Origin of the sequence: Paenibacillus barengoltzii NBRC 101215 (assembly GCF_004000745.1) — a bacterium.
Taxonomy (GTDB): domain Bacteria; phylum Bacillota; class Bacilli; order Paenibacillales; family Paenibacillaceae; genus Fontibacillus; species Fontibacillus barengoltzii.
This window is the reverse complement of sequence record NZ_BILV01000016.1, coordinates 1-56,328: the sequence shown is the minus strand read 5'-3', so window position 1 is coordinate 56,328 and position 56,328 is coordinate 1. Positions and strand designations below refer to the sequence as shown.

Sequence of the window (56,328 nt, the reverse complement as noted above, 5' to 3'; positions counted from 1 at the left end):
ATATGCCGTCCGCCCTGGTTACAGTCATGAGTGTAATAGCACAAGTACGTATCCCGATCTATCTCCTCGCTACAGGCATCGGAAAAGCCCCGTCCATTCTTTTAGAGTCTATGGCTGGCTATGGGTTTAAGATGATTGAAGACCAACGCGTCAAGACGGGTATTTCAATATTGCTACTATTTTCATTCTTTTTCATTCTCTTTATACCCGGAAAGTTCAGATCTAGGAAGTCGGATATTTAAACATTCGCCAAAGAAAGGATCGAAGGGGCTGAATTATTGACATGCCTAGTTTGGATACAGTACCGTCCACGCCTTACCACGACCATAATATCGGGTCGTGTTTTTTTATAAGTCCATAGAAATTGCACGCTTTCCACACGGTTTCTACACAATCACTCTTTACAATGAACATATCAAGTTATTGAAATGATAAAGGAGGAATACAAATGGATTGGTCTTGGCTGCTATTGTTGGCTTGTCCGTTAATGATGGTGTTTATGATGTTTGGAATGAAGGGGCATGGTCATGGACACGGCTCTCATTCGGAGCATTCAAATGACCGTGCGATGCAAGTACAGCTTGACGAACTAAAAGCGCAAAATGAGCAAATGAAGCAAGAAATTCAAAAATTATCCCGGTAAACCAATCCGAAATTCAAATTAACAAAGGAGGAACTAACATGAGTTGCTGTGGTAATCACAACCATGACGGAAATAATCATGCTGGCGGGGAGCATTCCGGCCATTCCAAAAAACATAATTGGATGATGATCTTGTGCTGTGTTTTGCCGATCGTTCTATTCGCTGCAATGCTACTTTTTAACGGAATAACAGGCTCAACGGGAAACATTATTCCATTCCTGCTTCTGCTGATTTGCCCATTGTCACACCTGGTTTTGATGCCGATGATGAGTAAGAAACGACACTAACAAACCCAATGACGAGAACATGGAGTGGATGAGTTCATGAAAAATATCTATCGATGGGGGGGAGTTTTGCTTTTCCTTTTGCTCGTTGCCGGTACTTGGCTTTTCGTAAAACAGCCAGAAGGGAAAGCAGCTCCTGCTTCAGTTTTTTATGTACCAAACGCTGGAGACGGAACCATCTCCGTTGTTGATTATGAACAAGGAAAAGCAGTGGACACGATTAAACTGGGAACAGACCAAGCTTCCCATGGTATTGCACTAAGCTTAGACCAAAAAGTACTTTACGTCGGCACCGGCTTTGACGGCAAAACGCTGATAGCGATCGATACGAAAACCAAAAAGAAAATAAAGGAACTTGCTTTTGACGAAGGCGTTCATGGCATCGATATAAGCCCGGACGGTCAAAACTTATACGTATCCCTTAATCCGGGGCTTGGTAAAACGGGCGGGAAATTAGCCATTGTGGATACGGCGAATCTCAATCTAAAATCCATGGTTGAGACGGGAGAAGGCCCGGCGCATGTGGCAGTTACTGCGGATGGTTCCCAAGTTTGGACAGCGAATGTGAATGATGATACGATTTCCATCGTAGACGCAACAACGGCAAAAGTCGTCAAAACCATCGCTGTCGGGAAAGTACCTAACGAGGTGGCGGTTATGCCGGATTCGCGATATGCTTTTGCTGCCAATGTAGAGTCGAATACGGTGTCTGTCATCGATATGAAAACCATGCAAGTGATCAAGGATATTGAAGCGGGAGAGGCTCCTCATGGGGTAACTGTCTCCCCAGACGGAAAAGAATTGTGGGTCAGCAATAACAAATCGAACGATGTCACAGTGATCAATACGGACAACTTTCGTGTTTTAGCGACGATTTCAACGGGTTCCTATGCAAATCACGTAGGCTTTTCACCTGATGGGGTATGGGCTTTTGTCTCAAATCGGCAATCGAACGATATCGTAAAGATCAACCGAGAAGACAGAAAGGTCGTAGCCATAATTCCGGTAGGTTCCGAACCGCATGAAATATCGCTGGAAGATATCATTGTTCCTGTCCAAGCTTCGAACGTAACCGCCCCTGACATTAGTCCGGATCCATCCGTTCAGGAGGGAACGCTTGGCTCGGCTCAAATCATGGTGCAAAGGTTAAAGGCAACTGACCTTGGGAATGATCCGAATTTTACGGATATCAAAGCGGAGGATTTTCAACAAAATGATATCTATGGAATTTCATTAGCTGCTCATTCTGGCGATATTTCTGATTTGTTAAATGAGCAGAGGATTAGCCTGCAAGGCTTAAATGGTAAATATGTGTCTCCTTCTCGGTTGGTTTCCGTAAGCAACGACTCACACCATCCTTTTTATTTGGCCTGGTTTCCAAAAACAGAGCAAGCCTCTCAGGTCGAAATGAAAATTGACGGACCCAATGGAGAAACGGTTTCTTTATCCTGGAGTGAGTAACTGAATCGAGAAATATAGTGAGCACGCTCACTATATTTTTTGGGGATAAATATAAAAATGAGAATAAATAAATTTAGGGGGATAAATAACATGAAAAGAAACTGGATGATAACGCTCTCTGTAGCGGTTTTAGCCATTGGTATTACTGCCTGTGGTACTGCACAACAGAATAACAATGCTGCACAACAGAATAACAATGCTGCACAACAGAATAACAATGCTGCACAACCAAATCAAACCACGAATAACTCTGAAAACAAAGCTGAAGCCCCAATTTCACAAAATGTTGCGCCGGCGTTTTTTTACACTGCCGATGAAGGGGGAAGTGTTACTAAGATAGATGCAACTTCAAATCAAGTCCTGCAGACCATTAAGGTTGAAGGGGCCGTTCATAATGTCCAGGTCTCTCCCGACGGGAAATTGGTAGGAGCTACGGTTGTTCCATCAATGTCGGACATGGAAGGAATGTCGGAGGCGGAAGATCAAGAGGGCGGACATGGCGAAGATGGCGATCATGAAATGAGCGGTTATGCCAATTTTTATGACACGGTTTCAGACGAACTCGTCAAGAAAGTCGAAGTAGGTATCCACCCGGCTCATCTCGTTTTTACGATGGATGGGAAAAATGTTCTGGTTACCAATAATGAAGGAAATAATGTAACGGTACTGGATGCCAAGACGTTTCAAACGGTGGGAACGATTCCAGCAGGAAAAGGCCCTCATGGTTTTAGAGTGTCGGCGGACAGTAAATTTGCCTATGTGGCAAATATGAGCGAAGACACCGTTAGTGTGTTGAACTTGCAGACCATGGTTGAGGAGAAAAAGATCAAGGTCGGTAGCACGCCTGTAACGACTGGCGTAACGAGTGACGGTAAAACCCTGGTCGTTCCTTTAAACGCAGAGAATGCAGCCGTAATTGTGGACTTAGCTACCGAGAAAATGATCAAAGTACCTGTCGGTAACGGTCCTGCGCAGGTGTATATTCCATCCGACAACAAGTATGCGATTATTGCGAATCAAGGTACCGAACAAAATCCATCAAATAGTATCTCGAAAATTGACCTGGCTACAAATCAGGTCATTGCCACGATCGAGACGGGCAAAGGGGCGCATGGCGTGGTAGTGAGCCCGGATAACAGTAAAATATATGTGACAAACATGTTCGATAACACTGTAACCGTGATCGACAATGAAACCAATAAAGTGATTACAACGATTAAAGTAGGCACAACGCCAAATGGAATTAGTGTTACTCCATAATAATAAGGGGATAGTGACGTGAGAGTAATTTTATTTGAAATCGGGGGATTCTCCCTTAGATCCTATGGCGTCGTAGTGGGTTTGGCTGTATTGCTTGCCGTGGGCATGGCGTATTATTTAGCTAGAGGGACGCAATATCAAAAACATATCTTTAATCTGGTGTTCTATGTACTTCTTGGTGCCATTCTAGGAGCCAGAATATGGCATGTGTTCTTTTTTCAATGGGGATACTACTCGAACCATTTATCTGAGATTTTTGCCATCTGGAATGGCGGAATCGCCATACAGGGAGCATTGGTTGGCGGATTCCTGACAACGGCTGTTTATACCTGGAAAAATAAAATTTCGTTTTGGGAACTCGCCGATATTGTGGCTCCTGCCATCATATTAGGTCAGGCCGTAGGCCGGATTGCCTGCTTCCTAAATGGTGATGCGTTTGGAGCTCCGACTGGGACAGGCTTTGGGGTTGTTTACCCTGAAGGTACCATCGCTTTTGAACGGTATGGTTCCGTTCCGCTATGGCCGGCCGAAGTTTGGGAGGGTCAGCTCGATTTGATCGTATTTGGAGTTCTCATAGCCATGAAGAATATCAAGCTTCCCGTAGGGGTGCTGTTTTTAAGTTATAATATGATGTATGCACTGGTCCGGTTTTCTTTGGAATTCCTTCGTGGGGATTCACCACGGTACGCCTTGGATTGGACTGCCGGACAATGGACCAGTATGAGTATCTTCCTGATCTCTATGGCCTTGATGGTGTATTTCTTCTTTAAGCGCAACCAAGAGACAAAGGTAATCACTATGTAAAAATGAGTCAATCGGTAAAGGCGGGTGGCGGCGTGCCAAAACTACAGGTTCTTGTTGTAGATGATGAATGGAATATGCGCAATCTCTTGCGGATTTATTTAACGCGAGAAGGGTTCGAGGTCAAGGAAGCTACAAACGGCAATGAAGCCTTGGAAATGGCGGCTAACCATCATTTCGACATTATTCTGCTGGACCTTATGCTGCCGGATATGGACGGGTGGCAAGTATGCAAAAAGATCCGGGAGAAGGATCATGTAGCTATTTTGATGCTCACCGCGCGTTCGGAGACGAAAGATAAAGTGTACGGGCTTGGCATCGGCGCGGACGATTATTTGACCAAGCCATTTGAACCTGAGGAATTGCTTGCCCGGGTCTATTCCTTAATCCGCCGTTCGGCGATTACACAATCCATCAGGCGGCAAGAGGCTGCGTTAGAGTTTCCCCATCTGAGAATATTACCGGAAGGTAGAGAAGTTATTATCCATGACCATTCCGTTGAATTCACACAGAAAGAGTTTGATTTATTCATCTCGCTCGCGAAAAGCGAACAACGTGCGTTCAGCCGCGAAGAGTTGGTGAATCTAATCTGGGGAGACGAATACGAGGGAGAAGTTCGCGTCGTAGATACTCATATCAAAAATATTCGGGAAAAGACTCAAAAGGCAGGGCTTGGCTATAATCCGATTCAAACGGTGTGGGGAGTAGGGTATAAGTTCAACGGAGCGGGTACTTCCAATGAGAAGGAATAAAATTGGCTTCAGGCTTGGTTTGATGATTCTCGTCGCTTTTGTTGTCGTGATTCTCTCTTTAGGATTGACGATTGATCGAATGTTCACGAATTTCTATAACTCGGAAATGAGAACAGAGGTAAATGAACTCACGACTCACTTCACAGCGATGAGCCAATCGCCTGAGATGTTGTCCGAAGAGACGCTGCTCAAGTTTGCCGATTTTTCAAACGTCAGTATTTTATTTGTTTCTGAACAAGGAGACATATTGGCAAATTCCGGAACCTATGAAATATCGGACCGAACATTCATTAAACCCAAGGACCTGAAGCTTCTTTTTACCGGGAAAGCCGTAAAGCTTGAACATACCGATGCTAATGGAGAACGTTACTTCGTGGCGGCCAGACCCGTATTGGATGCCACGGGGGTAAATATTAAAGCCGCGGTTTATGTCCTTTCTTCAACCGGGCATATGGATGAATCCATCACGGCCGTTCGTAGCGTATTGGTACTGTCAGGCCTAGGGGCATTTCTACTGGCACTGGGAATCACCTGGATCATCGCCAAAATCCTATCCCGACCCATGCTGCAAATGCAAGCGGCAACCCGGAAAATTGCCGCGGGTGAGCTGGAAACTCGATTAACGATTCAGCGAGATGATGAAATTGGTGTTTTGGCGGATTCCATCAATCATCTGGCCATCGAGCTACAGCGATATAGGGATACCCGGCAGGAATTTTTTGCGAATATATCTCATGAGCTGCGAACTCCGATCACGTACTTGGAAGGATATGCACAAGTCCTCAAGAAGCGTCTATATGAAACAGAGGAGGAGAAGGATAAATATTTAGATATTATTCATGAAGAGGCCATGCGTTTACAGCACCTCGTTGATGATCTATTCGATTTGGCTAAGATGGAAGAAGGAAAAGTCAGCCTGTCGCTGGAGTGGATTGACTTAGCGGAAATTACGGATAACGCGGTTCAAAAAATTAAGCTTAAAGCCGGCGAGAAGAACTTATCTCTCCAAACGAAGATCAACAGCAACATTCCATTGATTTACGGTGACGGTTTGAGAACGGAGCAGGTTCTTCTTAACTTGTTGGAAAATGCTGTACGCTATACGGAGAAGGGCAGCATCGTCGTTGAACTGGACCAAAACCGCTCCTTTATTTATATAGCAGTGGAAGATACCGGTATGGGTATCCCTGAGGATGAGATTCCGTACATCTTTGACCGTTTTTATCGTGTGGAGAAGTCCCGCTCACGGCAATATGGTGGTACAGGGCTCGGTTTGCCAATCGCTAAAAAGTTGGTGGAGCTGCAAGGCGGGGAACTCAAGGTCTTTAGTAAGTTAGGCCACGGAACTAGGTTTGAGATCCGCTTTGTGCCTGAACACCAGGAGGAACGAATATGAAGAAGGCGGATTGGGTTATAGTCATTGTTCTCATAACTATGGGGCTGGCATGTTTAATCGTATCGGCTTTCTCATTTCGTGGCATGTCATTTACTCAGATGGGGCTTTCCATCGGGCAGGCTTGCTTATCGATGATTGTGATAGCGACGATCATTGGTATCGTATATTGGTTCACGCAAAGAAACAAACCTTAACTCCTATCGGTTCCCTAAGTTCAAATCCGAGGTGAAAAAATTGAATAAGGTCCAAACCGAAAAAATAAAAAGGCGATACAATCGCGTAGCCCCTCTGTTCCACAAAATGGACAGTAAAATGATGAAAACTTGGAGAAGCAGCTTATTATCAGGATTAAGCGGCAATATTCTGGAGGTTGGCATTGGTACGGGAGCTAATCTTCCCTACTATCCTTCTTCCGTTTCATTAACGGGAATAGATTTTAGTCCCAGTATGCTGAATTACGCCAAGCTAAGCGCTGAAGAACTCGGCATGAAGGTAGATTTGATTGAAATGGATGCAGAGCACATGGATTTTGCGGACCATACCTTTGATTATGTAATAGCTACCTGCGTGTTTTGCTCTGTTCCAGACCCTATACAAGGGATGAAAGAAATGGCTCGTGTATGTAAGCCGGAAGGACAAATTCGTTTATTGGAGCATATGCGTAGCGATAACCCGGTTGTGGGAAAAATCATGGATCTGCTTAATCCAATCACTGTGAGGTTGTCTGGGGCGAACATCAATCGAAGAACGATGGAAAATGTGGAAAAAGCGGGACTCGCTATTGAACAAAACGAGCAGTTGTTTTCTACAATCGTCAGAAGTCTAACCTTAAATACAATGGTTTGATCTTTATAACTTCTTCACAATGTATAAATTAGTTCTTCATATTTATCGTTTATATTATATTCAAAAGGAGGAGATACTAATGAAAAAACTATGGATTGGAATCGCAACGATGGCTTTGGTTATGGGAATTGGAACGGCAGGTGCCTACGCGGCTACAGCCGAAAACGGTACCGAAGACAGTGGTAAAGTAAATAACCAAAGCACCTTTGAACAAATGTTGCCGCATGCAAAACAAATGCACCCGGATCTTTCCGAGGAACAAATTCGGGAGATGTATAATAGCTGTCATGGTGGCAGTGGCTCAGGTGCGAAAGGTATGATGAACAATACTCAGATGGGCAGCAATATGATGAACTTCTAATCACGAATTTAGACAGGCCTCGCGAGTTACGTGAGGTCTTGTCTTATTTAATGAAAGGATTTGTATGGAACGGACAAAAATTTTAATTATCGATGATGAGCCAAGCCTTCTACACGTCATTAAAGCCTACCTGGAGAAACAGGATTATCTGGTTTACGAAACAGATTCGGGGTATGGGGCGCTTCGGCTTTTTGAAAATCTCCAGCCTGACTTAGTCATCTTGGACTTAATGCTTCCGGACCTTTCGGGTGAGGATGTCTGCAAAACGATTCGAAAGAAATCGGATATACCTATCCTCATGTTGACCGCAAAAAGCAGTGAAGATGACCTTGTTCACGGTCTATTGATAGGAGCTGATGACTATCTTGTCAAGCCGTTCAGCCCTCGGGAACTGATGGCCAGAGTGATCAGCTTGCTAAGAAGATCGAAGTCCGCCGGATATACGACTCAGGAAAAAAAGATTTCTTTCGGTGGGAACCGCCTCTCCATCGATTCAGAACGGCATGAAGTAATAGTTAAAGGCGAAACCGTCCAGCTTACCCCCATTGAATTCAAATTGCTTGAAACTTTAGCCAAACATCCTAAAAGAGCATTTACCCGTTTCGAACTGGTTAATCTGATCCAAGGTGATGATTTTGAAGGCATGGAACGCACGATCGATGTCCATATCAAGAACATCCGCCAAAAAATCGGTGATGATCCGAAAAATCCATCGTTTATTATTACGGTCTATGGGGTGGGTTATAAATTTCAGGGGGTACCCGATGAATAGCGGAGGACTGCGTAAAAGACTGTTAATTTCGCATCTAGGCGTAAGCCTCGGTTCACTGCTGCTCATCATGGTCATCGTTTATCTCGTCATGTCTTTCTCATTTGGAAGGTATACGCAAACCCAGCAGCAGGCAGAGGCAGATACGATTGTTGAAGATTTGGAAGGATCCTATGATGAAAGTTCAAGGGGATGGTCTGAGGATTCTTTAATGTCTATCTCCCATCAAGCTATGCTCCGGAACTATAACGTGAGCATTTATAACGCCGGAGGCAATTTGATCTGGGATACGAAATCCATGGGGAGAATGATGCATGCCTCTACACTGACTGAAAAAGGTACTATAAATACGAAAGTAATAACGCGAGAGATTACAAAGAATCATGTGAAGATTGGCAGGATCGAAATTGAGGGACTTGCAAGCAATTTTGAAATACAAAACCGACAGTTTTTGAACCTGTTTAACACGTTACTTTGGGTGGCGTTTATTTTAGCCATTGCCGGTGTAACGATATTTAGCGTAATTATGTCAAATAGCCTAAGCAGGCCTTTATTACGCATTAAACAAATAGCTACTCAAATGAAGGAAGGGAACTTGTCTTCCCGTGTTGTACTGGCGCATCGTCAAACGGAAATCGAGGAGGTGGGACTCGCTTTAAACCATCTAGCGGATGCACTGGAGCAACAAGATCAGTTGCGCAAAAATTTAACGGCCGATATCGCCCATGAATTACGCACACCGCTGGCCACGATCCAAAGCCATATTGAAGCTTTTCAAGATGGTGTATGGGAAGCAACGCCCGATAAATTGGAGGTTTGTCATGGGCAAGTTATCCGGTTAGTAAAGCTTATTCATGATTTGGAGAACTTGTCAGCGGTCGAAAATCCGATGCTCAAGCTAAAACAAGAACCGGTTAGACTGCTTGAGGTAATCAGAGAATCCGAAAAAACGGTAAAAGCTCAGTTCAGCGAGAAACCGATCGATCTCATCATTCAGGAAGAAACTCCTGTTGTTATCACCGGCGATGCTGGACGACTGATTCAAGTTTTTGTGAACCTGTTGAATAACGCTTATAAATTTACTGGCGAAGGTTCAATTTATGTTAGAATTTTTGAAGCTGCAGATCAAGTGAACGTAACCGTTTCGGATACGGGTTCGGGCATAGCGTCCGATGAGCTGCCACATATTTTCGAGCGTTTCTATCGTGGAGATAAATCGCGGAATCGCAAAACAGGCGGTGCCGGAATCGGTTTGGCTATCGTAAAGGCCATCGTAGAAGCGCACGGCGGCAGTATTCATGTCGAGAGTAAAATCAATCAAGGCACCAGGTTTACATTACACTTTCCAAAAAAGTTAAAATAAAAGATGAATTGTCTCTTAAAAGAGAAACTCATCTTTAAATTCCACTTTTTTCATAAGAATTGTTGCTAATGAGAAGACAAGAGATTAGCTTTTGTCAAGACTTCGAATAAACGTCGTGACATTGCCTAAACAACAAGAACCTTGAGGATTATTAACCTCACATCCACAACGATTTGCCTGAACTTGTTCCCGTATACGGTCAATTGGTTGCTGGTTTTCTTTAACCGCTTGTACTATACGTTCTCTTGTCCACCCAAAACAGTAGCAAACAGGAACAGCCATTGAATCGTCTTTTTGATATACCGAAACTTTTAGCATATCTCTTTCAAAGGTCTGCAATTCGCAAAAATATATAACTTCACAAGATGAATTAATACAAAAAAAGTAATCACATTCTGGATGGATGATTTCTAATGCAATTGGTTGAAGCATAGCCTTGAGTGTAATCAATTGAATACCCTTCCCCTTTTGATGACATACGGGGCATTGAGTAGGTATTGTCGACTGGTCAGTGGATGATTGACAACAACTATCCATTTTTTTTATCACTCCTTATGTAAATTTGATGGGGTGTTCAGGTAGGACCCTTTTAATTCATTTTAATTTGTCGAATCATGAACGCTGGCACCTTTTGTTTTTAAGGTTGTCACCCATCCCACGGTTAATGGTTGAATTTCAACCTCATCACCAGGGGAGAAACAGGCGAAGTTTTGCATATTATGGATGTTAACAACCGTTACTGTTTTTTTTATTCTCCAATTCGATTTGATTATGGCATCTGCTAATTCCAGTTTCGTCTGCTTCGCAATCCGTATCTGTTTTAACGGTGCCCTTCAATAAAGTATCCACATTACCCTCGAGTAATTGAGTAATGTACCGTTTTTCTTTACCGTTATTTTGCCAATCATAAGTTTTTTCATCAAAGGAAAAGGAATTTGAATTATTAGAAGATCTATTCGTAAAAATGCTGCCAACTCCTAAAACAACAATAATGATGAATAACGATCCTACTGCCCAAACCGTCTTTTTTCTCAATATCTAGCACTCCCCGTTTATAGATCAGCTTATTTTACATAAGCATCGATCTCGTTTTCGGCATTATTTTTTTCTGATCCATCGACCTCTATAAACATTCGTAATGGCAAACAAATGATGGCTTCTTTGGGTTTGGAAATCAGTCCGAAAGTGAAGCAAATCTTCTGCGGACAATCGGATTCGATGACTTCAATGCCTTTGTCATGGATCTTCAGGATATCATAACCTCTTTCTGTTTTCACTTCGATAATTTGGGGTTCATCAGTAAGCTTCACCGTCTTGAAGATCTTATTATCCACTCTAATCGTCGCGTAATAATCCTCGTTCATGTTCGTTACGGCATCATTTGTAAGCCATCTGGCTCCCAATATAAATGTGGCCAGTAGTATAATGCAAACAATTAAGATTAAATCACCCTTTTTAAGCTTATGGTTCATCAGCTTATGGTTCATCTGTTGGTCATCCCCAAAATAATATCTCTTTAAATTGTATCTGAAAAATATGTGTTTTCTTTGTAGAAATGATGTGATATCCTGAACAATTTCTAATCATCGAATTTCTGAATAAAAAAACTACACTGGAGCATAATACCTCATGTATTTCAACTAATTGGAATGGAAGGTGAAAAGTTACAAATGTCTCACGAACAGTTTCAACATTGCATCGATGAGTGTCTGCGCTGCATGGTGGCATGTAACCATTGTTACACATCCTGTTTAGAAGAAGACAATATCGGGATGATGAAAGAATGTATACGATTGGATCGGGAGTGTGCTGATATTTGCGCCTTCTCTGCGCAAGCGATGTCCATGAACAGTTCTTATGCGAAACAGATCTGTAAGATCTGTGCGGATGTTTGTGAAGCATGCGGAAACGAATGCAAAAAGCATGGTCCAGAACATTGCCAACAATGTGCCGAAGCATGTTTTAGATGTGCCGAAGCATGCCGTAAAATGGCCGCATAATCATCAAACCCTAAAACCCGTTTCTGTCGGGCTTTAGGGTTTTATTCGTCTGGAATGTTATTGAATTTACATGATAAAAAAATCTACAGCCAGAAAAAAACAAATCGTCGTAAACATCCAAGCGGGATTGGATAGAAGGAACGATTTCTTGTAAAGATCTTCGGGGGCGATTTCACCTTGTAACAAAATAAAGACCAGGAACAGGATTGCGATCGTAAACAAAGAAATAATATTCAACATGGTATGGGTTGAAGATGGAGGGATCATAACCAAAAGCATTGTTCCCATCATTCCGCCCATGACTCCGGATAGTAATCCGTCTATTACCGCCATAAGACCTTTTGGCCATCCAATAAGCGTACCGGTAAGGCCACCTGCTAACATACTAAACAAAGTTGTTATGAAGAAGTCGTCTGAAATTATTACTGCCAGAAGACTGCCCATTCCTAAACCAACAGACATTCCCACTGCCATCGCTGTCATCATGCCGGTCATACTACTTAACCGTGTACGAAAAGAAATGATAAACAAATAAACCCATGCCGTTAGAAGAAAAAACAATGCAATTATTGGGAAGAAGATCAATGCTTATACCCCCTAGGTCTATATTATACTTCATGAATATGGCTTGTTCCGTTAGAATATGCGCTTCACTTATATAATTGCAATAAATAGGGGGAGGGAGTATATTATTTATAATAATGTGGAGGTGGGCAATATGAATTCGGCGACAAATATTATGAATCAAGCAACGGAGAATGACAATAAAGATTGTTGCTCAAATACAGATCGAAAAAGTCATCATTCAGAGGGTACAAAAAACGATTTAACCAACCGTTTGAATCGGATCGAAGGTCAGATTAGAGGAATAAAAGGAATGATTGATCGGGATACCTATTGTGATGATGTACTAAACCAAATTGCTTCGGTACAATCTGCTCTAAACGGTGTTGCAAAATTGTTATTAGAGCATCATATGAAGAGTTGTGTTATTGAGCGGATCCAGGAGGGAGATACTAATGTAGTGAAGGAACTTATGGTGACAGTGAACAAATTAATGAAGTGATGAGTTGGTTGAAGAATAAATCTAACTGAATAAAATAATGGCAATTGATCACACTGTAATCGTATCTATTTCACGAGGAGTATTGATCGATGTATCGATTACAACCACGAACAATTGTCCAAGATATGACGGTAGTTTTTTTCTCTTCCTTAGCAATGATTATCTTCGAGATATTTCTTTCCCGATTCTTTTCTGTCATTTTGGATTATAATTATGTTTTTTTAATTATTTCTTTAGCTACATTAGGGATAGGCGTTGGTGGTTACCTGGCTTATAAATGGAATGAACGATTTCTTGAAATGAACACTTCGATTTTGGGGATATTTTCAGTTTCAATGATACTCGTGGTTTTGGCCATGTATGCATTACCATATCAGGGCATTGTTTTTTATGCATTATGCGCCATACTGCCTTTTATTTTAGGTGGGCTTATTCTGGCTGGCACTATGCAATCCAGCAAGAATCAGGTCCATATTTTATATTTTGTTGATTTAGTTGCTGCAGGAATAGGATCTGCGGGAGCCATATTCTTGATGAATGCAATTAACCCTATTCAAACTATAGTTCTAATAACATTTGTATTGATTCTTGTTTATTTAGTTGTAAGCTATCGTAAAACAGGAAGATGGTCAAAGCTCATTTACACTATCGTTTTGATGGGGCTCGGCCTTAATTTGGTGTATCCCCTTTTGGACCTCATCGAATTTAAAGCATATCGAACCAGTCCATTTACCGTTTTTTCAAAGAGACCGGATGCAGAAATTGTTTATACACATTGGGATGCGTTTTCCAGAACGGATGTTTACGACACTAAAGATGAACTGCTTTATATGACGATTGATGGAAGTGCGTTGTCACCAATTTCTAAGTATTCCAAAGAACTCAAAGAAGTGGACTACTTACTAACTACAACCGGTGCACTTGCATTTCAGCATGGTCCTAAGAGAAGTGTATTGATTATCGGGGCAGGAGGAGGTCAGGAAGTATTGACTGCTCAAATGTCCGGCTTTCAAGAAATCGATGCAGTCGATATTAATAAGGGGAGTTTTGATGCGGTTCATGCTCTAGCAGGGCTTTCAGGTGATATTTTTCGTCAAAACGGCGTTAAGGAGATTATTTCTGATGGGCGAAGCTACATAAAAGAAACCACCAAAAAATATGACCTCATTTATTTATCTCTGGTTAAAAAGCAATCCGAAAATGGGCTTGGTCTGGCTTTAACTGAAAACTTCATCTATACGCAGGAAGCATTAAAGGATTATATGAATAGACTGAATAGCGATGGCAGACTTGCCTTCTTGCTTCATGATGACACGGAATTGAATAAAATGATGTATGCTGCGAAGAAATATTATCAGGGGCAGGGTATGTATGAAAAATCTTTTAAAAACTATATTGCTGTGGTGGGAACTTACCAGCATTTAGGCCATGTTCTTGTTGGCATGAAAGGGCCTGTCATAAATCGGCCGTTACTTATACTCCAGAAACAGCCTATGGATAGAGAAATGGGTCAGTCGCTATTGGATTCAACTTTACATATTCAACAAATTCCGATTCATATCCCTTATGTAAACGATCAATACGGGACACTACAAGCATTATTTAACACACAACATGTCAACGTGAATTCTAATCGGGACAACAGGCCCTTCTTTTATAATAAAACTAATCACTTCCCTATGGGACTTGTCGTTGCGATTATGATTGCCACATTAGTGGCAGCGTTTTTACTGCGTAGACGGGTATTATCTTCGGGACAAGCCATTTATTTTTCCGGTATTGCTATTGGGTTTATGTTACTTGAAGTTACATTTATCCAAAAACTAAGCTTGCCATTAGGCCATCCAACTCGATCCTTTGTCACTGTTCTAGGAGTTCTTTTGGTAGCCGGCGGAATAGGAAGTTATTGCTCAAAGCGAGGGAAAACCATTTATAGACGGTATTCCCCATTATTAATCATTGGATTTTTAGCTTTATTGGCAAACACGCTGGTTGGTTTATTCGATCATTCTTTGGAAATCCCGGAAACTTACCGCATGTTCATAATTGTCGTACTGCTTTTCCCGCTAGGTTTCTTTATGGGGATGCCTTTTCCCCATGGACTTTCTCATTTGAAACGTGAACAAGTTGCAATGAGTTGGGGGGTTAATGGAGTCATGACCGTAGTCGGCTCATTACTTGCCGCAGCGGTATCACTAACCTTTGGGTTTACAGTCACCATATGGATAGGAGCAGCCATATATATCCTTTTGTTCATATTCCAGCCTACAGTAAAGTCGGTATAACAACTTTACACAGTCTTGGCGATTTTTCCCAATACACTCAAATCTGAACCGAACATGCACATTGCATCACAATTCTGACGTAGTTCAGAAAAAAAGATATAAGAAATCGGGAAATGCACTCCTTGTTGGAAAGATGGTCTTAATAGTTGGGCCTTTATTTCCTTTTCCCTTTTTTCAGGGGCAACAAGATATAGGCGGCTTTCATGACTTGTTATAGATATGGAGAGGTCATGTAGTCTAAGAATTCCGGAATAAATTGATGTACTTTTCTCCACTTCAAACGCACTTACTATTTGATTTCTTTCATTTATCCATAAGACATCGATAAGGGAGATCGTTTGTGCCGTTTGTTTTGGCATAGCGGGCAGATCCAATATAGGGATCGAAAATTCACCAAGCTTTATACCATTCCACTCCCTTTTATGATCATTTTGAGCAATCCAAACTTTATAACCCAATGCCGAACCAACTTTAGCTAAATGTGCTTGCATTTCAGAATGTTCATTTTCTTCTAGGATGTTCTGAACTACTTCTTGGTGTCTTTTAGTCCAATTATCGTTTTGGGCATTCTCCAAAGATGCAACAAATTTTACGGCATCCTGCTCAAAAATGTAACGACCAGAGCCAATTTCAAACAAAAGACCACTAATAGCTCCCAAATCCTTAGAAAAATGTATTCGGTATTTCTCATTTATTGAGATAATAGTCTCCCTCATTTGCAAATAAGCACTCCAGGATCCTAACTTTATTTTCATGTCAAAAAGAGTGTTAAACCCATTAACAATGGCAGTATTAAATGGAGGGAAGAGAGCGGGGTGCAAGAAATAAAGGATATTAGCTACAGCAGGACCAAGTCCTTTAATTTGAAGTTGATCAAGTTTCACAATCTCCTGAAGAATTTGTCTTTCATTGGTGGCTGAAATGCAAGCTTTCAAAAAACGCCCGAATGCTAACTGATTATTTTCATTTTCATAAATGTCGGGTATACGAAGTTTTGGTTTCCAATAAAAAGCATGGGCTGCTCCAGTAAATACTTGTTTTTGCTCAGAAATTGCTGTAATAACTGTTTCTAAAAGCGAGCCTTTAAAATCATTTCCGAAAGTTCTATTCTCTATGGCGTTAATCACTTCGAATAACCCATTTCTAATCGTGCGAAATGCTTTTAATCTTTCTTCATTATTCAGAAACCATATTTGGTAAACGGATTCTTTATCTTGCTTATATTCATTAGCTAATTTTGTAATCAATTCTTTCATAACACCCTCCGATGGTAATACAAACTTCTCCCATTATACTTCTCCTCTTCAAAAGTGGGCAATACTAAGGAATGTTGATAAAAGGAACACCAACAAAATAAAAATAATGCATTGACATAGGGTACCCCTGTAGGGTATATTTTGATTAAGCAAGTTACTTGAATAAAACGAGGTGGGTCGGACATGGCAAGCAAACAGGTTTCTTTGCAGATCTCAGGTATGACATGTGCTGCTTGTGCTACAAGGATTGAAAAAGGATTAAACAAAGTGAACGGTGTCGAATCGGCTAATGTCAATTTAGCATTAGAGAAAGCAACGATACATTTTGATTCGGATAAAACCGACGTTGAGGCTTTTGAAAAAAAAATTTCTGATCTTGGATATGGCACTGTGAAGTCTGCGGCTGATTTCCAAATTGGGGGAATGACATGCGCTGCATGTGCTACACGAATCGAAAAGGGGCTTAATAAGCTACCGGGAGTAACGAAGGCTAACGTAAATTTGGCCATGGAATCGGCTCACGTGGAATACACACCATCCGAGGTTACAGTGGAGGATATGATCCAACGGGTACAGAAGTTGGGTTATCAGGCCACGCCGAAAAGCGAATCAAAGCAAGAGGACCATAGGGCCAAGGCGATCCGGAAACAAAAAGTGAAACTAATTATCTCCGCAGCACTTTCCTTGCCTTTGCTATGGGCAATGATCGCGCATTTCCAATGGACTTCCTCTATGTGGATTCCAGGGTTTCTGTTAAACCCTTGGGTTCAATTGGTATTAGCCGCTCCTGTGCAATTTTGGATCGGGAAAGAGTTTTATACGGGAGCGTATAAAGCGCTTAGAAATAAAAGTGCTAACATGGATGTTCTAATTGCCCTTGGCACATCAGCGGCTTACTTCTATAGCGTATATAAGACCTTTGAATGGCAGTTTATGGGGGGGCATCATGGAACGGCTGAGCTTTATTTTGAAACAAGTTCCGTCCTCATCACTTTGGTCATCCTGGGTAAATTGTTTGAAATGCTTGCCAAGGGGCGTACTTCTGAAGCGATAAAAACTCTAATGGGATTACAGGCCAAGACGGCTTTGGTTATACGTGACGGTCAAGAAGTATCTCTTCCCGTAGAGCAGGTCATCGTAGGCGACTTGATCGTTGTCAAACCGGGGGAGAAGGTGCCGGTTGATGGAGTAGTTGTTGAAGGCACTTCGTCGGTTGACGAGTCCATGATCACGGGTGAAAGCATACCGGTTGAGAAAAATCCCGGTGAAGGCGTCATTGGAGCCACAATCAATAAAAATGGTTCTTTGAAGATTAAGGCCACCAAGGTTGGCAAAGAAACTGCCCTGGCTCAAATTATTAAGGTGGTTGAAGAAGCCCAAGGCTCGAAGGCGCCTATTCAAAGAGTGGCCGACCGGATTTCAGGCGTGTTCGTGCCAATCGTTGTAGCTATTGCTGTAGTAACGTTTCTAGTATGGTATTTCTTTGTAGCGCCAGGCAATTTTGCGGAGGCGCTGGAAAAATTGATTGCCGTTCTTGTCATCGCCTGCCCTTGCGCCCTCGGGTTGGCGACGCCAACCTCGATTATGGCCGGCTCCGGACGCGCCGCTGAGGCGGGGATATTATTCAAAGGGGGTGAACATTTAGAATCGACGCATAAAATTAATGCCATTATTCTGGATAAAACAGGAACGGTTACAAAAGGGAAACCTGAGCTTACGGATGTTATAACAGACGCATTAAACGAAGATGAGCTCTTGCGTTTGGTTGCGGCTGCCGAGAAAAAGTCGGAGCATCCGCTGGCCGAAGCTATCGTAAACGGTGCAGTTTCCAAAGGAATCAACATTCCGGAAACAGAGCAATTTGAAGCGATACCCGGACATGGAATTCGTGCCATTGTAGATGGCCGCGAGCTGCTGGTTGGAACCCGAAAACTTCTAGCTTCTCGGAATATCGCTTATGCTGAGGCGATTTCCAATATGGAGGACCTGGAGACGGGAGGAAAGACGGCAATGCTGGTTGCTATAGATGGTGCCTATGCTGGGCTGGTTGCGGTTGCCGATACAATTAAAGAAACCTCAAAAGCAGCTGTCTCGAGATTAAAACAACTGGGTATTGAAGTTGTCATGATTACAGGGGATAACCAAAGAACGGCTAACGCCATCGCCAAAGAAGTAGGTATTGAACACGTATTAGCGGAGGTTTTGCCTGAAGGTAAGGCAGAAGAAGTCAAGAAGCTGCAAGCTCAAGGCAAAAAAGTGGCGATGGTAGGTGACGGCATTAATGATGCCCCTGCTCTTGCTACTGCGGACATAGGTATGGCTATTGGTACAGGTACCGATGTGGCCATGGAAGCAGCGGATGTTACCTTAATGCGGGGAGATCTAAACAGCATTCCGGATGCGATCTATATGAGTCGTAAAACCATGAGCAATATTAGACAAAACTTCTTTTGGGCCTTGGCTTATAACTCGTTGGGAATTCCGATTGCGGCTCTGGGGTTCTTAGCCCCATGGCTTGCGGGGGCAGCGATGGCCTTTAGTTCTGTATCCGTCGTGCTTAATTCGCTTCGTCTGCAAAGAGTAAAATTATAAAAAGTGAATTCAAAAACGAAATCAAAATATGGAGGTAACAAACATGAAAGCAAATTTAATCGTTGAAGGTATGCACTGTGGAGGCTGCGCTAAAAAGGTGGAAACATCAGTAGAGAATGTTGGTGCATCGTGTGAAGTTGATTTAGCTTCCAAATCCGTTGCAGTTGAGTTCGACGATAATAAAGTTTCTTTGGATGAGATTAAAGAAGCCATTAACAAGACAGGCTATAAAGTAAATTAAATGATTAGTTCAATATTTCTTTGAATGCCAGTTACGAACAAGCACTCGATTGAGTGCTTGTTTTTTGCGGTAGTGATATCATGGTAGGTTGGCTTGAGCCGAAATTACTTCTTATTTATTTCTCAGGTTAATCTCATAACAAACTTATCTTTGTTGATTATAATAACTGGCATAAAGATGAAATTTTTGAAAGCGGGGAACTCCATGAGCATTTATCAATGGGGAGGTACTTTATTAATTCTACTGTTTATTGTCGGGAGTATCGGTTTCTTATTTAGGAAAAAAAAGAAACACCACATTATTCTCAGCCCATCAGGTTATCAAGAAGTAAAGATCCGCGTGAATGGAAAGTACATACCGAATACGATTGTTGTACAACGTGGTAAACCTGTCCGTATGGAATTTATCAGGGAGGAAAAGACGGCTTATTCAGAATTGGTCATGTTCCCCCATTATCATAAAAGTATCGTGCTGCCGTACGGACAAAAGGCTATAGTTGAGCTGTTTCCTAATGAAGCAGGGAGCTACCGGTTTACTAGCCAAATGGGAAGGTACCAAGGGACAATGGTTGTTCGAGACACAACAGAAAAGTATAAATAAAAACCTTCGGCCTACAATAAATAATGCAGGCAGTCATGGGGGCAGTGGAGAGGTGAAAAGTTAGTGGGTGCCAAAATTCTTATAATAGATGACGATAAGACGATATCGACCATGATTCGAAGGGGATTAACATATGAAGGATACGAGGTCACTGTTGCGAACGGAGGGAAAGAAGGCCTTAATCTGGTGCTGGAAGATGAGCCGGATTTAATCATTCTGGATATCATGATGCCTGATCTTGATGGGTTGGAAGTTTGCAAAAGGTTACGGAAAGATGCGGGCATTCCAATTCTTATGGTTACCGGTATGGATTCCATTGCAGATCGGGTCCATGGCCTTGAGACAGGCGCTGACGATTATTTGGTTAAACCTTTTGCGTTTGAAGAGTTAGTTGCAAGGGTTAAAGCTTTGTTACGGCGACTTGATCATCAGAAGAAGGAAGACGAAAAACTGATCTTTTCTGATCTGGTACTCGATCTTTCAACGCGTCAGGCATTTCGAGGATCGCGTACGATTGAATTTTCCACAACCGAGTTTAATCTCCTTTGTTTTTTCATGAAACATCCTCAGCAAGTTTTGACCCGGGAGCTGCTTATGGAAAGAGTATGGGGATTCGATTTTCGAGGGGAGTCAAACGTTTTGGAGGTATATGTAGGCTATTTGCGGAGTAAGCTGGAAGCGCAGAATGAACCTCGCCTTATTCATACTGTCAGAGGCGCCGGTTATGTATTGAGGGAATGATGCGATGCCGATAAGAATGCGCTTAACCCTCTGGAGTACCCTTATTTTTGGAATATTGTTGATCGGAATTACATCATCCATCTTTTTTATGCATCACGCTTCATATTATAGAGACCAGGATCGTTTGCTTACCAGTGTGTCCTTGCATATTCGGGAGGAACTGGAGAAAGGATTAGTTGAAGGAACCCCTTTAACCGAAGCGAATTTTTCCTTCGAGGAGTTTTCTTTAAATGGCGTTTATGTCATCGTTAGGGACCGAACAGGAAAAAATATTGCGAAGAGCGCCAATCCTTATCGAGCTCCAGATACTCCATTCACGGATTTCAACAAGACGCAAGATCGTTTGCTAACTTATACAGATCAAGAAAATAATCGTTTCCGTGTGATGGTGACGCCGATACGCTATCGGCAAAATATTGTCGGCTATATACAAGCTGAGGTTTCTCTACAGCAAGTTGATGCCTCCTTGGTACGTTTGGGGTGGTCAATCTTTGGCGTAACGTTTACAGGATTACTTCTGGCAGCCATCGCCAGTTGGTTCATGGCCCGCAAATCATTAAGTGGAGTAGAGATCATTAGCCAAACGGCGCAGGCTATAACGGAATCACAAAGTTTTAACCAAAGGGTTGTATATTCGGGGGCCAAAGATGAGTTAGGCCACCTGGCGGAAACTTTTAATGAAATGTTAGATAGTTTGGAAAAAGCGTTTGTCGGCCAACGTAGATTTATTTCTTACGCATCGCATGAGCTTAGGGCTCCTTTGACAGCGATACGCGGAAATTTGGATATTCTGCAGAAGAATGCGAATATTCCTTCAGAAGAAAAAGCCGATATTTTGAGCGACGTATCTAGAGAAGCTAAACGGATGTCAAAGCTTGTAGGCGATTTGCTATCTCTGGCTCGGGCGGATGCCGGACATGAGATTCAAAAAGGAATCGTTGATGTATCCAATATTTTAAAGGAATTGGAATCACGAATTCTATCCTCCAATCCTAAAGTGGAAATCACTTTTAAATATCAACCCTCAGTAATGACTTGGGGCAATGAAGATCTCCTCAAACAATTGATCCTTATATTACTTGAAAATGCGATAAGATATACGCCGGAAAGCGGGCAAATTACCCTAACGATTTTTCAGGATTCAGATTATTGTGGTGTTGAGATTGACGATACAGGTATTGGGATCGAGCCGGATGATATCCCCCATATATTTGACCGCTTTTACCGAAGTAAACCGGCAAGAATGTACACATCCGAAGGTACAGGCTTGGGCTTAGCACTTGCGAAGAGTATCGTTGATATCCATGATGGTTCTATCAAGGTGACAAGCTCACCAGGCCAAGGAAGTCTATTCAAAGTCTGTTTACCCAAAATCATAACTTGAAAGTAACTAATGCTCTATCTGTATTTTGGATAGAGCATTAGTTCGTGAGAAAATTCTTATCAAATTCTAAGGATAATCTCAGGGTTATCTTAGTTATTTCTAGTAATCTATTGCTAGAAAGTAAAAAGATATGAAAATTCATTAAGGAGTGAGGAAAAATGAGCAAAAGTTCGGATACTTTGGCCTTGGGGAAAGGACTACCTGGAACGACAACCAGCTTTCTATTTACACGATTACTCCATCAAATCCGGCTGCGCGAACGACAACCGAGAAATTTGGGTTCGATCGGTTCTTTCACTCCCAGTGAAATCCATGTCATTCAAACTATCGGTACTGGCAGAGGAATGATTATGGGACAATTAGCTAACCGAATTGGTGTAACGAATGGAGCTATTACTCAGATCATTGATCGAATGGAGAACAAAGGTTTAGTTCAGCGTTTCCTAATGCGTGGTTCTAATAAGGTGACTGTAATTTTAACCGATAAAGGAGAATCAGTATATTTTGCCAATGAGGAATTTTTTGTTAAGCCATTTGACCAATGGATTCGAGATGAGCTTAATGAAAATGAGCTTAAGTCGTTTGAAAAGGGCGTAAAAAAGCTAATAGAATTTTTGAATGAGTAGCTTCAATAACAAGTTATTTCTTCGTACTTTCTACATTCTTTCTCTATATTTCTTAATTACAATACTAATATGAAATGAGAAATAAAAAACATAAGAAAATGGGGAAATGTAGTTGAACTTGAGAAAATGGTTATCTGCGACCGTATTTGTGATTTTTATCACATTTTTGTTCCGTCCTTTGGATCATATTTATGCCAAAACCGTTAGCCAATTAGACAACGAATTGAAACAACTTCAAGAACGGGCGAAAATAGCTGAGCAAAAGCAAAAAGCTGCAGAAAAACAGCAACAGGAAGCCGAGCATTATGTTAATAAAAATAAAAACTATATCAAACAAATATTGATTGAGATCGACTCCGTAAGCGAAGAATTGACTAAAATCGCCATTGATACTGAGCAAGCAGAGGCAGAATTACGCCAGACTAACGAAAAGTTGGACAAAACCAAGCAAAGAGTCAAGGAGCGCTCCAAATGGCTGGATTCTCGAATACGGTTGATGTATACAGACGGAAATGTTTCTTACTTGGACGTATTGTTGTCCTCGACAAGTTTTATTGACTTTTTAGAACGTGCCGAAGTATTGCAAGCTATAGCCAATCAGGATCGAATGTTATTAGATGAATATAATAAGGACAAGGAGCGTCTATTAGAGCAGCAACGGAAATTGAAGGAGGATTATGAGAAAATAAAGACCTTGTATGTTGAAGCGGAGTCGCGGAAAAGCGTTTTGGAAAATAAAGAGGATGAGAAGCAGCAACTGATTGCCCGATACAGCGAGGAGATTGAAGAATCTGAAGATATTTCGGAAGAGCAGGAGACTTTATTGATCGAACTCGCTACAAAAAGAGCAATACTTGAAAAAGAAAAAAACAAGCTGAAGTCGGAGCAAGTTTACACATATAAAAGTGCAAACTCTAATTTTTCATCAGAAAAAGTGAAAAGTGGTTCGGGAGCCATGTCCCTACCGATTCCGGGGGCTCGTTTATCTTCAAAGTACGGAACTCGAGTACATCCGGTCACCGGGGAAGTTAAAATGCACAAAGGTGTTGACTATGCAGCCCCTCAGGGAACGGAAATTCAGGCTGCCGAAAGTGGCGTTGTCATTGTTGCAGAATGGTGGAGTGGTTATGGCAACACGGTTATTGTCGACCATGGAGACAACGTTTGGACGCTTTACGCCCATATTCGCAATAATGGAATTAAAGTGAAAAAAGGGGACACGGTAAAACGAGGACAAAAAATTGCTGAGGTCGGAAGTACAGGAACTGCAACGGGGAATAACTTGCATTTTGAGGTGCGAGTTGACGGGAAACCAGTGGATCCGTTACCTTATTTAAACTAGAAAGTCGCTTATTAAGTCAATAACAGACCTTCATAGGGATTGAGGACGCTAGCGGTAGCCTTGCGAGGCTACTGTTTTTTGTTTAGGCGATCTCAAGGAATATTCGGTTTAAAAAAATGAAGATTCTAATATCGGGAGGTATGTATGATGATGAATGGTTCCGTAATGGTCTTAATGTGCACTATCATGGGAATCTGGTTACTTATTCTAATCATTGCTGTTGGCGCAACAATTTATGTAGTAACACGATTACTCATAAGGAAATATAGAGTTGAAGACGGTCCCCTTAAGATTGTAAAAGAACGTTATGCCAAAGGCGAAATCAATGATGAAGAATTTATTCATAAACGTGAATTATTGAACAACCAAGGTCGGAATATTAAGTAGGGGCTGATAAAGGTACATGCTCAGCTTGAAACACCTATAAGGCATTAGCAACTGAAACGTTATAGTAGTGACATTACGGGTTATGTCAGCTCCCCAGGTGGCAGCCATTAATGTGACTATGGTCGGGTCGAGTACAGGGAAGGAGAAGAGAAAGACCATCACAATGCCCAAACGTTGTCCGGTCGCTAATACGTTACTGAGGTTAGGGAGCGCCACAAATCAATCACGATATAAAGACTTTTTGCAAATTATATATTATAATACAATTATATAAATATGTGTTTTTGAAAAATAGCGCCATCTCTGGAGGGGAACACTCATGGATAAATTAGATACAATGGCCGAGACCTTTAAATTGTTAGGAGATAAATCCAGACTCACGATCCTGGGACTATTGAAAGAAAGGGAGCTTTGTGTTTGCAACATTGTGGATATCCTTCAGATGTCACAACCAAGCATAAGCCAACATTTGCGTAAAATGAAGGCAGGGGGATTGGTAAGCGAAATCAGAAGAGGGAAGTGGACCTATTACTCCTTGACGATTGAGGATAAGCCTTATGTTAAAGACGTTTTGAATCATATTCCTTCCCAAGCCGCGATGATTGATTGGCTGGACCAACAAACGGCCGCTTCGGTTTGTGACTAATTGCGGTTCAATAAAACCAGTTTATAACCGATACCTTGGACGCGTTTAATTTGTATCGTGTTTTGATGCGGTTCAAGTTTTTTGCGCAGTGAGCTGATATAAACATTTACGATTCGTGGACTACCCTTGTACTCCGTTCCCCATATGGAGTCGAGAAGAACTTTACGCGATAAGGGCAAGTCGGCTCGTTGGGAAAGAAAATTCAAGAGCTGAAATTCTTTCGGGTTTAGCTCAATGATTTGTCCGCTTGATTCAACCTCATATTTATCCGGGGAAATCGTTAATTCTCCGATTTGATAATAACGTCTGGAGTAGGCTGATTGCTCCGGACGTTTATTTTTATGGGTTCTTCGGATCACGGTTTCGACTCGAGCCATAAACTCAGCCATTCCAAACGGCTTCTTTACAAACTCGTCAGCCCCACTCTCCAAAGCTTCAACGATATCCTTTTCCTGATTCTGATCCGACAAAATAATAACGGGAACGCGATTGTTCTTTTGTCTTATCGTTCGCAAAATCTGAAATCCGCTTTTTTCACCATTTACGATAAGGTCAAGAATAACAATATCGAACGGAGCGGTCAACGCGGCGTGTAGGCCGAGTTCTCCACTAGGAATAACTTCAGGCACATAATTTTTCTCGGATAGTTTCTTTGCGATGAACTCACCGGTAAGTGTTTCAGCCTGGATAATAAGGGCTCTATGAGTCACGGGGTTCCCTCCTTTTTCATATAACGCTTCTCCAATCATCTTCATTTAGCAGTTTATTTCTTCAACATGTTATGTCATAATTATATAAACATTATCTTATATGAAATTCAAGACGAATTTAGAAAATATTTTAGGAAATCGAACAAAAACTATCTATTTTACATAGAGATTACAAAACGAGAACATTCTTCAAACATTCAAGATATACGATCACATCGTAACATAATTATATTTGAATGGGAGAGGGTCTTGTTGTTGAAGAAAGGGTTAATGATTTTGCTGATCACTGCCACCGTGAGTATACTTGCGGCATGCGGTCAATCCAATGATCAGGCTAATCAAGGAGCCGGTAACACGGAAACGAATGGACAAAGTTCAGCGGCACCATCGAATTCTGCAGGAGAGACAAAACTGTCGGGTCAAATTGAAATCGACGGTTCCAGCACCGTGTTTCCATTAACAGAAGCTGTAGCCGAAGAATTTAGTAAAGAGCACAGCGACGTGCGGGTTCCGGTTGGTGTTTCGGGAACCGGCGGCGGTTTTAAACGATTTATTGCCGGTGAGACCGATATCAGTAATGCCTCAAGACCGATTAAGGACGAGGAAGCGGAAGCGGCTAAGGCTGCCGGAATTGAATATATCGAATTGATGGTTGCTTATGATGGTTTGGCTGTCATCGTCAATCCGCAAAATGATTGGGTAGACCAAGTGACCGTGGAAGAATTGAATGCGATTTTCAAACCGGAAAGTACGGTGGTTAACTGGTCCGATGTTCGACCGGGGTGGCCGAATGAAAAGATCAACATTTTCTCTCCAGGTGCGGATTCCGGAACATTCGATTATTTTACGGAAGCTGTAAATGGTGAAGCCCAGGCAAGCCGTAATGACGACCAGGTTTCATTTAGTGAGGATGATAACGCCCTGGTTCAAGGGATTGCCGGAAACAAGAATGGTTTAGGTTATTTCGGTTTGGCTTATTATGAGGAAAACCAGGATAAACTGCGTACGGTTGCCATCGTTAATGAGGATGGTACCGCTGTAGAACCTACTGTAGAGACAGTTCGAGATGGATCTTACACGCCTTTGAGCCGTCCACTTTTCATCTATGTTAAAACGAGCTCTTATGAACGCCCTGAAGTTAAAGAGTTCGTGAATTTCTTTGTTGATCATGCGGGTGAATTAGCGACTGAGGTGGGGTATGTACCGCTTCCTGACGATAAGTTAGCTGAATCAAAAGCTAAATTGAAATAATTATTAAGCCAATAGTCATTACGGGACATCCCCCTTCATTTTTATGTTTATCCTTTGAAGGGGGATTTATTTTCATCCCTATCCCAAAGGAATTTTTATAAGTGAGGAGAGTAATCCATTTGGGCGCTGAACATGAACCAAAAACCGCAAACCCAATCGTATCCTTTAGAAATGAACGAAAATCACTTATGAATTGGTTTATACCCAAGTTGTTATTTCTATTTGCATCTGTATCCGTGTTGACGACCATCGGTATTGTCTACACGCTTTTGTCAGAAACCATCAATTTTTTTCGGCTTGTATCGCCTATAGAATTTTTCACTTCTACGAAATGGGCCCCTTTAATTGAACCCAAATCATTCGGTGTGTTGCCTTTATTAAGCGGTACGCTGCTGATTACAGTTATTGCCTGCCTCGTAGCGATGCCTATCGGTTTGGCGAGTGCGATTTATCTCAGCGAATACGCCCCAAGCAAGGTTCGAAAGATCGTCAAGCCCATTTTGGAAGTTCTGGCGGGGGTACCCACCATTGTTTATGGATACTTTGCGCTTAGCTTTGTTACACCCATGATTCAGTGGGTGTTTCGCGAAACCGTTGGCCAGGATGTCCCTGTATTCAACGCATTAAGTGCGGGTATCGTGGTAGGGATCATGATCATTCCCATGATTGCTTCGCTTAGCGAAGACGCTATGTTGGCTGTTCCGCGTTCACTTAGGGATGGAGCCTATGCTCTAGGGTCAACAAAGCTTGAAGTCGCTCTTAGAGTTGTCGTGCCTGCTTCGTTATCCGGTATCGTGGCTTCGTTTGTACTGGCCTTCTCCAGAGCGATTGGCGAAACGATGATCGTTACTGTGGCAGCCGGATCCACCCCAACATTAACCGGAAATCCGCTGGACAGCATTCAAACCATGACGGCCTATATCGTACAGGTGAGTCTTGGAGATACGCCGCACGGATCTGTCGAGTATGGAACCATTTTTGCGGTCGGGATGACGTTATTCGCGATCACGTTCCTGCTTAATATTTTTGCCCACTATATGGCTAAACGCTTTAAGGAGGAGTATTAGTCATGCTTGAGCTGGAGAATCAAAGACTTAACCGGGCTCGTCGAAAAACTGACCTTTACTTGCATTTGCTGTTCATCGTCTGCACCTCATTTGGCATTGTCTGCTTGACGGCCTTGATCGTTGACGTTGTGATCGATGGCATTCATGCCTTATCGCCGCAATTTTTCACGAATTTTCCTTCACGGCGTCCTAAGGAAGCCGGACTCTTATCCGCGCTTGTAGGAACCGCCTACATGGTTGCCATTATGGCTCCGGTCGCACTGATTTTTGGAGTAGGGGCAGCAATTTATCTCGAGGAATATGCGCCGAAGAATCGTTTGACTAGACTGATTCAAATCAATATCAGTACCTTGGCCGGCGTGCCTTCCATCGTTTATGGCATTCTTGGCTTGACTCTATTCGTCCGGGCCGGCGGATTTGAACCTCTGGCGATGGGGCGTAGTATTTTGTCCGGAGCGCTAACGATGGCCTTATTAGTATTGCCTATTATCATTGTGTCTGCACAGGAAGCTATTCGCGCCGTACCGAGATCCAGAAGAGACGCCTCTTATGCCCTGGGAGCGAACAAGTGGCAGACGGTGCAGAGGGCTGTGCTACCTTCGGCTATTCCAGGGATACTGACCGGCGTCATCTTATCTCTTTCAAGAGCGATTGGCGAGACGGCACCGCTTGTAATGATTGGTGCGTTAACCTTCGTGGCGTTTCTTCCGGATAATCCGCTGGATCAATTCACCGTGATACCAATCCAAATTTATAATTGGATCGCAAGGCCCCAAGTTGAATTCCACGAGTTGGCTGCTGCCGGTATTATGGTGCTGCTTGCTCTTCTGATTTTGATGAATTTATCCGCAGTATTGATTCGTAATAAATACCAAAATAAAAATTAACCGGGGGAAACATGTATGAGTGGCATTATAGACATCCAAAGCCTTGATCTGCACTATGGGACCTATCACGCGCTAAAGGACATTAACTTGCCTATTCAGGCCAATACAATAACAGCTTTCATCGGCCCATCCGGCTGCGGCAAATCCACATTGCTTCGTACGTTAAACCGGATGAACGATATGATTGCTGATGTGAAAATAGAGGGCTCGGTCAGGATCGGAGGAGTGGATCTGTATCAAGGGGACCTTGATGCCGAAGCGCTTCGCAAGAAGGTAGGGATGGTGTTCCAGCAACCAAATCCATTTCCGAAAACAGTGTATGATAACGTGGCTTACGGTCCAAGAATTCACGGGATCACCAAAAAAGCGGAACTGGATGGTATTGTGGAACAAAGTCTTCGCGGAGCCGCGTTGTGGGATGAGGTCAAAGATCACCTGAAACGTTCCGCATATAGTCTGTCAGGAGGACAACAGCAACGGCTTTGTATAGCCAGAGCTCTTGCGGTAAACCCGGCCATTCTGCTCATGGACGAAGCAACGTCCGCACTGGACCCCGTTTCAACCTTGAAAATTGAAGAACTGGTCAATGAACTGAAGGAAAAGTATACGATTGTGATGGTGACTCACAATATGCATCAGGCTGCCAGAGTATCTGATCAAACGGTGTTCTTTCTGAACGGTGAAGTGGTTGAATATGATGAAACGGAACGATTGTTTTCAAGCCCCAAAATGCAGAGAACGGAGGAGTACATCTCGGGAAGATTCGGCTGATGCCAAGATTATCATTATAGGGGAGAGATCAAGCAATGACGAGGCGCAAAGAGTTTGATCAAGGACTTGCGGAGCTTCAAACCTTGCTGGTAACAATGGGGGAACAAACAGAAACCGTTTTAAATGACGCGATTCAGGCGTTGGATCAGCAGGATATAAGCAGCGCCGACCAGATTATCAAAAACGATCTCGATATCAATGAGCTGGAAGAGAAAATCATGAAGATAGGGACCAAACTGATCGCAACCCAGCAACCCGTAGCTAAGGATCTGCGTAAAATCCTCGTTGCGTTTAAAATATCAAGTGATTTGGAACGTATGGCTGATCTTGCGGTAGATATCGCGGAAGTTGTACTGCAAATGGAAGAGCAAAAACTAATGCAAGTTTCCCGCGCCGATATATTACGATTAGGTGAAATTACGAAGAAGATGATTCATGACTCTATCCAGGCCTATCTTCATGAGAATGTGGATTTAGCCTATAAAATGGCCAGGGACGATGATCAAGTTGATCATCTATACAGTCAAATTATTCGGGAGCTTGTTTCTTATATCGTAGAAAAACCTTATGAAATGAACCAAATTTTGATGTTGGCTTTTGTTTGCCGCTACATTGAAAGGATTGCTGATCATGCAACCAATATAGGCGAGAATGTAGTTTTTCTGGTAAACGGCCATCGTCCTGAACTGAATCCTTAATGATGAGTTTTCGCATTCTTTTAATCGATGAGGATCTCACCGTTGGAAGGCTCCTTAGATATAGTTTGACGAGGCAAGGAAACAGAGTAGAGTGGTCTCAAAATATAAAGGAAGCGCCCCGGGCGGCTTTATCCATTTCCTTCGAAATCGTGATTTTCAATGTCGGCGGTCCGCTTCATAACGGGTTGGAGACATTGGCGCAGCTGAGTAAGATAGGGGATTTTCCTGTCATTCTTCTTAGTGATTGGAGTCAGGAAGAGGAAGTTGTTCGTGCTCTTTCGATGGGAGCGGAGGATGTGATTTTTAAACCTTTTGGCTACTCCGAACTGATGGCTCGGATCAATGCCATTATGCGGCGGGTAACCGAGAATGTACTTTATCCTCTTTCCAACGTTCAAGAAGATGAGGTGTTTCGTTTTGGTGTAATCGAAGTTTACCCTAAACGATGGGAAATAACCTATTTGGATCATCGAATCGCCTTCCGTAAGGATGAATTTTCGCTGCTCTTTCATCTGTTAAAAAAACCGGGGACGGTATTTTCCACTCGGCAATTACAGGAAGTTGTTTTTGGAACTTACGTTTACAAAACAAATCGAATCATTTTTCTGGTTTCGGCCATTCGTAAGAAGCTGCAAGCTGCGGTTCCGTTTATTGAAATCCAGACGATTCCTTCCGTCGGTTATAAGTTGACTTTAAAGTAACATGCTGGAGATAATATAATTAAGTAATAATATTATTATTTCATGATGCATGTGTCTGAAGGGAATATAAGAGGAGGGGAATCATGGACACTTATCAAGAAGCATCCGACGTATACAAATTGTTGAGTGATCGAAACCGGTTAATGATCTTGGCTCTTTTGAAAGAAAAAGATCTCTGCGTTTGTGAAATTGTTGAGCTGTTGCAGATGTCCCAGCCTAATGTGAGTCAGCACATGCGAAAACTAAAGGCTGGGGGGCTTGTTTCCGAGACCAAAAAAGGACAATGGGTTTTTTATTCTCTGCGTATTGAAAATAAACCTTCTGTTGCTTATGCATTAAAGCAATTACCAAGCGTACAGAATAAAGTCGAGAAATTAGAACTAAAAGAGCGCCGGGAACCTTGTGAACGATCATAAACATATTATTATTTACTTATATAATAATAAGTGTATAATTATATTATATGAAGGGTTTCTTAAGGCAGAAATAAAGGAGAGGTACTTGAAATGAGTCAAGGCGCAACAAAAAGATTGTCCTTTCTCGACCGTTATTTGACCTTTTGGATTTTTGGGGCGATGGGAGTTGGACTGATCCTCGGAACGTTGATTCCTAATTTTGCGGATATATTGTCGCGGATGCAAGTGGGAACCACCTCGATTCCGATTGCGGTCGGCCTGATCGTTATGATGTATCCGCCGTTAGCCAAAGTGAAATACGAGAAGCTGGGCCGAGTCTTCAAAGATTGGAAGGTATTGCTGCTTTCTTTGGTGCAAAACTGGATCATCGGTCCGATTTTAATGTTTTTCTTGGCCATCCTGTTTTTGAGCGATTTGCCGGAATACATGATTGGACTCATCATGATTGGCCTGGCTAGATGTATCGCTATGGTTCTAGTCTGGAGTGATTTAGCTAAAGGAGATCCGGAGTACACCGCAGGGTTAGTCGCTTTCAACTCCATCTTTCAAATTCTGTTCTACTCGGTATTTAGCTATGTGTTTATCACGGTCTTGCCCGGCTGGTTTGGGGTCCAAGGGGCTGAAGTGAATATTTCCATGGGGCAAATTGCCGAAAGCGTCCTGATTTATTTGGGAATTCCCTTTCTGGCCGGATTATTGACGCGCGTGATTGGGATCCGATTAAAGGGTTCGGAATGGTACGAAAAAGTGCTAATTCCCAAGATCAGCCCGCTTGCCCTGCTCGCTTTATTGTTCACGATTATTCTCATGTTCTCATTAAAAGCGGATCTGATCGTAACGCTGCCTCTGGACGTTGTACGCATTGCGATTCCGATGATCATCTATTTTGTGGTGATGTTCGTAGTGTCCTTCTTCTTTTCCAAAAAATCAGGGACATCCTATCCCGTTGCTACGTCACTGTCGTTTACGGCAGCCAGTAACAATTTCGAACTTGCCATTGCGGTGGCGATCGGCGTATTCGGCCTTGATTCGGGTGTAGCCTTTGCGGCCGTTATTGGACCGCTAGTGGAAGTGCCGGTATTAATCGCATTAGTGAATGTGGCTTTACGCTTCAAACGCAAGTATTTTGATGCTGAACTAACCCAACCATAAAGGAGAAATGAATCATGGAAAAGAAAACGATCTATTTCTTGTGCACAGGGAACTCTTGCCGCAGTCAAATGGCTGAAGGATGGGCCAAAAAATATTTGGGTGATCAATGGAACGTATATAGCGCAGGCATTGAGGCCCATGGACTGAATCCTAATGCCGTTAAAGCCATGCAGGAAGTAGGCATCGACATTTCCGCACAAACGTCGGATATCATTAATATGGAACTGCTTAACAATGCCGATATGGTCGTCACTTTGTGCGGCGACGCTGCAGATCGCTGCCCGATGACCCCTCCGCATGTAAAACGCGAGCATTGGGGATTTGACGACCCGGCAAAAGCGCAAGGCACGGACGAAGAGAAATGGGCCGTGTTCCAAAGAGTACGCGATGAAGTTGGCGCGCGTATCAAACAGTTTGCCGAAACTGGCGAGTAATAAACAAAACAGCCGAGAGGACTCTCGGCTATTTTCTATGGGAAAGGAAGCGTGCTTTTTCATGAGAAATATGGAAATCTATGATCCGGCGATGTGTTGCTCAACGGGAGTTTGCGGCCCTGGTGTAGATCCTGAGTTGATCCGCATTTCCATCGCGGTAAACAATTTGAACAAAAAAGGATTTACCGTGACTCGTTATAATTTGGCAAGTGAACCTGCAGCTTTTGTGGCTAACTCGTTGGTGGAGCAGTTGCTTTCCGACAAAGGTCCGGATGTGTTACCGATTGTCATCGTGGACGGACAAGTGGTTAAGGAACGAAACTATCCAAGCAATGAAGAGTTGTGTGCTTGGACGGGACTATCCGAAGATGAACTCATCAAGAAACCAAAGGTTCGTCTGGAAATCAAAGTACAACCGTAAAGGAAAGAAGGATTTGAAGATGCCAACTCGGTTTGATCCACTGTCGATACCACTAACTCCTTACCTGTTCTTTACTGGTAAAGGCGGGGTAGGGAAAACTTCGACGGCTTGCGCAACGGCTATTTCTTTAGCCGATTCCGGTAAGCGGGTGTTATTGGTCGGCACGGACCCAGCTTCGAATTTGCAGGACGTATTTGGCATGGCGTTTACGAATCATCCTGTCCAAGTAGATGGAGTGGATAACCTGTATGCCGCAAATTTGGATCCCGAAACCGCGGCAGCGGAATACAAAGCGTCCATGGTCGATCCGTATCGGGGTAAACTGCCCGACACGGTGATTGCAACGATGGAGGAGCAGTTATCGGGTGCTTGTACTGTTGAAATTGCTGCCTTTAATGAATTTTCGGCTCTGTTGACGGATCAAGAGCTTAAGGATCGATTCGATTATATTCTGTTTGATACTGCACCGACGGGCCATACGTTGCGGCTGCTGCAGCTTCCCACGGCCTGGAGCGGATTTCTTAATGAGAGCACACATGGTGCTTCTTGTTTAGGCCCGCTTGCCGGCTTGCAAAATCAAAAGAAAGTTTATGAGCAAGCGGTCCAAACTTTAACGGATGAGAAACAAACCATGCTGGTGATCGTCACCAGACCGGACGAATCCCCGCTTACCGAGGCAGCCCGGGCGTCTGTTGAATTAAAAGGGATCGGTATTCATCACCAGAATCTCGTGATCAACGGTGTTCTGAATCAATATAAACCGGGCGACCCCGTATCTAAAGGGGTTTACGAAAGACAGTTGAAAGCGATGGAGCGAATTCCGCCGGTGATCCAAGCGCTTCCGACTTACCAAATTCCTATGGCTCCTTTTAATGTAACCGGGCTGCAAAATTTACGCGATTTCTTTGAGCCCAATGTCTCAGAAACGGTTCCAGGGGTACATCAAAAGATATCTATACCGTCCTTTCAAAAACTCATTCAAGACTTGGATTCGGCCGGAACCCGCGTGGTCTTCACCATGGGAAAAGGCGGGGTAGGCAAAACGACGGTCGCTTCAGCGATTGCCGTCGGGCTGGCTGAACGTGGTCACCGGGTGCATCTGAGTACGACAGATCCTGCCGCACATCTTGATTTTGTCATTCAGGAGTCTGAATATATCACGGTGAGCCGGATTGATCCCAAGGTGGAAGTGCAAAAATACCAGGAGGAAATCATTGATCAAAACAAGGATTTGCTTGATGAGGATGGACTCGCATACTTGGAAGAGGATTTAAGGTCACCGTGCACGGAGGAAATCGCGGTTTTCAGAGCCTTTGCTGAATTGGTAGACCGAAGCGGGGAGGAAATCGTGGTGATCGATACAGCTCCAACCGGTCATACCTTGTTGCTGCTCGATGCCACTCAGGAATATCATAAGGAAATTGAGCGTTCATCCGGTCAGATACCGCCATCCGTTCAAAAGTTGTTACCTCGTTTGAGGGATTCGAAAGAAACCAGTGTGGTCATCGTCACTTTGGCTGAAGCTACTCCTTATTATGAGGCCGTTCGATTGAATGATGATTTGAAACGCGCCGGCATACCGACAAAATGGTGGGTCATTAATCAAAGCTTTGCCGCTGTTGGAACGACTGACCCTGTCCTGCAAAGTCGCGCACGGTCCGAACAATCCTGGATCCAGGAAATTAATGAAACGTCAAACCACCATACGGTGATTATTCCATGGGAGCCTGAGGAAATTAAAGGGTATACGCAGTTGAAAAAACTGATTGCGGAGCCTACTTAGCTGGATGAGGAATCTAATTAGATTGGAAAGGTTGATATGTCATGGTTATTACAGATGGAGCCAAAAGTTATATTGAAGAAATGATGAAGGAAGCCGGAGTCACGACGCTGCGATTTGTTCTTGCTAGCGGTTGCTGCGGTCCGAGCTTTCAATTGGCGCTCGAAAACGCTCAGGAAACGGATATTGTAAAAAGCATCAATAATATTGAGGTAGCGATCGATCCTCAAGTTGAAGAATTGGTAAGCCAAGTGACATTGGATCTTGAACAAGATGAAGAAGGTGCAGGCTTAGTGATTAGCGGCGGAAGCAACTGCTGCTAAGCTTGATATATGGAGAGGAGAGAAAACATGGCTCATTACCATGAACTGGTTAAAGGCAAAGTATTTATTGGTGGAATTGATGGATTGCAGGAAGCGCTGCGGAATGAGGACATTACCGATGTGTATGACTTAAGGGATGATGGTAAGGAGCCAAATGATTTTCCAAAAAGTGTTATGCGGCATCATTATCCTATTGTCGAAGATACATGCGGACAAGAAACTTCGATCGCAGAAGCCATTCAAGCGATTAAACAAGGATTGGACCATGATCAGAAAGTGTATTTTCATTGCTCAGGCGGCCGCAATCGGACAGGGACTGTAGCTACCGGATTGATGCTTGAACTCGGCCAAGCATCCAGTGTTGCAGAAGCAGAAAGCTTGGTCAAGTCCATTCGTTCTGAAATTGCGATAAAACCGGAAATGCGTGATGCTCTTAGAACGTTATACCCGAATCGGAACTAATCATTCAATAAAAGAAGCCTGATATATTGGAGGCTTCTTTTTTTGTTAAAAGATACTCATACAAAATAAAATAAAAGTTGCATATTGCAAATTTATGAAGTATATATAATACATAGTCCCTACACTTATTAAGCGAGTATTTTGGACTTATCGCAATAATGAAGAGGTATTTTTATCTATTTTAAGTTGTAGAATGCAAATATAATGGAGGTGCTTTACATCATGGATGTACTGGACACGATCGTGATTGGAGGAGGTCAGGCGGGGTTGGCCACAGGATATCATTTGCAAAAGAAAAGGCTACGTTTTCTGATACTAGAGGCAAATAACCAAGCAACCGGTTCATGGCCGCACTATTATGACAGCCTAAAATTATTCTCGCCAGCTCGATTTTCATCCATGCCCGGGATGAAGTTCCCCGGAGATCCAAATCATTACCCTGCCAGAGATGAAGTTATTCGTTATCTGCAGAGTTATCAGAAGGAATTTCAGTTACCGATAAGAACGAATCAACGCGTGGAATCGGTTAAAAAGGATGAGCATGGATTTACCATACAAACAACTTCAGGAGATACGTTTCAAGCTCGTACTATCATTAATGCAAACGGCTCATTTCATAATCCGTACAAGCCGGTAATACCTGGTCAGGAGATGTTTCGAGGACGAACACTTCACTCCTCGGAATACCAAAATCCGGGCTCATTTCGAAATCAGCGAGTAGTCGTGGTAGGACGAGGGAATTCGGCGGTACAAATTGGTGTTGAACTGGCTGAGGTGAGTAAAACGTCTCTCGCTGTTTTGCAGCCGGTTCAATTTATGAATCAAAAGGTTTGGGGGAAGGATATTCATTTTTGGGTTAGAATTATTGGTTTTGATACTTTCCCATTTTGGAGATTCGGGAAATCGGCACCAAGTTCAAGTGCGGTGAACGATACGGGACGGTATAAGGAGCGTATCCTTGCAGGAAAACCAGATCAACAGCCGATGTTTACCTCTTTTTATGAAGATGGAGTTGTATGGCCAAACGGGACAAAAGAACCGGTGGATTCAGTCATCTTTGCGACAGGTTATCGGCCGCGATTCCCCTACCTACGAGCGATAGGCGCTCTGGATGGAGAAGGAAGGCCAATCCATAAAGCCGGTATCAGTAAGATCCCTGGACTTTATTATGTGGGACTCGAGGGACAACGCTCTTTCTCTTCCGCAACATTAAGAGGAGTCGGACCGGATGCGAAGTTTGTTGTGAAACGGCTTTCGCATCATCTTAACAGTCGATAAACAATATATTTGAAAAACACAAGTAGTATAAAGTATAAATAAAATTGAGGTGAGTGGAATGGAAAACGTTCGAGAACTATTTCAAATCATGACACGCCGTTTTGGTTTTTTGAATAAAAACTGTTGTTCAGCTGGTGGTTGCGACATAACTTTAGTTCAAAGTCACATTCTTTACGAAATAGATCGTCAGCATAATCCGTCCATTCAGCAAGTAGCGGAAGCTTTAGGTACGGATATTACGACATTTAGTCGTCAAATACAAACGTTAATTAAAATGAATCTTGTAAAGAAGACTCCCGATCCAGGGGATCGAAGAATTTTTGTTCTTTCACTTACAACAGAAGGTAAATACGTAGCTGCTACCATTGATCAACAAATGAATGACTATTTGAATGAAATTTTTTCGCAGATGAGCGATTTTGAAAAAGATACTGTAATTCACTCTATTAAGTTGTTGAATGAAGCAATGTTGAAATCCAACAAATGTTGTTCCGTCCCAATCGGGTGACCGGTTATGAATCCGAACTACCTGCGATAAAAATAATATTTATAATATGGCTAAATAAGTAGTGGAGGGAATATGATGCTCTTAACTCGTCTCGTTTCCAGTGAAGACTGGGAAGCCATTAAATCTATCTATGAAGAAGCCATAATGACAGGTAACGCAACCTTCGAAATGAACGCACCTTCTAAAGAACAGTGGTACTCCAGCCATGACCTGGAGTGCAGTATTGTTTGTCTTGACGGTGACAAGATCGTCGGATGGGCAGCATTGAGCCCTGTATCCTCAAGATGTGTGTATTCGGGTGTCGGAGAGAATAGTATCTATGTCAAGCAGGATGCACGCGGTAAAGGCGTGGGGAATATTCTTCTTGGTCGATTGATAGAAATCGCCGAAGATAGAGGGTTCTGGACTATTCAAACCGGAATATTTCCTGAAAATTCGGCAAGTTTAGCTCTTCATTTGAAGCATGGTTTTCGTAAGGTAGGTCGTCGGGAAAAGATCGGCAAAATGAATGGTGTTTGGAGAGATGTTCTATTTATGGAGAGACGAAGCGAAGTTGTGGGGATAAATTAATAAAAAAAGCTCTATTCACGTCTCGCATCAAATCCCCAGTGCCGTTTGATGACGTTAAGATTCAATAAAGTTACGTTGCAGTAGTGCTTATCGAGACCATCACGATATTAAATCAATTATTTTTGATTTAATCTTGATTTTACCAGCTCTGCATGCTACGATTTATTCATCAAGAAATTTTGATGAATGGAGGTTCGTCCGATGATGAACCATTACGTGATGGAACAACTGATGAAATTTCAGCAAAAAGAAATCGAAGAGCGGGCGCGACAGGCGTGGAAGTGGTTGGATACCAATAGCCTTAAGGGAAGTAAAAACAATTCGACGTCGGTGGTCTTGCAGCCGATCGCGGCTTGTTGCGCCGCTTGCTGCTAAGGAGAGGTAGAGGGCATGATGATACAACTTCCCATCCTTGAACAAGACGGAGAGACGATCGATTTTGCCAAGTTTGAAGCCAAATTCAAAGCGCTCGCGGATCAAAAGCGTCTGCAAATTATGTATGAACTTACACAAAAGGGCAGCATATGCGTGTGTGATCTAGTAGAAATCGTGGATATGCCGCAATCTAAATTGTCGTATCACTTGAAAATCTTGCTTGATGCCGGCTTGATCTTCCGAGAAATGAAAGGAACTTGGAGCTATTATGAGTTAAATCACGCGGAGGTTAACCGACTGCTATCTCCCGAGTTGTGCTGTATATTCCGCAAACTGGACGATTCAAGCGGATGCTGTTCATAAGCCCACATGGTGGGTTTTTAATCCGTACATTTAATCAAAAAAAATTGATATATTAAAAAAGGAGCGATGTTCCATGAGCCAAGTAAAGAATGATGATGTACGCCAGCATGTACGAAACCGATACAAGCAAATTGCGATCCAAAGCAATTCCAATGCAAGTTGTTGCCAGGCTAGCACATCGGCATCCGGATACTCCGGTACGGCCGATGAAGTTTCAGCGAAATTGGGGTATTCCAATGAAGAACTATCAGCGGCTCCGGAAGGGGCAAACCTTGGTCTAGGCTGCGGGAATCCTCAAGCGATCGCATCGCTTCAGCCTGGGGAAGTCGTTCTGGATTTGGGAAGCGGAGCAGGCTTTGATTGTTTTCTGGCTACCCGGCAAGTGGGAGAGACCGGCAAAGTTTACGGTGTTGATATGACACCAGAGATGGTAAGCCGTGCCCGCAACAATGCGCAAAAGAACGGCTACCGGAATGTTGAATTCCGGCTTGGCGAAATCGAGCATCTCCCGATAGCTGATAACTCGATCGATGTCATCATCTCTAATTGTGTCATAAATCTTTCTCCCGATAAGGAGCAAGTCTTTCGTGAAGCTTTCCGGGTATTAAAACCAGGAGGGCGCTTAGCCATCTCGGATATCGTGACGACAGCGGAATTACCGGCAGAGATCCGGGGTGATCTTGATTCATTAGCAAACTGCATATCCGGCGCGTCCACCGTGGCTGAAGTCAGGGAAATGCTTCAATCGAGCGGATTTAACGATATTGTTGTTGAGCCGAAAGATGAGTCCCGCGAATTCATTCAGGACTGGGTTCCTGGGGCGAGCATGGAGGATTACATTCAATCGGCCGTTATCAAAGCTGTTAAACTTTAAGTAGGATTAAGAAACTGCACAAAAGCCATGAATAGCACCTTCAACCACGTTGGCAGGTGCTATTTTTGTTTGATATTCTTATGCATATACCCCATGGGGGTTCCAGGAAAATATACAACCTTTTGTAAAAAGGTTGTACAAAAAGAGTCGCCTTACCGAAACGTGACCTTCCCCGTACAATAAGGTCAAGCGCGCGCCCATTCATGAATTTGAAGGGAGCAAAAATGATGGGGAAGCACGAAGTCGTTAATGCGGGGCAGTCTTTCAGGGAAGTTTCTCTTTCCGAGACGGATAAACCGAATTTGCCGGCGCAATGTCAATCAAACAAGCCTGAAAAGCGGAGTGGAGCCAGCTATTCGCAAGCCTTTTACGCCCAATTGATGCGTCACGATTGGTATGGTAGAGTTCGTCATCGTATCCGGCAACGGGGATGGGGGCAGTGAGCCGACCGATCCCGTTCACTCGCGTCGAAAACTGGTTATTCACTTTACCGGTTTGGAAATCGCAGTTGGAGTCCATGCGGGAACAGTTGTCACGTATCCCGGGGCTTACACAAAAATTCGATTTGGTCCCGATCTACGGCAAGGGTCAAAAAAACGAAGCAATATTAAACGAGATAATCCGCCGTTTACAATTGCAAAATGTAGAAATCCCTTTAATGGAACTGAGGATTGATGTGCTGGAAGCCGCGATTCACTCCTTGCAAGAGGAAGATCAGCAATTTGTGGAAGAGCGTTACATGCGCCGTCTGCCTTCCATGCTTGTCATGGAAAAGCTGGGCTTAACGCACCGCATGTTCTATAAGCGGCGGAAACGATTGCTCAGTCACATTTACCGCTTTGTAGGCGGAGAGGCTTCCATTTTATTCGTGGATGATAAAGAAGCGAATTCGGATGTGGATTCATCGGACGATTCCGCGGAATAAGGTCAGGTCAATCGAAGGTCACAAAATGATTAGGAACCTTGTTCTCCTTGAATTATGGTAGCGGTTGGCAATCCGGTGGTAAGTTCAATACTGGTGCTCTTCAGACGAACGGTTAGGCTTTCCGCTTGTGGTGGATCAGGGCTCTGTCGTCCGTTGGAACTTGCTAAATGATTGCCATGAGTCGGGTCAATCTTCACCCGATTTGCCTATTTTCTCAGAAAGAGTTAAACTCACTAGAATTAACATATTATATAACTTATCACTATCTAGATGTTTTTATGAAATATATTCTATATTTGGATAATGACATAGAATATTCGAAATAATTGTATTTATGTTATAACAAAACTTGATATATTGGGATATAATGGAATTGTTACAAAATAATAATTGATCGCTGGCCAGCCTTCAAAAAATGGGAGGGTTTCGAATCTAAATGAAGAAGATATTCTCGTCTGCTTTGTTTTGTATTATGCTCGTAGTATCTATTGCGACAAGCGCATATGGTATGGGTGAAACCACTCAAGTTGCCGGTACAGTTTATGAAGAGCAAGTGGCTGGTAAAGAGGCAAAGATAACAACAGTACCATTACAAGAAATGCTTCCTGCCCAATTTCAGGAAGATGGAGTTGTCCTGCAACGTGATGCAAACGGCAACTTCCATGCAACTATTCCTTTAGTAAAACCTAATAGCTCAATTACCGCTAGTGATGTTGTCTTTGGAGGATTAACTATGAGTTTGTACAACTATGTTGGTACAAACAAATATGAATTGTTTTATACGATGGTTGTAACAGGTGATTGGTTGAAAGGGTTAAAAGGGAATTTTACTGTTACAAATACTTCTGTACTTTCACCTGCCACATACCTCGATAAAGATGTAAATTCAACTTTTACGGCAACAAGACTACGTACAGCAAAAGTTGGTGACGATTTTGTTATACCTTCAGATGTTGAAAAGGTTCGAGTAAGGGCCAGTGATTTAACGGTCTCCTTTTTAGAGACAGACCCTTTATCGCCCGCACCTCTATCTATTATTTTTGAAACTGCTAATGCTAATTAATTAGGGAGGACTTGGGTGAATTAACTACTAAGTAGTTAGTTCACCTATTTCCATTTTTAAAGAAAATGGTGAGGATATGAAAAAGATTAGTTTTAACGAAATGAAAGAAAACCACACTTCCTTTTTTTCTCCAAACCAGCTCGTTGTTCGTAAACTGCCTGTTATTTCAACGACTGATGAAGAGCAAATAAGAGAAATCCTGATCAACATGATCAATATTCAAGGGATTCTGGCTAGGCATTATTTTTATCAAAGAGAACTAGGAAGCTCCAGTATAGAAGATTACTCCTTCTTTATCACTAATAAAGTGGATGATGAAGCTTTAATGTTTAGCATGATTTTTGATTCTGTTACTGTAACAAAGACCAAATACGGGGAACCATGCGGTCTTCAAGTTAATGACGCCAAAGATATAGCTTATAAAGTTTTTGAAAGAATGATTAAAGAAAAACTGGTTAACAATGAAATTGGCCACTTTATTCTAGGTAGAAAATTTCAGAATGATTATCGCCAGCTAGGGTGTTTTGAAATAGAAGGTGATGAAAGGGAGGTTATTGAAAATGAGTTTTTTACCTATTTGATCAAGAGTTCATCTTTGTCCACGGCTGTATATCCTGCATATCTCGATGTTAGTGGTTTGAAAATGGGAGAAATAGAAAAAGACCAGCTAATAATTCAGTTAGCAAATCAAGTTAGTAAACTCTATTTAATGGTTTATGATTATGAAAATACGGAAGGGGTTCCTTTCTTTCGAAAAGAATTAAGATGGTTTATTTGAGTCGGATAAGTGAGTCAATATCATAATTCGACTCGAGTAGAGGGCTAAAGCTACCAAAAATCAAAGGTCAATCCAAGGTCACAAAATGATCAGGAAAAGGGACAAGACAAGGTCACGTAATCCTGTTAATCTGATAGTGTCAAAAAGGTGTGGACAGGCTCCCGGGCATCCCGGACGGCCTGTCTTTTTCATTTTCAGGGCTGATCGGGCTCACCGGTCGTTCCTGAAGGGAAAGGAGTGATGGATCCATCCAATATCTCGACAATTGAGGAGCGGAAGATCGAGGGGAGGGGAGCAGCGATGCTCTCTTTTTTATTTCCAAGCTGGTGCGAGCCCGGCCAAGGTCAGCACAAGCGAACGCTATGGTTCGAAATTCAATCCTCCCTTAATGCCACGCCTATGGAGTTTGCCAATGCAACGCGATTTGCCCGGCATATCAGCGGACTTGGGCTTCCCCGATTCCAGCGTCTTCGGTATGGACAACTCTATTTTCGTTTCCTGATCCAGTGTGCAGGACCTGCTGGACGGGTACGGATCTACGTTTCTGTCCCCGACATTCGCTGGATGGGATTTCGTACCGGGTTCCACACACAGGTGTACGGAATGTATTTGCTTCCGGTCGAGACACCCGTGTTTACCGCTGGTTCGGGCAAAAACGTGATCGTTGCCGAAGGCCGTCCGGCGTATAAGGGCGCTCTTTCCGTTGCAAGTATCCATCCGACCGGCAAAGATCCGCTGAACGAAATGATCGCCGCGATGGGTGCAGGCGAACTGGCGGAAGGTGAGGAGGTGTGGCTGGAGCTGGCATTTGCGCCAGCGGGCAAGCGGCTCCTTCAGCGCCGTGTCCGCAGAGCCGAGAACTGGCTGCGTTCCCCGGCCAATGAGCCGGTGTCCATACAGTCCATTTGGCGGGAGATGAACACGAACCAAAAGGCTAAATCACGGCCGCGGGAATTGACCGCCTACCAGCAAAACGTGATGCGGACGCTGCAAAGCAAACAGGATGAGGATGAAATCGGGCTGTGGACCGGATTTCGCGTGCTGATTCGTTCCTCTTCGGCCAAAGCGCGACTGCAAACGATGAACGATATGCTGCAATCGATGCGAAGCGGTAATGGCATCGTCCTGCGGCCGGTAAAAGGCAAAAAGCAGGTATTCGCACCGGGAACGCCATCCAAGCAGTTATTGCTCGCTTCGGAGGAACTGGGCTACTGGCTGCGCATTCCTGCTTTTGGCGATCCGGCCGCCGCGCATATGGAGAAGATGCATGCAAAAATTGTACCGGCTCCCACTGGGCTCGACCACGGCCTCTACATCGGGAAAAGCAACGTACCGGGCCAGGAACGGGAACTTCGTATGCCGCTGGGTCAAATGCTCAAGCATGCGTTTCTCGCCGGCACGACCGGTTCCGGGAAAACGTCTACGCTGCTCTCGATCATGACCCGTATGGTTGAAGATCTGGAGCGGAAGTCGGACCAAGCGCCCGGTTTTACGTTTCTCGACCCGCACGGCGGGGCAATTGAAACGTTGCTGAGTTATATCCCGAAAAAGTTGTATCCGAAGCTGCACCTGATTCCGCTCGGGGCTACCGAACGGCCGCGCGGCTTCAACTTGTTTCAAGACGCGCATTCGGATGTACGGGAGTCGTTGACCGGGGAGTTCGTGACCACCTTGCAGCAATTGTTCCCGGGTTCGCGCCCGCGGGCGGAACATTATTTACGAAACGCCGTTTTAAGTCTGTTGTCGGTGCCGCCGCAAACGGTACTGGGTATTATGGATATTTTCTATAACGAGAACTACCGGAGAAAATTGCTGCCGAAGCTCGACCTGCATTTGCGCCATTTTTGGCTGGACGAGTTCGCGCAAATCAAAAATTTAGGGGATCATCTCGGTCCCATCATGAATAAGCTCGGTGCCTTAACGACGTACCCGACCGCGCGGCGGATGCTGGGGCAAGAGCGCAGCAGCATCGACACCCGGCGGGCGATGGACGAGGGCCATATCGTGCTCATCGACGGCAGCGGCTGCGTCCCGGATTTACTGAAGATTCTGGCCAGCCTGTTTTTCATCGACTATCATTTCACCTGCCGCAAGCGGCCTCAGCATAAGTCCAAAGCGCATTTTTTCTTTGCCGACGAAGTCCATTTGTTTGCGACGGACATCTTGACGAAAATATTGGCCGAGGATCGCAAGTTCGGTTTGTCACTCTTTCTGGCCACCCAGTATTTGACCCAATTATCCGATCGCATTCTGGAGGCGATACTCGGCAATGTCGGTACGCTGATGCTGCTGCAGCTCGGAGGGCCGGATGCGGACAAATTGTCGCGTTGGCTGAAACCCCAGGTGACGAATACCGATTTGATGAACCTGGCCGAACTGCACGCCATTGTACGCACGAAAGGACATGAAGGTCGTCTTGAGCTATTTACGGTGAAAAACGAGATTGTGCAGGTGAAGCACGAAGCTTGGATCCGGGAAGCATGGGCGCATTCGGACAAGCAGGATGGCCGGTCGATCGAGTCGGTCGAGCGGGAAATGAACATCGGAGAAGGACCGCAGTCCCCGCTAAACGGTTGGCGACGCGATGAGCCGGAGTAAGGCTCATGCCTAATAAAGTCAGAGATCAAAACTGAGATCAAGTCTGAGATAAAGATGGAGATAAGCGGGTTAGATGGAACCAACTCCGAAAACCGCAACCGGCGCATGAGCCGGCGGTCGCGCTGATCCGGACTTGCTCTCATCTGCGCGGAAAGGAGAGAGACATGTACGAAGCGGCAAAAAAGGAGCTGCTTGCGCTCATCTACCGATACGGACCGATGACCGCCAAGCAGGCGGCGATCGTTCTGAATTACCGGTTGCCTACTCTTTACGCAATGGCCAGTCAATTGAACCGGCAAGGATTGATTCGCAGTATTCCGCTTCCCTTCCTTCGGCTCAATCATGTAGGATACGGCCTGACCGCCCAAGGGGCAAAAACCGCTGCTCTGCTTGCTGGTGAAGAAGATGGTTACCGTTCTAAAGCATGGGAGAAGTTGCCGATTCAACTGGAGCATGTGTACGGCACTAACGCATTTTTTGTTTCACTCATTGAGCACAGTTTGCGCCATGAAGGCGAAGGTATAACGGAGTGGCAGTCAACCCGGGAAGCCGCAGAACAATACGCCCATTTCAAAGACTCCGGTAAAAAAACGATGCTGCTGCGTCCGGACGGATTGTGCACATATGTGCTTCCGGGACGAGGGCGGCTTGTGCTGCATGTGGAGTACGATACCGGTAGCGAAAACCAGTGGAAGCTGCAGGACAAGCTGTGGCTGTACGGACGGGTGTTGTCCGCTGCATGGAGGTCGGTTGCGGCTGTCCATGTCCTGTTTGTGACCAAGATCGAGTCGCGTCCGAAGCGTCTGTTGCGTCTTTGGGCTGCACTCGGCGAAGGGCCGCTGCTTAGTCGTCCGTTGCCGAACGTCTGGGCAATCAGCGAGAGCGAATGGAAGCGAAAAGGCGTAGAGGAAGCACTTTGGTGGGGAGTGGGAGAGTCGCGCATCCGGTTGAAAGAGATGCCGCTGCTGCCGCCCGCAGAGGCGGATCTGCCGCTTCTCGGCAAACAGCCGCGTGAGCCGTCCCCGATCGCAGGGAGGTGAATGGACTTGGAATTTCGTTGGCTGCCGAAGCTGCTCCTGTGGAGCATGCTAATGTTTTCCTGTTTGGGGGCGGTTTCTACGCTGTTTCGCTCGGAAACCGATCCAGTCCCCGCCTTGCTCACACGAACGGCCGAGCAGCAGATGGCGATCCAAACGGCGCTTGGGTTTGCCCGGGAATGGATGCTCTGGGACGGCGGGGAATTGCCGGAAGAGCGAGTGCAGCGGCTGCAGCCCTATATCGATCCGGATGCGCTTGCCCGTGTTGCTGCCTTACAGGCCGAATCAAACACTCGAAGTCAACAGGTGATTGCATCGGAGTTTTTGACCATCGCCGCTAGCGGCGGATCGTCTTATCGGGTCCGGGTTCGCGTAATAGCCGCCAATCCGGAGCGGGTGATGTGGGAGGTTGAAGTGCCGGTTTGGGTTCAAGCAGCAAAAGGGGCAGCGGTCACCGATCCGCCGATCATTCGATCATTACAGGAACCACCAGTTGTTCCGAAGATTCCGCAAGCAGCAGCGGCATCCGCCGCGGTGAAAGAGCGGATGCGGCCGGCCATGGAAAGTTTCCTGAAAACGATATGCGAAAGCAAGGATGCTGGCGGCCTGCTCAATTATGTAACGGCAGACGCCAAAATGGTTCCGCTAAATGGCCGGTTGCGTTTTGTAGCGTTAGATCGTTTGGAAGCAACCGGAGAAGGACCTTACGACGTTACGGTTTCATTTACCGCCGAGGACGCATCGACCGGCTTTCGTTTGGCGCAGGTGTGGCGGATGAAGGTAACGGAAGAAAATCAAAAATTTTTTGTGGCGGCTATGTAGTAATAACTTACCCGAAATCCGAGCCATCAAAATGATCGCGTGGACCACGATTCATTGGTTAGACCTGGAGGTGAGGGATATGGATGGGGATTTTGTCCAAACCGGTTTGCTTGTGCTGAAACGATTGCTGCAGGCGATTTTCTTGACGATCGCTATCTACCGTGGTGTGAAAATGTATGCCAATGGAGAAACGAATCGGCTTTGGTCGCACATTATGCTTTCAATCATTCTCGGTATTTTCGTTTTCGCACCCGGTATTGCCAAATATTTAGCTTTTTATGTACTCAAAACGCTGGGCATTTCGGTGGACGGGCTGACGGATACGACGGGGGGCTGACACGATGAACGAGCAGGAGAAAGCGGAATCGTATCGTGCCTTATATCGGGTTCGTCCGCTCATCTACCATATTGGGGATATAAGGTTATGGATGCCGATCCGGCAGGATGGCGTCGTCATGTGGCTTGTCTTCCTTATCGTCTTTTTCATTTTTTGTTACATCTTGCCCGTACTTACGGTGCTTCCGTTTGATCGGGCGATCACAATGACGGTCGGTCCGGTCGCCGCGGCTTATTATACGGTCAAACTGGATCCGGCGGGCAAAACGGTGCCCCGCTATTTGCGGGACATTGTTCATTTTCTGGTTCGACCCAAATGGGTGGTCCGTTGGCAAGCGGTTCGCCAACCCGGAGGAATCCATCGGATTCGGTTTATCGGGCACTGCCGTCCTTACGAACGGTTGCCACTACAACAGGGAGGCGAGGAGTGGTGCGGCCGCAAGGGAGTGTTGGTTGGAACGGTGGAAGGTTTTCGGGTTCTCCTCCTTCCCGCACTAGTACGCATACGCTGGAAAGTAAAGTCAGGCCGTTTGTCAATCATGCCGCTCAAACGGCAGCCGAAACAAGCCATTGTGCCGCCTACCTGGCTAGAAGGACATCGTGTGTTGTACGGGAGCGCGGCCACCCCGATCCAATTGGAGCGGGAGTTCAAAGAGAATGGCAAAGAACATTGGAAGGCTCAAGTAAGAGCCGACATCCATGCGAGGTGAAACCGGATATGGGGAACTGGCGTCATCATGTGTCGATCGGCATCGATGATATTTTGGAGGACGAGTCGATGAGTGTGGAGCAAAAAGGGCGGATGATTGCGGATCGGCTCAGCCGTAAAGCCTGTTTCCATTCGTTCCCGTATGTAGCGAATTTTCGCACGGCGCGGACAGCGGACGAACTGGATCAATGGCTCGAGCGTATGTACGATTTTGCCGACCGGCACCGCATTTGGATCCGGTAAGTGCCCTCCTTTTATGACAGGAGGTGAAGTAAGTTGAAATGCCCCGTGTTGTACTGGGAGCAAAACCTGCTGTTCGATTCGCTTCTGAAACCGTGGGCGGTGTATCGCATACCGCTGAAGCCGTATGCCTACCAGTCCGCGGAGAAAAAGCGCGGCACGGTCAGCCAGATGCAGCAGTTTTTGCATAGCTATCATGGCAATGGACAGTTGTTGTCGGTAACCCGGATGATGGATGCCGAACACTGGCGACGGCGGCGAATAGGGCAGGGCGCGGAGCACGAACGGTATGTGAAGGCGGTCATGCAACGCTTTGACGCACGTCGTCCGTGGCAGCGGTCGCTTTATTTGATTGTGCAGCTTTCCGACGTGCAAAAACAGTTTCCCGAAGTTGATTTGTCCGGGTTTCGAAAAACGGGCCAAACGTTAAAGGAACTGGCCGACGCTTTTCTGAGCCAAATTCAGGAGCAGTTCTGGTACCGTCAGCGCGGCGAGCTGGAGGAAGAGCGCCTGCATATGGCCAAATCCGCCGAGAGCCTGCAGTTCAATCACGTTTACCATCATTTAAACGGCGAACGATGCGGTCCGCAAGAAATTGAATGGTTGCTTCGACGGGGCTTCTTCCGAGGACTTTCCCGGGAACCGGAACTGATCTTGACGCCGGAAGCGATGCGTGAAGTGCGGGTAAGAGGCGACAGAGTGCTGCTCCGCCCGAAAAAATCGCTGCCGATTTTGCTCGCTTCCGATTTGGTCAGCGAAGAGAAGATGAAGACGCTGGTTGTCCATCATGACGATCAGGACGAAGAAAGCTTAAGAAGCTATCAAGCATTCTTTTCGGTTGTCGATGTACCGGAGGAGATTACGGTGATTGGCGAAGAGTGGCTGTATGCGCTCGAGGACTTGCCGTTTCCCGCCGAAGTCAGCCTGCACTTTCAGGTACAGACGCCGCACGAGGCGGCCGGTGGTCTGCAGCGCAACCGGAAGGTGCTGAAAGACCAGCGCCGGGAATATGCCGAAGCGTCCGAAGAGACGCCGATCACGTTGGAATGGGCGGGCAAACGCGGGCGTGTGTTGGAGAACAAATTGCAAAAAGGGATGCCGCTCGTTTGGTCGTCCGCATGGCTTAATGTGTCGGGAGGTTCTCGTAAGGAACTGGAGGAGCGCGCAGCGCAGTTGCTGCAGCTGTACGCGACCAAGCAAATTCGCATCGTTCGCTCTCCGGCGGATCAGGCGCGGGCGTTTCAACTTTTTTTGCCGGGATCGGCGATGGACAAGCTAAATCGCATCCCGATGGACCCGAAGTTTTTGGCGGCGGGCATGCTGCACGGATCCCGGGAAATCGGCGACCCGGACGGGGACTACATCGGACGGACATTGCACAGTATCCCGGTGCTGCTCGACCTGAAGCGTCCGATGTCCAAGGAATTGAACCGGTCCGGGGCAATCGTCATTGTCGGTACGCTCGGCTCGGGCAAGTCGGTGCTGAAGAAGACGTTGTTTTACCACGGCTACAATCAAGGCGGCATCGTCTTTTCCATCGATCCCAAGGATGAGGATAGCTGCTTTGCGCTCATCCCGGATATTCAAAAAAACATGGTGCGGCTTAACTTTTCGGCGGAATCGACGACCAAATTCAATCCGTTCCGAATGTCGAAAAGCGAAGAACGCGCGCACAGCATCGTGTTGGATTTCCTCAGCCTACTGTTGGAGGGCACTCGGAACGACGAGCGGGCCGACGCCATTATGGAGGCAGTGGAGCGTACGTTCGAGCAGGACAAGCGGGATTTGCATGTGTTCATAACGGAAATGGAACGGATTGCGAAAGATTCGCCGGTGGATGCGATCCGGGTGGAAGCGCGGCGCTGTGTGAACCGGCTGTTGTCCTATTCGCGAAGTCCGTTCGGCAAATTTATTTTCGCCCATGATGGGGAAGAAAACGCGAATATGAGCGGTGCACGGTTTATCGTCATTACGCTTGCCGGGTTACCTTTGCCGAAGAAACGAACTGAACGGCTGCAGCAGGCGTTGACGCCAAACGAACGGTTCGGCATTGGTATCATGTATTTGGTCGCGGCACTAGGGCGCGAATATATGTTTCACCGTCCAAGCGATCAACTCAAAATTTTCGGTATTGACGAGAGTTGGATACTCCGCGCCTTTCCGGAAGGCGCACTGCTTATCGATGAAATCATTCGGATGGGTCGTTCCTTTCAGGTCGTGCCCTTACTTGCGACCCAAAACCCCGGCGATGTGGCGGACGAGGAGACGAGAAATAATCTCGGCTCCATTTTTTGTTTCCGGACGGAAGATCCGCGTGCGATTGCGGACAATTTGACGCTGCTCGGTTTGGATCGGGGTGACGAGGACATGATCCAGGCATTCCGGGAGCTTAAAGCCGGCGATTGCTATATGAAGGATATCACAGGTCGAATCGGACGGGTGCATATTGAGCCGACGCCGGATGATTTGCTCAACATTTTTAATACAACGCCGAAAGCCGGCGATATGGAAGGGAGGGAGAACCGTTGAGACGACGATGCTGCTTGGGGCTATTGACGGTGCTGCTCATTGCTGGCCTGATTGTGTTTCAGAGCTCCATTCCTGCCTATGCCGATGCTCCTGAGGATATGTTCGATCAGTTGCTGCCCGGCGAACGCGAAATGGGCATCGAACCGGGAGATCGAACATTAGATTACCGCCAGTATCCGGTCGATAGCTATATCTGGGACTTAGGTTACGATTTGATTGAGTGGTCCGGATGGAAAATGAAGCTGAATGATCCTTTTTCGTTACTGCTTAACTGGATAGCGAACGGACTGTTTATGCTAAATGCGTTTATTACGCGATTGTGTATTTTTCTTATGCAACTGGGGTTTCATACGGATTTGGTCAATGAACAATTGTCGCTGATTTTGCCGGTAATGGACGGCATGCGCACCGGACTATTCAGCAAGTTTTTACCGTGGGCGCTTGTCCTGCTGGCTGCATGGATGGTGAAAGTGGGCTACTGGAACAACCAGACGACAAGATTGACGTCCGGCGTAATCGGCTCGATTGTCGTGCTGGTCGGCACCTACTGGTTTTTCACCAACGCGGGGCAAAGCATTCGCGCGGTATCACAGACGATGGACCAGCTGACGCAGGTGACGATGGGGGCGCTTGCCGCACCGTATCAGCGTGTTACCGGTGAGGAACTGAAGGTGGGACTTGCCGGCGCCGCGGACCAGCAACTGTTGGCCACATCCAACCGGCTTTGGCAGCTGTTTGTTGACCGTCCCTGGTTGATCGGTCAATTCAATCGTCAAGACTCGGACGACGTTCGCATGACTGCCGAGGAAGTCGAAGCCGTTCAGGACCTGGCGGAAGAAGAAGAGGTGACGATCGATGCGCAGGTTGGGGATGAATGGGCGCACTTGATGCGTCAGTATGCGCCTGGTATGGATCAACGGAACATTTTGCGGAAAGTCATGGGCGACGAAAACGTGGATCATGGCGACCATGCGGATACGGCGCTCTTGTTTATGGGCGGTTCGGCGGCCATCCGGTGTTTGGTTGCGGTACTTGCCCTTGTCGCTACGCTGACCCTGCTGCTTTTTGTCGGAACCGTATCTTTCATTCTGGTCTTGGCACAGGAAATGGCGCTGGCCATTCTCATCCTCGCACCGGTGGTGCTGCTCCTCGGCTTGTTTCCGGAGCGCGGCTTTGCTTTTGTCCGCCGTTGGGTAGGTTGGCTGATCGGGACGCTTGGCACGAAAGTAATTTACGGCTTCTATATGGGGTTCACGCTGCTTGTCGCCGATGTGGTGGCGCGCGGCTCCGGTATTTTGATCCTGCAGCAAATCTTTGTGGCGCTACTCTTTTTCTGCGCCTTCCTGTTCCGCAAAAAGATATTAAAACAAATGCTTAGTATCTTCCAGGCCCCAACACCGCATGAGATGTATGACGTTTCAAAACGCGAGATTGTTTACCATGTTGGAGAAGTGAAGCAATCGTGGCAAAAAGCCAAAGGTCGCGCCAAAAAAATCATAAAAAAATTGAAATAAAGGAAGGGGGAGCGGACGATGGAACGACTGGCCGATTGGCTGAAGCGGGAGCTGAAGCTGGATACGGTTCGTTTTGTGGAACGGCAAACGCATGGGCATTTGCTCAGAGGAAACGTACAAGGACGGGACATTGATCTGTTGGTCATATCCTCGGGCCATGTATGGGTGAAGCATCCGGCTGCTCGCTCTTGGAGCACGACGGGGATTTACGTACCGGAGCGGGTTGGATTTTGAAAGGAGGAGGACCGTATGCGTACGAATTTTGACCCGGTGAAGATGGAACGGCTCGCCCGCCGAGATGCGATGATTCGCTTTGTCGTGGAGGATTTGGAGAAGCGAGGGCATAGTCGAAAGAAGGCCTTGGAGCTTGCGTTTAATGGCTATGTGCTCGACGATTCGGCCATGTTCCGAGAGTACGAGAAAGATTAATCTAACTATGTGCCGAAGGTGAAACGGATGGAAACGGGGAGCTTACTTAGAAAGCGAGTCATCTGGTGGATCGTCGGCAGCTTGGGCGTGACCGGCATCGCGGCCCTATTGCTTGGTTTCATTCTTGTTTTTGCTTTGCTCGGGTCGCTGGTCACGACATCGGATGCCTCGAAAATGGCGGGCATTGAGGTACCTGACACTCCCGAATTCGATATTCCTTTATTCCTGCTGCCGATTTACATCCAGGCCGAACAAGAGCACGCCTCCTGGGCGCGGCTTGCGGCCATTCATCAGGTGACAACCGATTTTGGGGCGAAGAAAGCCAAACGAAGCGACACGATCGGAGCCTTAGGATTTCCGCGCTCATTGTGGGAGGGTTATCGCGTGGATGGGGACAGCGACGGGAAGATCGATCCGGATAATCCTTACGATGCGATTTTTTCATTGGCAAATTATTTGCAATTGACCGCCCAGGACCCGGAAGAAGCGCTCGTTGTTTGGTTCGGAAGCAGCAAAGAGGTGGCGTTGGTGTATCGGAAAGAAGCGGAATATGCGGCCCTGCTGTCCAGATCGGGAACGTGGCTATGGCCGTTGGCTGGGTACACGACGATTTCCAGTCCATTTGGTTATCGGGTAGATCCGGTTACGGGAGCGCAGGGAGCATTTCATGCAGGAATCGATATTCCCGCGCCGCGGGGTACACCGGTGTTAGCCGTGCTAAGCGGAACGGTTACGCAAGTCATCCGCGGCAGCACCGGATACGGCAACGCGATTCTGTTGCAACATGCAAACGGTTTGGTCAGTTTGTATGGGCATTTGACGGACATTGGCGTACGTCAACGGCAACAGGTGCTGCAAGGCGAAGTGATTGGATGGGTGGGCAGTACGGGAAAATCAACCGGTCCTCACCTGCATTTGGAAATTCGGGTGAACGGGCAAAAAGTGGATCCACTACCTTACTTCCGGCAATTGGATGAGCCATGAATAAAGAAAGAAGGGGATGACGTGCGAAACATTGAGATCTATGTGATTGAAATGCGCGGTGTGATTCAGATCATCGGTTTGCTGCCGGGCGTCAATTTGTTTGATCTTGGATGCCGGAAAGAGCGGCAACAGGCGGTCCGGCACGCGCTGGATCTGGCACAGTTGCTCGAGGTTCCGGATTATCGGCTGCATATTTTTGGTCAAACGGCAACCACGTTGCTGGCAACAGGCATGGAGGCGTTGCTTTCCTCTGGTTAAAGCCGGGAAGGATCGATGTTTGGTGAATATTGAAGGGAGCGTGAAGCTGTGCTGAAAAGTCCCATCAGGTGGCAAGGCGGCAAATACAGGCTGCGTGAAGAGATTATCCGGCGCTTTCCACCGCATGTCGTTTATGCGGAAGTATTCGGGGGCGGGGGCTGGGTACTCTTTGGCAAGGAAAGATCCAAAGTGGAAGTTTATTCCGATATCAACGCGGAACTGGTCAATTTTTTTCGGGTGATTCAAGAAGATTGGGAAGGGCTTGCCCAACGGTTTGAGTGGGCACTCTATGCCCGTGATGAATTTGAGCGTATCATGAAACGACGGGATCAGGAACGCGACCCGGTTACCCGAGCGTATGATTTTTACTACCGTGTCTACTCGCATTTTGGCGGAAAGTACAACGACGCCGACGATTGGGGGTACACACGAAGCAAGCCGGCATACGATATGTCCAACGTCAAACAAAAATTTAAAGTTGCTCATGAACGGCTGATTGGTGTATATATCGAAAACCGATCTTTTGAAGAGGTACTCGCCCGGTACGATTCGGCGGATACCTTTTTTTATTGCGATCCGCCTTACTTGGGACTCTCCGGTTATCTGTACAAATTCGACGAATCCGATCACCGGAAATTGCGAGAGCTGCTTGGCGGCATCAAGGGCAAGTTCTTGCTCAGCATCAACGATCATCCGACCATTCGGGAGTGGTACGCCCCTTTTGTAATTGAGGGCGTTGAAACCCGTTATTCCATTGCGAAGCAAACGAAAGGACGGCAGCCGGTGAAGGAACTGTTCATTATGAACTATACGCCCAATTTGCAAACGGAGGGATGAACTTGAGAGTTGATGTCCGCGTTTTTAATCGATACCGTAAGCAACCTTTTCTTCCTCATTACGAAATGAATGCGGAAAGACCGCACGAGACTTATGTTTCCGCACCCGTTTTTGTGATTACCGAACAACGACTGGAGGACATCATTGCCCTGGAATCGGATGGACTGATCCGGCAGTATTGCCGTGAGCCTATTCTTATCTTTACAGATCGTAAACGGGTACTTGCCGTTGACCCTCAGGGGTACGATTACGCCCGCTATGTTTGTGTCATCGACTATCGTACCGTGGAATCAATTCTTAAACGGATATAATCCTATGGACAAGATACAAATTGCAGATCAAGGAAGTATCTTTGCCGTCTTGTTTGTTCAAGACGGGAATCCGCATGAGATGGACAGGCGTAACACATTTGCGGATGCGGAAGAATTTGCGTTCTATTTGGCCGCACGCCTGAAAGTGGACGTCTATTATCGAGACAAAAGACTGGAGCCACGGAGGAAACGGTGATCGATATGGCAAGGAGGTGTTGGAGTTGCGGGTCGCACTATTTCGTCTGAGTCAACGACAGATGTGGGTGGAGCGGCTTCGCCGGTCGGGTTACGAAGTCAAGTTTGTTCATGATCCCGAACGGATCACGTCGGAAATGAGCGTTGTCGTGGTAGATGCCATGGTGGGGAAATGGAAGGACTACGTACGGCTTGTCCAGGGAAGAGAAGTGCCGGTCGTGTTGCTAGTAGAAGACCATAGTGACTGGGGAGAGCAACAAACCGAATCGTTGGGGATTGCCGGAACGGTGACAGCGGAAGAAGAAACGAACGGACTGTTTTCCCGGTTTATACCGGCGGGTGAAACCGAGCTGGAAGCCACGGCTGCCCTTTCGAGCTTGGGAAGAACGCTTGTTTTTCAGACGGAAGAAGCCCCTTTCCTATCAAATACGAAAATGGAGACGGCTGAATCGCAATCTGTATCCATTGATGTTCCGCTCTCGCAGCGAAAAGCACGGCAACGGTTCGAAGTGGAACCATCTCCACCGAAAGCTTTATCCGCCAAGGCTCTCCCAACCCAGGCTCCCCGGGAGATACCTGAGGATGGCACTTTTCCGTACGAACTGCCAGAGACGGACAAT

68 protein-coding genes (1 of these 68 only partly in view) are annotated in these 56,328 nt (G+C 45.3%); 62 read left to right on the top strand and 6 right to left on the bottom strand.

The annotated features are described in order from the left end of the window. From PBA01S_RS07170 to PBA01S_RS07115, 12 genes are all read left to right on the top strand, one after another. On the top strand, window positions 1–242 hold the 3' end of the coding sequence (locus tag PBA01S_RS07170; RefSeq protein ID WP_009224855.1) for a TVP38/TMEM64 family protein. The gene continues 343 nt to the left of window position 1, outside the view; the window shows 242 of its 585 coding nt (coding positions 344–585); the start codon falls outside the window, past its left edge; its stop codon occupies window positions 240–242. Window positions 243–448: 206 nt separating this feature from the next. Continuing rightward, on the top strand, window positions 449–643 hold the full coding sequence (locus PBA01S_RS07165; protein WP_009224856.1) for a DUF2933 domain-containing protein: 195 nt from the start codon (window positions 449–451) through the stop codon (window positions 641–643). A gap of 323 nt (window positions 644–966) precedes the next feature. Next, entirely contained in the window at window positions 967–2,388 is a 1,422-nt protein-coding gene (locus tag PBA01S_RS07155; protein WP_127575665.1) for a YncE family protein, read from the top strand. A gap of 105 nt (window positions 2,389–2,493) precedes the next feature. Further along, window positions 2,494–3,648, top strand: coding sequence for a YVTN family beta-propeller repeat protein (locus tag PBA01S_RS07150; protein WP_443093684.1), 1,155 nt, complete (start codon window positions 2,494–2,496; stop codon window positions 3,646–3,648). Window positions 3,649–3,666: 18 nt separating this feature from the next. Continuing rightward, a complete protein-coding gene (lgt, locus tag PBA01S_RS07145; RefSeq protein ID WP_009224859.1) occupies window positions 3,667–4,452 on the top strand; it encodes a prolipoprotein diacylglyceryl transferase in 786 nt (261 codons plus the stop codon). 2 nt (window positions 4,453–4,454) lie between these two features. Continuing rightward, entirely contained in the window at window positions 4,455–5,201 is a 747-nt protein-coding gene (locus tag PBA01S_RS07140; RefSeq protein ID WP_009224860.1) for a response regulator transcription factor, read from the top strand. Further along, on the top strand, window positions 5,188–6,597 hold the full coding sequence (locus tag PBA01S_RS07135) for a sensor histidine kinase (RefSeq protein ID WP_009224861.1): 1,410 nt from the start codon (window positions 5,188–5,190) through the stop codon (window positions 6,595–6,597). Before PBA01S_RS07140 ends, PBA01S_RS07135 begins: the two co-directional genes overlap by 14 nt. Further along, window positions 6,594–6,791 (top strand): hypothetical protein, encoded by a 198-nt coding sequence (locus PBA01S_RS22715; protein WP_164744112.1) that lies wholly within the window; start codon window positions 6,594–6,596, stop codon window positions 6,789–6,791. Before PBA01S_RS07135 ends, PBA01S_RS22715 begins: the two co-directional genes overlap by 4 nt. Before the next feature lie 31 nt (window positions 6,792–6,822). Continuing rightward, entirely contained in the window at window positions 6,823–7,443 is a 621-nt protein-coding gene (locus tag PBA01S_RS07130; protein ID WP_307719227.1) for a class I SAM-dependent methyltransferase, read from the top strand. 79 nt (window positions 7,444–7,522) lie between these two features. Continuing rightward, on the top strand, window positions 7,523–7,804 hold the full coding sequence (locus PBA01S_RS07125) for an FAD/FMN-containing dehydrogenase (protein WP_240267650.1): 282 nt from the start codon (window positions 7,523–7,525) through the stop codon (window positions 7,802–7,804). Window positions 7,805–7,868: 64 nt separating this feature from the next. Next, entirely contained in the window at window positions 7,869–8,576 is a 708-nt protein-coding gene (locus tag PBA01S_RS07120; RefSeq protein ID WP_127575661.1) for a response regulator transcription factor, read from the top strand. Then, complete coding sequence (locus tag PBA01S_RS07115; protein WP_127575660.1) at window positions 8,569–9,936, top strand: sensor histidine kinase; 1,368 nt, start codon at window positions 8,569–8,571, stop codon at window positions 9,934–9,936. Before PBA01S_RS07120 ends, PBA01S_RS07115 begins: the two co-directional genes overlap by 8 nt. Before the next feature lie 84 nt (window positions 9,937–10,020). Here PBA01S_RS07115 and PBA01S_RS07110 read toward each other — a convergent pair whose 3' ends face one another. The 3 genes from PBA01S_RS07110 to PBA01S_RS07100 form a co-directional block, all read right to left on the bottom strand. Beyond that, the gene (locus PBA01S_RS07110; protein WP_127575659.1) at window positions 10,021–10,473 is read right to left on the bottom strand and encodes a putative iron-sulfur cluster-binding metallochaperone; all 453 of its coding nucleotides are present in this window, start codon (window positions 10,471–10,473) and stop codon (window positions 10,021–10,023) included. Between the two features lie 189 nt (window positions 10,474–10,662). Continuing rightward, complete coding sequence (locus PBA01S_RS07105) at window positions 10,663–10,971, bottom strand: hypothetical protein (RefSeq protein ID WP_127575658.1); 309 nt, start codon at window positions 10,969–10,971, stop codon at window positions 10,663–10,665. Window positions 10,972–11,000: 29 nt separating this feature from the next. After that, a complete protein-coding gene (locus PBA01S_RS07100) occupies window positions 11,001–11,423 on the bottom strand; it encodes a NusG domain II-containing protein (protein ID WP_127575657.1) in 423 nt (140 codons plus the stop codon). 183 nt (window positions 11,424–11,606) lie between these two features. Here PBA01S_RS07100 and PBA01S_RS07095 point away from each other — a divergent pair, with 183 nt between their 5' ends. Then, on the top strand, window positions 11,607–11,936 hold the full coding sequence (locus PBA01S_RS07095; RefSeq protein WP_127575656.1) for a four-helix bundle copper-binding protein: 330 nt from the start codon (window positions 11,607–11,609) through the stop codon (window positions 11,934–11,936). 66 nt (window positions 11,937–12,002) lie between these two features. Here PBA01S_RS07095 and PBA01S_RS07090 read toward each other — a convergent pair whose 3' ends face one another. After that, a complete protein-coding gene (locus PBA01S_RS07090; RefSeq protein ID WP_127575655.1) occupies window positions 12,003–12,521 on the bottom strand; it encodes a hypothetical protein in 519 nt (172 codons plus the stop codon). A 154-nt stretch (window positions 12,522–12,675) separates the two neighbouring features. On the opposite strand from PBA01S_RS07090, the gene PBA01S_RS07085 reads away from it, so the two are divergent. Together PBA01S_RS07085 and PBA01S_RS07080 are read left to right on the top strand one after the other, a co-directional pair. Then, complete coding sequence (locus PBA01S_RS07085) at window positions 12,676–13,002, top strand: metal-sensitive transcriptional regulator (protein WP_127575697.1); 327 nt, start codon at window positions 12,676–12,678, stop codon at window positions 13,000–13,002. A gap of 89 nt (window positions 13,003–13,091) precedes the next feature. Further along, complete coding sequence (locus PBA01S_RS07080; protein ID WP_127575654.1) at window positions 13,092–15,287, top strand: spermine synthase; 2,196 nt, start codon at window positions 13,092–13,094, stop codon at window positions 15,285–15,287. Window positions 15,288–15,292: 5 nt separating this feature from the next. Here the strand turns inward: PBA01S_RS07080 and PBA01S_RS07075 are convergent, their stop codons facing one another. Beyond that, window positions 15,293–16,543: a type II restriction enzyme NmeDI-related protein gene (locus PBA01S_RS07075; RefSeq protein ID WP_127575653.1), complete on the bottom strand. Its 1,251-nt coding sequence runs from the start codon at window positions 16,541–16,543 to the stop codon at window positions 15,293–15,295. A 183-nt stretch (window positions 16,544–16,726) separates the two neighbouring features. Here PBA01S_RS07075 and PBA01S_RS07070 point away from each other — a divergent pair, with 183 nt between their 5' ends. The 9 genes from PBA01S_RS07070 (at window position 16,727) to PBA01S_RS07025 (ending at window position 25,102) form a co-directional block, all read left to right on the top strand. Continuing rightward, window positions 16,727–19,135, top strand: a complete 2,409-nt coding sequence (locus PBA01S_RS07070) for a heavy metal translocating P-type ATPase (RefSeq protein ID WP_127575652.1) — start codon at window positions 16,727–16,729, stop codon at window positions 19,133–19,135. Between the two features lie 43 nt (window positions 19,136–19,178). Then, a complete protein-coding gene (locus PBA01S_RS07065; protein ID WP_036644998.1) occupies window positions 19,179–19,376 on the top strand; it encodes a heavy-metal-associated domain-containing protein in 198 nt (65 codons plus the stop codon). 204 nt (window positions 19,377–19,580) lie between these two features. Beyond that, window positions 19,581–19,976 carry a cupredoxin domain-containing protein gene (locus tag PBA01S_RS07060; RefSeq protein ID WP_164744110.1) on the top strand — a complete coding sequence of 132 codons (396 nt, stop codon included), beginning with the start codon at window positions 19,581–19,583 and terminating at the stop codon, window positions 19,974–19,976. 63 nt (window positions 19,977–20,039) lie between these two features. Next, window positions 20,040–20,717 (top strand): response regulator transcription factor, encoded by a 678-nt coding sequence (locus PBA01S_RS07055; protein WP_127575650.1) that lies wholly within the window; start codon window positions 20,040–20,042, stop codon window positions 20,715–20,717. A 4-nt stretch (window positions 20,718–20,721) separates the two neighbouring features. After that, window positions 20,722–22,101, top strand: coding sequence for a sensor histidine kinase (locus PBA01S_RS07050; protein ID WP_127575649.1), 1,380 nt, complete (start codon window positions 20,722–20,724; stop codon window positions 22,099–22,101). Between the two features lie 158 nt (window positions 22,102–22,259). Next, window positions 22,260–22,727 (top strand): MarR family winged helix-turn-helix transcriptional regulator, encoded by a 468-nt coding sequence (locus tag PBA01S_RS07045; protein ID WP_127575648.1) that lies wholly within the window; start codon window positions 22,260–22,262, stop codon window positions 22,725–22,727. A 118-nt stretch (window positions 22,728–22,845) separates the two neighbouring features. Then, window positions 22,846–24,069 (top strand): murein hydrolase activator EnvC family protein, encoded by a 1,224-nt coding sequence (locus PBA01S_RS07040; RefSeq protein ID WP_371859505.1) that lies wholly within the window; start codon window positions 22,846–22,848, stop codon window positions 24,067–24,069. A 147-nt stretch (window positions 24,070–24,216) separates the two neighbouring features. Continuing rightward, window positions 24,217–24,456 carry an SHOCT domain-containing protein gene (locus tag PBA01S_RS07035; protein ID WP_255315304.1) on the top strand — a complete coding sequence of 80 codons (240 nt, stop codon included), beginning with the start codon at window positions 24,217–24,219 and terminating at the stop codon, window positions 24,454–24,456. Between the two features lie 319 nt (window positions 24,457–24,775). Then, window positions 24,776–25,102, top strand: coding sequence for an ArsR/SmtB family transcription factor (locus PBA01S_RS07025; RefSeq protein ID WP_127575646.1), 327 nt, complete (start codon window positions 24,776–24,778; stop codon window positions 25,100–25,102). Here PBA01S_RS07025 and PBA01S_RS07020 read toward each other — a convergent pair. After that, entirely contained in the window at window positions 25,099–25,812 is a 714-nt protein-coding gene (locus PBA01S_RS07020; protein WP_164744109.1) for a response regulator transcription factor, read from the bottom strand. The two genes, PBA01S_RS07025 and PBA01S_RS07020, sit on opposite strands and share 4 nt — an antisense overlap. A 252-nt stretch (window positions 25,813–26,064) precedes the next feature. Between PBA01S_RS07020 and PBA01S_RS07015 the strand changes: the two genes are divergently transcribed. From PBA01S_RS07015 to PBA01S_RS06835, 38 genes are all read left to right on the top strand, one after another. Further along, window positions 26,065–27,063, top strand: a complete 999-nt coding sequence (locus PBA01S_RS07015) for a PstS family phosphate ABC transporter substrate-binding protein (RefSeq protein WP_371859503.1) — start codon at window positions 26,065–26,067, stop codon at window positions 27,061–27,063. A 188-nt stretch (window positions 27,064–27,251) separates the two neighbouring features. Then, complete coding sequence (gene pstC / locus PBA01S_RS07010) at window positions 27,252–28,130, top strand: phosphate ABC transporter permease subunit PstC (protein ID WP_127575693.1); 879 nt, start codon at window positions 27,252–27,254, stop codon at window positions 28,128–28,130. A gap of 2 nt (window positions 28,131–28,132) precedes the next feature. Further along, the gene (pstA, locus tag PBA01S_RS07005) at window positions 28,133–29,017 is read left to right on the top strand and encodes a phosphate ABC transporter permease PstA (protein WP_127575644.1); all 885 of its coding nucleotides are present in this window, start codon (window positions 28,133–28,135) and stop codon (window positions 29,015–29,017) included. Window positions 29,018–29,032: 15 nt separating this feature from the next. Further along, window positions 29,033–29,788, top strand: a complete 756-nt coding sequence (gene pstB, locus PBA01S_RS07000; RefSeq protein ID WP_127575643.1) for a phosphate ABC transporter ATP-binding protein PstB — start codon at window positions 29,033–29,035, stop codon at window positions 29,786–29,788. 35 nt (window positions 29,789–29,823) lie between these two features. Then, window positions 29,824–30,486 carry a phosphate signaling complex protein PhoU gene (gene phoU, locus PBA01S_RS06995; protein WP_127575642.1) on the top strand — a complete coding sequence of 221 codons (663 nt, stop codon included), beginning with the start codon at window positions 29,824–29,826 and terminating at the stop codon, window positions 30,484–30,486. Window positions 30,487–30,488: 2 nt separating this feature from the next. After that, window positions 30,489–31,187 carry a response regulator transcription factor gene (locus PBA01S_RS06990; protein ID WP_164744108.1) on the top strand — a complete coding sequence of 233 codons (699 nt, stop codon included), beginning with the start codon at window positions 30,489–30,491 and terminating at the stop codon, window positions 31,185–31,187. 83 nt (window positions 31,188–31,270) lie between these two features. Further along, window positions 31,271–31,603 (top strand): ArsR/SmtB family transcription factor, encoded by a 333-nt coding sequence (locus PBA01S_RS06985; protein WP_127575640.1) that lies wholly within the window; start codon window positions 31,271–31,273, stop codon window positions 31,601–31,603. Window positions 31,604–31,693: 90 nt separating this feature from the next. Then, complete coding sequence (arsB, locus tag PBA01S_RS06980; RefSeq protein ID WP_127575639.1) at window positions 31,694–32,755, top strand: ACR3 family arsenite efflux transporter; 1,062 nt, start codon at window positions 31,694–31,696, stop codon at window positions 32,753–32,755. 14 nt (window positions 32,756–32,769) lie between these two features. Then, the gene (gene arsC, locus PBA01S_RS06975) at window positions 32,770–33,189 is read left to right on the top strand and encodes an arsenate reductase (thioredoxin) (protein ID WP_127575638.1); all 420 of its coding nucleotides are present in this window, start codon (window positions 32,770–32,772) and stop codon (window positions 33,187–33,189) included. A 61-nt stretch (window positions 33,190–33,250) separates the two neighbouring features. Then, a complete protein-coding gene (arsD, locus tag PBA01S_RS06970; RefSeq protein WP_127575637.1) occupies window positions 33,251–33,610 on the top strand; it encodes an arsenite efflux transporter metallochaperone ArsD in 360 nt (119 codons plus the stop codon). A 19-nt stretch (window positions 33,611–33,629) separates the two neighbouring features. Continuing rightward, window positions 33,630–35,393, top strand: coding sequence for an arsenical pump-driving ATPase (gene arsA, locus PBA01S_RS06965; RefSeq protein ID WP_127575636.1), 1,764 nt, complete (start codon window positions 33,630–33,632; stop codon window positions 35,391–35,393). 41 nt (window positions 35,394–35,434) lie between these two features. Further along, window positions 35,435–35,713, top strand: coding sequence for an iron-sulfur cluster biosynthesis family protein (locus tag PBA01S_RS06960; protein WP_127575635.1), 279 nt, complete (start codon window positions 35,435–35,437; stop codon window positions 35,711–35,713). Window positions 35,714–35,740: 27 nt separating this feature from the next. Next, window positions 35,741–36,175, top strand: a complete 435-nt coding sequence (locus PBA01S_RS06955) for a protein-tyrosine phosphatase family protein (RefSeq protein ID WP_127575634.1) — start codon at window positions 35,741–35,743, stop codon at window positions 36,173–36,175. A 219-nt stretch (window positions 36,176–36,394) separates the two neighbouring features. Then, window positions 36,395–37,453, top strand: a complete 1,059-nt coding sequence (locus tag PBA01S_RS06950) for a flavin-containing monooxygenase (RefSeq protein ID WP_127575692.1) — start codon at window positions 36,395–36,397, stop codon at window positions 37,451–37,453. A gap of 58 nt (window positions 37,454–37,511) precedes the next feature. Then, complete coding sequence (locus tag PBA01S_RS06945; protein WP_127575633.1) at window positions 37,512–37,961, top strand: MarR family winged helix-turn-helix transcriptional regulator; 450 nt, start codon at window positions 37,512–37,514, stop codon at window positions 37,959–37,961. Between the two features lie 72 nt (window positions 37,962–38,033). Continuing rightward, window positions 38,034–38,531, top strand: a complete 498-nt coding sequence (locus PBA01S_RS06940; protein WP_371859502.1) for a GNAT family N-acetyltransferase — start codon at window positions 38,034–38,036, stop codon at window positions 38,529–38,531. 201 nt (window positions 38,532–38,732) lie between these two features. After that, complete coding sequence (locus PBA01S_RS22710) at window positions 38,733–38,906, top strand: hypothetical protein (RefSeq protein WP_164744107.1); 174 nt, start codon at window positions 38,733–38,735, stop codon at window positions 38,904–38,906. 18 nt (window positions 38,907–38,924) lie between these two features. Beyond that, window positions 38,925–39,269 (top strand): ArsR/SmtB family transcription factor, encoded by a 345-nt coding sequence (locus tag PBA01S_RS06935; RefSeq protein WP_127575691.1) that lies wholly within the window; start codon window positions 38,925–38,927, stop codon window positions 39,267–39,269. Window positions 39,270–39,342: 73 nt separating this feature from the next. Then, a complete protein-coding gene (locus tag PBA01S_RS06930) occupies window positions 39,343–40,143 on the top strand; it encodes an arsenite methyltransferase (protein WP_127575631.1) in 801 nt (266 codons plus the stop codon). A 430-nt stretch (window positions 40,144–40,573) separates the two neighbouring features. Further along, window positions 40,574–41,068 (top strand): hypothetical protein, encoded by a 495-nt coding sequence (locus PBA01S_RS06925; RefSeq protein WP_127575630.1) that lies wholly within the window; start codon window positions 40,574–40,576, stop codon window positions 41,066–41,068. Between the two features lie 436 nt (window positions 41,069–41,504). Then, window positions 41,505–42,131: a hypothetical protein gene (locus tag PBA01S_RS06920; protein ID WP_127575629.1), complete on the top strand. Its 627-nt coding sequence runs from the start codon at window positions 41,505–41,507 to the stop codon at window positions 42,129–42,131. 76 nt (window positions 42,132–42,207) lie between these two features. Next, window positions 42,208–42,909 (top strand): hypothetical protein, encoded by a 702-nt coding sequence (locus PBA01S_RS06915; RefSeq protein ID WP_127575628.1) that lies wholly within the window; start codon window positions 42,208–42,210, stop codon window positions 42,907–42,909. 240 nt (window positions 42,910–43,149) lie between these two features. Beyond that, window positions 43,150–45,507 carry a type IV secretory system conjugative DNA transfer family protein gene (locus PBA01S_RS06910; protein WP_255315303.1) on the top strand — a complete coding sequence of 786 codons (2,358 nt, stop codon included), beginning with the start codon at window positions 43,150–43,152 and terminating at the stop codon, window positions 45,505–45,507. A gap of 164 nt (window positions 45,508–45,671) precedes the next feature. Beyond that, window positions 45,672–46,547, top strand: a complete 876-nt coding sequence (locus tag PBA01S_RS06905; protein ID WP_127575627.1) for a replication-relaxation family protein — start codon at window positions 45,672–45,674, stop codon at window positions 46,545–46,547. Beyond that, window positions 46,548–47,366, top strand: a complete 819-nt coding sequence (locus tag PBA01S_RS06900) for a conjugal transfer protein (RefSeq protein WP_127575626.1) — start codon at window positions 46,548–46,550, stop codon at window positions 47,364–47,366. A gap of 79 nt (window positions 47,367–47,445) precedes the next feature. Next, the gene (locus tag PBA01S_RS06895) at window positions 47,446–47,703 is read left to right on the top strand and encodes a hypothetical protein (protein ID WP_036646570.1); all 258 of its coding nucleotides are present in this window, start codon (window positions 47,446–47,448) and stop codon (window positions 47,701–47,703) included. 4 nt (window positions 47,704–47,707) lie between these two features. Continuing rightward, window positions 47,708–48,412 (top strand): TcpE family conjugal transfer membrane protein, encoded by a 705-nt coding sequence (locus PBA01S_RS06890; RefSeq protein WP_127575625.1) that lies wholly within the window; start codon window positions 47,708–47,710, stop codon window positions 48,410–48,412. Between the two features lie 8 nt (window positions 48,413–48,420). Next, the gene (locus tag PBA01S_RS06885) at window positions 48,421–48,654 is read left to right on the top strand and encodes a hypothetical protein (RefSeq protein WP_127575624.1); all 234 of its coding nucleotides are present in this window, start codon (window positions 48,421–48,423) and stop codon (window positions 48,652–48,654) included. Window positions 48,655–48,687: 33 nt separating this feature from the next. Beyond that, on the top strand, window positions 48,688–51,180 hold the full coding sequence (locus PBA01S_RS06880) for an ATP-binding protein (protein ID WP_127575623.1): 2,493 nt from the start codon (window positions 48,688–48,690) through the stop codon (window positions 51,178–51,180). After that, the gene (locus PBA01S_RS06875; protein WP_127575622.1) at window positions 51,177–52,694 is read left to right on the top strand and encodes a hypothetical protein; all 1,518 of its coding nucleotides are present in this window, start codon (window positions 51,177–51,179) and stop codon (window positions 52,692–52,694) included. Before PBA01S_RS06880 ends, PBA01S_RS06875 begins: the two co-directional genes overlap by 4 nt. Window positions 52,695–52,712: 18 nt before the next feature. Next, window positions 52,713–52,928 carry a hypothetical protein gene (locus PBA01S_RS06870; RefSeq protein WP_009226893.1) on the top strand — a complete coding sequence of 72 codons (216 nt, stop codon included), beginning with the start codon at window positions 52,713–52,715 and terminating at the stop codon, window positions 52,926–52,928. A 15-nt stretch (window positions 52,929–52,943) separates the two neighbouring features. Next, window positions 52,944–53,123, top strand: coding sequence for a hypothetical protein (locus tag PBA01S_RS06865; protein ID WP_127575621.1), 180 nt, complete (start codon window positions 52,944–52,946; stop codon window positions 53,121–53,123). Between the two features lie 27 nt (window positions 53,124–53,150). Then, window positions 53,151–54,107: a M23 family metallopeptidase gene (locus tag PBA01S_RS06860; protein ID WP_240267702.1), complete on the top strand. Its 957-nt coding sequence runs from the start codon at window positions 53,151–53,153 to the stop codon at window positions 54,105–54,107. Between the two features lie 21 nt (window positions 54,108–54,128). Beyond that, window positions 54,129–54,365, top strand: coding sequence for a hypothetical protein (locus tag PBA01S_RS06855; RefSeq protein WP_009226896.1), 237 nt, complete (start codon window positions 54,129–54,131; stop codon window positions 54,363–54,365). 48 nt (window positions 54,366–54,413) lie between these two features. After that, complete coding sequence (locus tag PBA01S_RS06850) at window positions 54,414–55,202, top strand: DNA adenine methylase (RefSeq protein ID WP_009226897.1); 789 nt, start codon at window positions 54,414–54,416, stop codon at window positions 55,200–55,202. Next, the gene (locus PBA01S_RS06845) at window positions 55,199–55,513 is read left to right on the top strand and encodes a hypothetical protein (protein ID WP_127575619.1); all 315 of its coding nucleotides are present in this window, start codon (window positions 55,199–55,201) and stop codon (window positions 55,511–55,513) included. The genes PBA01S_RS06850 and PBA01S_RS06845 overlap by 4 nt, the downstream gene beginning before the upstream one ends. 4 nt (window positions 55,514–55,517) lie before the next feature. Then, window positions 55,518–55,709 (top strand): hypothetical protein, encoded by a 192-nt coding sequence (locus PBA01S_RS06840; RefSeq protein WP_127575618.1) that lies wholly within the window; start codon window positions 55,518–55,520, stop codon window positions 55,707–55,709. A gap of 25 nt (window positions 55,710–55,734) precedes the next feature. Then, window positions 55,735–56,328 (top strand): hypothetical protein (locus PBA01S_RS06835; protein ID WP_218027434.1); only part of this gene is annotated, 594 nt, incomplete at its 3' end.

What these genes read in the sequence shown, in the direction of transcription:
- PBA01S_RS06845 (WP_127575619.1), top strand. Translation starts at nt 55,199, where the DNA reads ATGAACTTGAGAGTTGATGTCCGCGTTTTTAATCGATACCGTAAGCAA.
- PBA01S_RS06895 (WP_036646570.1), top strand. Translation starts at nt 47,446, where the DNA reads ATGGATGGGGATTTTGTCCAAACCGGTTTGCTTGTGCTGAAACGATTG.
- PBA01S_RS07065 (WP_036644998.1), top strand. Translation starts at nt 19,179, where the DNA reads ATGAAAGCAAATTTAATCGTTGAAGGTATGCACTGTGGAGGCTGCGCT.
- PBA01S_RS07150 (WP_443093684.1), top strand. Translation starts at nt 2,494, where the DNA reads ATGATAACGCTCTCTGTAGCGGTTTTAGCCATTGGTATTACTGCCTGT.
- pstA (WP_127575644.1), top strand. Translation starts at nt 28,133, where the DNA reads ATGCTTGAGCTGGAGAATCAAAGACTTAACCGGGCTCGTCGAAAAACT.
- PBA01S_RS22715 (WP_164744112.1), top strand. Translation starts at nt 6,594, where the DNA reads ATGAAGAAGGCGGATTGGGTTATAGTCATTGTTCTCATAACTATGGGG.
- arsB (WP_127575639.1), top strand. Translation starts at nt 31,694, where the DNA reads ATGAGTCAAGGCGCAACAAAAAGATTGTCCTTTCTCGACCGTTATTTG.
- PBA01S_RS07085 (WP_127575697.1), top strand. Translation starts at nt 12,676, where the DNA reads ATGAATCAAGCAACGGAGAATGACAATAAAGATTGTTGCTCAAATACA.
- PBA01S_RS22710 (WP_164744107.1), top strand. Translation starts at nt 38,733, where the DNA reads ATGATGAACCATTACGTGATGGAACAACTGATGAAATTTCAGCAAAAA.
- PBA01S_RS07050 (WP_127575649.1), top strand. Translation starts at nt 20,722, where the DNA reads ATGCCGATAAGAATGCGCTTAACCCTCTGGAGTACCCTTATTTTTGGA.
- PBA01S_RS06945 (WP_127575633.1), top strand. Translation starts at nt 37,512, where the DNA reads ATGGAAAACGTTCGAGAACTATTTCAAATCATGACACGCCGTTTTGGT.
- PBA01S_RS06935 (WP_127575691.1), top strand. Translation starts at nt 38,925, where the DNA reads ATGATACAACTTCCCATCCTTGAACAAGACGGAGAGACGATCGATTTT.
- PBA01S_RS06840 (WP_127575618.1), top strand. Translation starts at nt 55,518, where the DNA reads ATGGACAAGATACAAATTGCAGATCAAGGAAGTATCTTTGCCGTCTTG.
- arsA (WP_127575636.1), top strand. Translation starts at nt 33,630, where the DNA reads ATGCCAACTCGGTTTGATCCACTGTCGATACCACTAACTCCTTACCTG.
- PBA01S_RS07115 (WP_127575660.1), top strand. Translation starts at nt 8,569, where the DNA reads ATGAATAGCGGAGGACTGCGTAAAAGACTGTTAATTTCGCATCTAGGC.
- PBA01S_RS06870 (WP_009226893.1), top strand. Translation starts at nt 52,713, where the DNA reads ATGGAACGACTGGCCGATTGGCTGAAGCGGGAGCTGAAGCTGGATACG.
- pstC (WP_127575693.1), top strand. Translation starts at nt 27,252, where the DNA reads ATGAATTGGTTTATACCCAAGTTGTTATTTCTATTTGCATCTGTATCC.
- PBA01S_RS07045 (WP_127575648.1), top strand. Translation starts at nt 22,260, where the DNA reads ATGAGCAAAAGTTCGGATACTTTGGCCTTGGGGAAAGGACTACCTGGA.
- PBA01S_RS07025 (WP_127575646.1), top strand. Translation starts at nt 24,776, where the DNA reads ATGGATAAATTAGATACAATGGCCGAGACCTTTAAATTGTTAGGAGAT.
- PBA01S_RS07120 (WP_127575661.1), top strand. Translation starts at nt 7,869, where the DNA reads ATGGAACGGACAAAAATTTTAATTATCGATGATGAGCCAAGCCTTCTA.
- PBA01S_RS06865 (WP_127575621.1), top strand. Translation starts at nt 52,944, where the DNA reads ATGCGTACGAATTTTGACCCGGTGAAGATGGAACGGCTCGCCCGCCGA.
- PBA01S_RS06960 (WP_127575635.1), top strand. Translation starts at nt 35,435, where the DNA reads ATGGTTATTACAGATGGAGCCAAAAGTTATATTGAAGAAATGATGAAG.
- PBA01S_RS06955 (WP_127575634.1), top strand. Translation starts at nt 35,741, where the DNA reads ATGGCTCATTACCATGAACTGGTTAAAGGCAAAGTATTTATTGGTGGA.
- PBA01S_RS06860 (WP_240267702.1), top strand. Translation starts at nt 53,151, where the DNA reads ATGGAAACGGGGAGCTTACTTAGAAAGCGAGTCATCTGGTGGATCGTC.
- PBA01S_RS06930 (WP_127575631.1), top strand. Translation starts at nt 39,343, where the DNA reads ATGAGCCAAGTAAAGAATGATGATGTACGCCAGCATGTACGAAACCGA.
- PBA01S_RS06905 (WP_127575627.1), top strand. Translation starts at nt 45,672, where the DNA reads ATGTACGAAGCGGCAAAAAAGGAGCTGCTTGCGCTCATCTACCGATAC.
- PBA01S_RS07075 (WP_127575653.1), bottom strand. Translation starts at nt 16,543, where the DNA reads ATGAAAGAATTGATTACAAAATTAGCTAATGAATATAAGCAAGATAAA.
- PBA01S_RS07070 (WP_127575652.1), top strand. Translation starts at nt 16,727, where the DNA reads ATGGCAAGCAAACAGGTTTCTTTGCAGATCTCAGGTATGACATGTGCT.
- PBA01S_RS06985 (WP_127575640.1), top strand. Translation starts at nt 31,271, where the DNA reads ATGGACACTTATCAAGAAGCATCCGACGTATACAAATTGTTGAGTGAT.
- arsC (WP_127575638.1), top strand. Translation starts at nt 32,770, where the DNA reads ATGGAAAAGAAAACGATCTATTTCTTGTGCACAGGGAACTCTTGCCGC.
- PBA01S_RS07110 (WP_127575659.1), bottom strand. Translation starts at nt 10,473, where the DNA reads ATGGATAGTTGTTGTCAATCATCCACTGACCAGTCGACAATACCTACT.
- PBA01S_RS07135 (WP_009224861.1), top strand. Translation starts at nt 5,188, where the DNA reads ATGAGAAGGAATAAAATTGGCTTCAGGCTTGGTTTGATGATTCTCGTC.
- PBA01S_RS06990 (WP_164744108.1), top strand. Translation starts at nt 30,489, where the DNA reads ATGAGTTTTCGCATTCTTTTAATCGATGAGGATCTCACCGTTGGAAGG.
- PBA01S_RS07140 (WP_009224860.1), top strand. Translation starts at nt 4,455, where the DNA reads ATGAGTCAATCGGTAAAGGCGGGTGGCGGCGTGCCAAAACTACAGGTT.
- PBA01S_RS07155 (WP_127575665.1), top strand. Translation starts at nt 967, where the DNA reads ATGAAAAATATCTATCGATGGGGGGGAGTTTTGCTTTTCCTTTTGCTC.
- arsD (WP_127575637.1), top strand. Translation starts at nt 33,251, where the DNA reads ATGAGAAATATGGAAATCTATGATCCGGCGATGTGTTGCTCAACGGGA.
- PBA01S_RS06940 (WP_371859502.1), top strand. Translation starts at nt 38,034, where the DNA reads ATGATGCTCTTAACTCGTCTCGTTTCCAGTGAAGACTGGGAAGCCATT.
- PBA01S_RS06910 (WP_255315303.1), top strand. Translation starts at nt 43,150, where the DNA reads ATGGATCCATCCAATATCTCGACAATTGAGGAGCGGAAGATCGAGGGG.
- PBA01S_RS07080 (WP_127575654.1), top strand. Translation starts at nt 13,092, where the DNA reads ATGTATCGATTACAACCACGAACAATTGTCCAAGATATGACGGTAGTT.
- PBA01S_RS07035 (WP_255315304.1), top strand. Translation starts at nt 24,217, where the DNA reads ATGATGAATGGTTCCGTAATGGTCTTAATGTGCACTATCATGGGAATC.
- PBA01S_RS07095 (WP_127575656.1), top strand. Translation starts at nt 11,607, where the DNA reads ATGTCTCACGAACAGTTTCAACATTGCATCGATGAGTGTCTGCGCTGC.
- PBA01S_RS06920 (WP_127575629.1), top strand. Translation starts at nt 41,505, where the DNA reads ATGAAGAAGATATTCTCGTCTGCTTTGTTTTGTATTATGCTCGTAGTA.
- PBA01S_RS07100 (WP_127575657.1), bottom strand. Translation starts at nt 11,423, where the DNA reads ATGAACCATAAGCTGATGAACCATAAGCTTAAAAAGGGTGATTTAATC.
- PBA01S_RS07060 (WP_164744110.1), top strand. Translation starts at nt 19,581, where the DNA reads ATGAGCATTTATCAATGGGGAGGTACTTTATTAATTCTACTGTTTATT.
- PBA01S_RS06915 (WP_127575628.1), top strand. Translation starts at nt 42,208, where the DNA reads ATGAAAAAGATTAGTTTTAACGAAATGAAAGAAAACCACACTTCCTTT.
- PBA01S_RS06890 (WP_127575625.1), top strand. Translation starts at nt 47,708, where the DNA reads ATGAACGAGCAGGAGAAAGCGGAATCGTATCGTGCCTTATATCGGGTT.
- PBA01S_RS07165 (WP_009224856.1), top strand. Translation starts at nt 449, where the DNA reads ATGGATTGGTCTTGGCTGCTATTGTTGGCTTGTCCGTTAATGATGGTG.
- PBA01S_RS06925 (WP_127575630.1), top strand. Translation starts at nt 40,574, where the DNA reads ATGGGGGCAGTGAGCCGACCGATCCCGTTCACTCGCGTCGAAAACTGG.
- PBA01S_RS07125 (WP_240267650.1), top strand. Translation starts at nt 7,523, where the DNA reads ATGAAAAAACTATGGATTGGAATCGCAACGATGGCTTTGGTTATGGGA.
- PBA01S_RS06885 (WP_127575624.1), top strand. Translation starts at nt 48,421, where the DNA reads ATGGGGAACTGGCGTCATCATGTGTCGATCGGCATCGATGATATTTTG.
- PBA01S_RS06900 (WP_127575626.1), top strand. Translation starts at nt 46,548, where the DNA reads ATGGACTTGGAATTTCGTTGGCTGCCGAAGCTGCTCCTGTGGAGCATG.
- pstB (WP_127575643.1), top strand. Translation starts at nt 29,033, where the DNA reads ATGAGTGGCATTATAGACATCCAAAGCCTTGATCTGCACTATGGGACC.
- phoU (WP_127575642.1), top strand. Translation starts at nt 29,824, where the DNA reads ATGACGAGGCGCAAAGAGTTTGATCAAGGACTTGCGGAGCTTCAAACC.